General features: G+C 66.7%; 57 protein-coding genes and 1 pseudogene (2 of these 58 running past the window's edge). 32 read left to right on the plus strand and 26 right to left on the minus strand.

Features of this window, described 5'->3' with window-relative positions; all coding sequences use genetic code 11:
- The 3 genes from LI94_RS22055 to LI94_RS00430 all read left to right on the plus strand — a co-directional run.
- On the plus strand, window positions 1-82 hold an 82-nt coding region (locus LI94_RS22055; RefSeq protein WP_152664716.1), incomplete at its 5' end, for a hypothetical protein.
- A 7-nt stretch (window positions 83-89) separates the two neighbouring features.
- Entirely contained in the window at window positions 90-2,171 is a 2,082-nt protein-coding gene (locus LI94_RS00425) for a RecQ family ATP-dependent DNA helicase (RefSeq protein ID WP_046299947.1), read from the plus strand.
- 21 nt (window positions 2,172-2,192) lie between these two features.
- Complete coding sequence (locus LI94_RS00430) at window positions 2,193-2,462, plus strand: hypothetical protein (RefSeq protein WP_046299948.1); 270 nt, start codon at window positions 2,193-2,195, stop codon at window positions 2,460-2,462.
- On the opposite strand, the gene LI94_RS00435 is transcribed toward LI94_RS00430, so the two are convergent.
- Genes LI94_RS00435 through LI94_RS00450 form a run of 4 tightly spaced genes read right to left on the minus strand, consistent with a single transcriptional unit; the run spans window position 2,437 to window position 5,501 of the window.
- Window positions 2,437-3,156, minus strand: a complete 720-nt coding sequence (locus LI94_RS00435) for an EthD domain-containing protein (RefSeq protein ID WP_046299949.1) — start codon at window positions 3,154-3,156, stop codon at window positions 2,437-2,439. The two genes, LI94_RS00430 and LI94_RS00435, sit on opposite strands and share 26 nt — an antisense overlap.
- 10 nt (window positions 3,157-3,166) lie before the next feature.
- Entirely contained in the window at window positions 3,167-4,099 is a 933-nt protein-coding gene (locus LI94_RS00440) for a TIGR03619 family F420-dependent LLM class oxidoreductase (RefSeq protein ID WP_046299950.1), read from the minus strand.
- Window positions 4,096-4,569: a nuclear transport factor 2 family protein gene (locus tag LI94_RS00445; protein WP_192830877.1), complete on the minus strand. Its 474-nt coding sequence runs from the start codon at window positions 4,567-4,569 to the stop codon at window positions 4,096-4,098. The genes LI94_RS00440 and LI94_RS00445 overlap by 4 nt, the downstream gene beginning before the upstream one ends.
- Entirely contained in the window at window positions 4,566-5,501 is a 936-nt protein-coding gene (locus LI94_RS00450; protein WP_024442195.1) for a helix-turn-helix domain-containing protein, read from the minus strand. The genes LI94_RS00445 and LI94_RS00450 overlap by 4 nt, the downstream gene beginning before the upstream one ends.
- Before the next feature lie 96 nt (window positions 5,502-5,597).
- On the opposite strand from LI94_RS00450, the gene LI94_RS00455 reads away from it, so the two are divergent.
- From LI94_RS00455 to LI94_RS00465, 3 genes are read left to right on the plus strand one after another with little or no spacing between them, the layout of a single operon-like run.
- The gene (locus LI94_RS00455; RefSeq protein WP_024442196.1) at window positions 5,598-6,725 is read left to right on the plus strand and encodes a hypothetical protein; all 1,128 of its coding nucleotides are present in this window, start codon (window positions 5,598-5,600) and stop codon (window positions 6,723-6,725) included.
- A 2-nt stretch (window positions 6,726-6,727) separates the two neighbouring features.
- Window positions 6,728-7,510 (plus strand): SDR family oxidoreductase, encoded by a 783-nt coding sequence (locus tag LI94_RS00460; RefSeq protein ID WP_046299982.1) that lies wholly within the window; start codon window positions 6,728-6,730, stop codon window positions 7,508-7,510.
- A complete protein-coding gene (locus LI94_RS00465; RefSeq protein WP_046299951.1) occupies window positions 7,510-8,655 on the plus strand; it encodes a sulfotransferase in 1,146 nt (381 codons plus the stop codon). Before LI94_RS00460 ends, LI94_RS00465 begins: the two co-directional genes overlap by 1 nt.
- Window positions 8,656-8,694: 39 nt before the next feature.
- Here LI94_RS00465 and LI94_RS00470 read toward each other — a convergent pair whose 3' ends face one another.
- Both LI94_RS00470 and LI94_RS00475 read right to left on the minus strand, forming a co-directional pair.
- On the minus strand, window positions 8,695-9,162 hold the full coding sequence (locus LI94_RS00470) for a hypothetical protein (protein ID WP_024442199.1): 468 nt from the start codon (window positions 9,160-9,162) through the stop codon (window positions 8,695-8,697).
- Window positions 9,163-9,172: 10 nt separating this feature from the next.
- Window positions 9,173-10,345: a Rieske 2Fe-2S domain-containing protein gene (locus LI94_RS00475; RefSeq protein WP_024442200.1), complete on the minus strand. Its 1,173-nt coding sequence runs from the start codon at window positions 10,343-10,345 to the stop codon at window positions 9,173-9,175.
- Between the two features lie 109 nt (window positions 10,346-10,454).
- Here LI94_RS00475 and LI94_RS00480 point away from each other — a divergent pair, with 109 nt between their 5' ends.
- Window positions 10,455-10,988 (plus strand): gamma carbonic anhydrase family protein, encoded by a 534-nt coding sequence (locus tag LI94_RS00480; protein ID WP_024442201.1) that lies wholly within the window; start codon window positions 10,455-10,457, stop codon window positions 10,986-10,988.
- A gap of 31 nt (window positions 10,989-11,019) precedes the next feature.
- Here the strand turns inward: LI94_RS00480 and LI94_RS00485 are convergent, their stop codons facing one another.
- From LI94_RS00485 to LI94_RS00500, 4 genes are read right to left on the minus strand one after another with little or no spacing between them, the layout of a single operon-like run.
- Window positions 11,020-11,430, minus strand: coding sequence for a nuclear transport factor 2 family protein (locus LI94_RS00485; RefSeq protein WP_024442202.1), 411 nt, complete (start codon window positions 11,428-11,430; stop codon window positions 11,020-11,022).
- A gap of 13 nt (window positions 11,431-11,443) precedes the next feature.
- Window positions 11,444-12,619, minus strand: a complete 1,176-nt coding sequence (locus LI94_RS00490) for a thiolase domain-containing protein (protein ID WP_192830880.1) — start codon at window positions 12,617-12,619, stop codon at window positions 11,444-11,446.
- Window positions 12,616-13,680, minus strand: a complete 1,065-nt coding sequence (locus LI94_RS00495) for a thiolase domain-containing protein (protein ID WP_046299952.1) — start codon at window positions 13,678-13,680, stop codon at window positions 12,616-12,618. Before LI94_RS00495 ends, LI94_RS00490 begins: the two co-directional genes overlap by 4 nt.
- 8 nt (window positions 13,681-13,688) lie before the next feature.
- Window positions 13,689-14,681 carry an OB-fold nucleic acid binding domain-containing protein gene (locus LI94_RS00500; RefSeq protein WP_046299953.1) on the minus strand — a complete coding sequence of 331 codons (993 nt, stop codon included), beginning with the start codon at window positions 14,679-14,681 and terminating at the stop codon, window positions 13,689-13,691.
- A gap of 58 nt (window positions 14,682-14,739) precedes the next feature.
- Between LI94_RS00500 and LI94_RS00505 the strand changes: the two genes are divergently transcribed.
- Window positions 14,740-15,771, plus strand: a complete 1,032-nt coding sequence (locus LI94_RS00505) for an LLM class F420-dependent oxidoreductase (RefSeq protein ID WP_046299954.1) — start codon at window positions 14,740-14,742, stop codon at window positions 15,769-15,771.
- Between the two features lie 66 nt (window positions 15,772-15,837).
- Entirely contained in the window at window positions 15,838-17,397 is a 1,560-nt protein-coding gene (locus LI94_RS00510) for an acyl-CoA synthetase (RefSeq protein ID WP_046299955.1), read from the plus strand.
- Here LI94_RS00510 and LI94_RS00515 read toward each other — a convergent pair.
- Window positions 17,394-18,176, minus strand: coding sequence for an acetoacetate decarboxylase family protein (locus tag LI94_RS00515; RefSeq protein ID WP_036457724.1), 783 nt, complete (start codon window positions 18,174-18,176; stop codon window positions 17,394-17,396). The two genes, LI94_RS00510 and LI94_RS00515, sit on opposite strands and share 4 nt — an antisense overlap.
- 40 nt (window positions 18,177-18,216) lie before the next feature.
- Between LI94_RS00515 and LI94_RS00520 the strand changes: the two genes are divergently transcribed.
- The gene (locus LI94_RS00520) at window positions 18,217-19,434 is read left to right on the plus strand and encodes a cytochrome P450 (protein ID WP_275451590.1); all 1,218 of its coding nucleotides are present in this window, start codon (window positions 18,217-18,219) and stop codon (window positions 19,432-19,434) included.
- A 38-nt stretch (window positions 19,435-19,472) separates the two neighbouring features.
- Here the strand turns inward: LI94_RS00520 and LI94_RS00525 are convergent, their stop codons facing one another.
- Both LI94_RS00525 and LI94_RS00530 read right to left on the minus strand, forming a co-directional pair.
- Window positions 19,473-20,468 (minus strand): NAD-dependent epimerase/dehydratase family protein, encoded by a 996-nt coding sequence (locus LI94_RS00525; protein ID WP_024442210.1) that lies wholly within the window; start codon window positions 20,466-20,468, stop codon window positions 19,473-19,475.
- Window positions 20,468-21,268 carry a crotonase/enoyl-CoA hydratase family protein gene (locus tag LI94_RS00530; protein WP_024442211.1) on the minus strand — a complete coding sequence of 267 codons (801 nt, stop codon included), beginning with the start codon at window positions 21,266-21,268 and terminating at the stop codon, window positions 20,468-20,470. The genes LI94_RS00525 and LI94_RS00530 overlap by 1 nt, the downstream gene beginning before the upstream one ends.
- Before the next feature lie 69 nt (window positions 21,269-21,337).
- On the opposite strand from LI94_RS00530, the gene LI94_RS00535 reads away from it, so the two are divergent.
- Both LI94_RS00535 and LI94_RS00540 read left to right on the plus strand, forming a co-directional pair.
- On the plus strand, window positions 21,338-22,990 hold the full coding sequence (locus tag LI94_RS00535; protein ID WP_024442212.1) for an acyl-CoA synthetase: 1,653 nt from the start codon (window positions 21,338-21,340) through the stop codon (window positions 22,988-22,990).
- Window positions 22,991-23,054: 64 nt separating this feature from the next.
- Window positions 23,055-24,470 (plus strand): wax ester/triacylglycerol synthase family O-acyltransferase, encoded by a 1,416-nt coding sequence (locus LI94_RS00540; RefSeq protein WP_024442213.1) that lies wholly within the window; start codon window positions 23,055-23,057, stop codon window positions 24,468-24,470.
- 3 nt (window positions 24,471-24,473) lie between these two features.
- Here the strand turns inward: LI94_RS00540 and LI94_RS00545 are convergent, their stop codons facing one another.
- Together LI94_RS00545 and LI94_RS00550 are read right to left on the minus strand one after the other, a co-directional pair.
- Complete coding sequence (locus LI94_RS00545; protein ID WP_046299957.1) at window positions 24,474-26,027, minus strand: succinic semialdehyde dehydrogenase; 1,554 nt, start codon at window positions 26,025-26,027, stop codon at window positions 24,474-24,476.
- Between the two features lie 43 nt (window positions 26,028-26,070).
- On the minus strand, window positions 26,071-26,865 hold the full coding sequence (locus LI94_RS00550) for a hypothetical protein (protein ID WP_239651117.1): 795 nt from the start codon (window positions 26,863-26,865) through the stop codon (window positions 26,071-26,073).
- A 198-nt stretch (window positions 26,866-27,063) separates the two neighbouring features.
- Here LI94_RS00550 and LI94_RS00555 point away from each other — a divergent pair, with 198 nt between their 5' ends.
- Window positions 27,064-27,486 (plus strand): DUF6636 domain-containing protein, encoded by a 423-nt coding sequence (locus tag LI94_RS00555; RefSeq protein ID WP_024442216.1) that lies wholly within the window; start codon window positions 27,064-27,066, stop codon window positions 27,484-27,486.
- A gap of 9 nt (window positions 27,487-27,495) precedes the next feature.
- On the opposite strand, the gene LI94_RS00560 is transcribed toward LI94_RS00555, so the two are convergent.
- The gene (locus tag LI94_RS00560) at window positions 27,496-28,149 is read right to left on the minus strand and encodes a hypothetical protein (protein WP_024442217.1); all 654 of its coding nucleotides are present in this window, start codon (window positions 28,147-28,149) and stop codon (window positions 27,496-27,498) included.
- A gap of 316 nt (window positions 28,150-28,465) precedes the next feature.
- Here LI94_RS00560 and LI94_RS00565 point away from each other — a divergent pair, with 316 nt between their 5' ends.
- Window positions 28,466-30,331: an ABC transporter ATP-binding protein gene (locus LI94_RS00565; RefSeq protein ID WP_024442218.1), complete on the plus strand. Its 1,866-nt coding sequence runs from the start codon at window positions 28,466-28,468 to the stop codon at window positions 30,329-30,331.
- 67 nt (window positions 30,332-30,398) lie between these two features.
- Here LI94_RS00565 and LI94_RS22940 read toward each other — a convergent pair whose 3' ends face one another.
- From LI94_RS22940 to LI94_RS21815, 3 genes are all read right to left on the minus strand, one after another.
- The gene (locus tag LI94_RS22940; RefSeq protein WP_152664713.1) at window positions 30,399-30,569 is read right to left on the minus strand and encodes a lasso RiPP family leader peptide-containing protein; all 171 of its coding nucleotides are present in this window, start codon (window positions 30,567-30,569) and stop codon (window positions 30,399-30,401) included.
- Between the two features lie 87 nt (window positions 30,570-30,656).
- Window positions 30,657-32,411 carry an asparagine synthetase B family protein gene (locus LI94_RS00570; protein ID WP_046299958.1) on the minus strand — a complete coding sequence of 585 codons (1,755 nt, stop codon included), beginning with the start codon at window positions 32,409-32,411 and terminating at the stop codon, window positions 30,657-30,659.
- Entirely contained in the window at window positions 32,408-33,109 is a 702-nt protein-coding gene (locus tag LI94_RS21815; protein WP_192830878.1) for a lasso peptide biosynthesis B2 protein, read from the minus strand. The genes LI94_RS00570 and LI94_RS21815 overlap by 4 nt, the downstream gene beginning before the upstream one ends.
- 323 nt (window positions 33,110-33,432) lie before the next feature.
- Between LI94_RS21815 and LI94_RS00580 the strand changes: the two genes are divergently transcribed.
- Window positions 33,433-33,909: an RICIN domain-containing protein gene (locus LI94_RS00580; protein ID WP_046299959.1), complete on the plus strand. Its 477-nt coding sequence runs from the start codon at window positions 33,433-33,435 to the stop codon at window positions 33,907-33,909.
- A 29-nt stretch (window positions 33,910-33,938) separates the two neighbouring features.
- Here the strand turns inward: LI94_RS00580 and fadD17 are convergent, their stop codons facing one another.
- Window positions 33,939-35,456: a long-chain-fatty-acid--CoA ligase FadD17 gene (fadD17, locus tag LI94_RS00585; RefSeq protein WP_046299960.1), complete on the minus strand. Its 1,518-nt coding sequence runs from the start codon at window positions 35,454-35,456 to the stop codon at window positions 33,939-33,941.
- 83 nt (window positions 35,457-35,539) lie between these two features.
- Between fadD17 and LI94_RS00590 the strand changes: the two genes are divergently transcribed.
- On the plus strand, window positions 35,540-36,004 hold the full coding sequence (locus LI94_RS00590) for a nuclear transport factor 2 family protein (protein WP_046299985.1): 465 nt from the start codon (window positions 35,540-35,542) through the stop codon (window positions 36,002-36,004).
- An 18-nt stretch (window positions 36,005-36,022) separates the two neighbouring features.
- Here the strand turns inward: LI94_RS00590 and LI94_RS00595 are convergent, their stop codons facing one another.
- Both LI94_RS00595 and LI94_RS00600 read right to left on the minus strand, forming a co-directional pair.
- Window positions 36,023-37,120 (minus strand): acyl-CoA dehydrogenase family protein, encoded by a 1,098-nt coding sequence (locus tag LI94_RS00595; RefSeq protein WP_046299961.1) that lies wholly within the window; start codon window positions 37,118-37,120, stop codon window positions 36,023-36,025.
- A gap of 34 nt (window positions 37,121-37,154) precedes the next feature.
- Window positions 37,155-38,333 (minus strand): acyl-CoA dehydrogenase family protein, encoded by a 1,179-nt coding sequence (locus LI94_RS00600; RefSeq protein WP_024442225.1) that lies wholly within the window; start codon window positions 38,331-38,333, stop codon window positions 37,155-37,157.
- Window positions 38,334-38,526: 193 nt separating this feature from the next.
- Here LI94_RS00600 and LI94_RS00605 point away from each other — a divergent pair, with 193 nt between their 5' ends.
- The 13 genes from LI94_RS00605 (at window position 38,527) to LI94_RS00665 (ending at window position 50,829) form a co-directional block, all read left to right on the plus strand.
- Window positions 38,527-38,721 (plus strand): ferredoxin, encoded by a 195-nt coding sequence (locus LI94_RS00605; protein ID WP_024442226.1) that lies wholly within the window; start codon window positions 38,527-38,529, stop codon window positions 38,719-38,721.
- An 80-nt stretch (window positions 38,722-38,801) separates the two neighbouring features.
- Window positions 38,802-39,710, plus strand: coding sequence for a 3-oxoacyl-ACP reductase (locus tag LI94_RS00610; RefSeq protein WP_024442227.1), 909 nt, complete (start codon window positions 38,802-38,804; stop codon window positions 39,708-39,710).
- Between the two features lie 238 nt (window positions 39,711-39,948).
- Complete coding sequence (locus tag LI94_RS00615; RefSeq protein ID WP_024442228.1) at window positions 39,949-40,713, plus strand: ABC transporter permease; 765 nt, start codon at window positions 39,949-39,951, stop codon at window positions 40,711-40,713.
- A 49-nt stretch (window positions 40,714-40,762) separates the two neighbouring features.
- Window positions 40,763-41,605 (plus strand): ABC transporter permease, encoded by an 843-nt coding sequence (locus LI94_RS00620; RefSeq protein WP_046299962.1) that lies wholly within the window; start codon window positions 40,763-40,765, stop codon window positions 41,603-41,605.
- A gap of 13 nt (window positions 41,606-41,618) precedes the next feature.
- Complete coding sequence (locus LI94_RS00625; RefSeq protein WP_192830879.1) at window positions 41,619-42,818, plus strand: MCE family protein; 1,200 nt, start codon at window positions 41,619-41,621, stop codon at window positions 42,816-42,818.
- Window positions 42,818-43,855 (plus strand): MCE family protein, encoded by a 1,038-nt coding sequence (locus LI94_RS00630; protein WP_046299964.1) that lies wholly within the window; start codon window positions 42,818-42,820, stop codon window positions 43,853-43,855. Before LI94_RS00625 ends, LI94_RS00630 begins: the two co-directional genes overlap by 1 nt.
- Window positions 43,842-44,900 (plus strand): MCE family protein, encoded by a 1,059-nt coding sequence (locus LI94_RS00635; RefSeq protein ID WP_024442232.1) that lies wholly within the window; start codon window positions 43,842-43,844, stop codon window positions 44,898-44,900. Before LI94_RS00630 ends, LI94_RS00635 begins: the two co-directional genes overlap by 14 nt.
- Window positions 44,897-46,231, plus strand: coding sequence for an MCE family protein (locus LI94_RS00640; RefSeq protein WP_046299965.1), 1,335 nt, complete (start codon window positions 44,897-44,899; stop codon window positions 46,229-46,231). The genes LI94_RS00635 and LI94_RS00640 overlap by 4 nt, the downstream gene beginning before the upstream one ends.
- Window positions 46,228-47,415: an MCE family protein gene (locus LI94_RS00645; RefSeq protein WP_046299966.1), complete on the plus strand. Its 1,188-nt coding sequence runs from the start codon at window positions 46,228-46,230 to the stop codon at window positions 47,413-47,415. Before LI94_RS00640 ends, LI94_RS00645 begins: the two co-directional genes overlap by 4 nt.
- Window positions 47,416-47,421: 6 nt before the next feature.
- Window positions 47,422-49,119, plus strand: coding sequence for an MCE family protein (locus tag LI94_RS00650; protein ID WP_046299967.1), 1,698 nt, complete (start codon window positions 47,422-47,424; stop codon window positions 49,117-49,119).
- On the plus strand, window positions 49,116-49,787 hold the full coding sequence (locus LI94_RS00655) for a hypothetical protein (protein WP_024442236.1): 672 nt from the start codon (window positions 49,116-49,118) through the stop codon (window positions 49,785-49,787). Before LI94_RS00650 ends, LI94_RS00655 begins: the two co-directional genes overlap by 4 nt.
- Complete coding sequence (locus LI94_RS00660) at window positions 49,784-50,272, plus strand: hypothetical protein (protein WP_036457744.1); 489 nt, start codon at window positions 49,784-49,786, stop codon at window positions 50,270-50,272. Before LI94_RS00655 ends, LI94_RS00660 begins: the two co-directional genes overlap by 4 nt.
- 17 nt (window positions 50,273-50,289) lie before the next feature.
- The gene (locus LI94_RS00665; protein ID WP_024442238.1) at window positions 50,290-50,829 is read left to right on the plus strand and encodes a hypothetical protein; all 540 of its coding nucleotides are present in this window, start codon (window positions 50,290-50,292) and stop codon (window positions 50,827-50,829) included.
- A 20-nt stretch (window positions 50,830-50,849) separates the two neighbouring features.
- On the opposite strand, the gene LI94_RS00670 is transcribed toward LI94_RS00665, so the two are convergent.
- Both LI94_RS00670 and LI94_RS23615 read right to left on the minus strand, forming a co-directional pair.
- A complete protein-coding gene (locus tag LI94_RS00670) occupies window positions 50,850-52,343 on the minus strand; it encodes a trehalose-6-phosphate synthase (RefSeq protein ID WP_239651118.1) in 1,494 nt (497 codons plus the stop codon).
- Window positions 52,344-52,517, minus strand: a complete 174-nt coding sequence (locus LI94_RS23615) for a hypothetical protein (RefSeq protein WP_164517933.1) — start codon at window positions 52,515-52,517, stop codon at window positions 52,344-52,346.
- A gap of 99 nt (window positions 52,518-52,616) precedes the next feature.
- On the opposite strand from LI94_RS23615, the gene LI94_RS00675 reads away from it, so the two are divergent.
- On the plus strand, window positions 52,617-53,549 hold the full coding sequence (locus tag LI94_RS00675) for an enoyl-CoA hydratase (RefSeq protein WP_024442240.1): 933 nt from the start codon (window positions 52,617-52,619) through the stop codon (window positions 53,547-53,549).
- A gap of 64 nt (window positions 53,550-53,613) precedes the next feature.
- Complete coding sequence (locus tag LI94_RS00680) at window positions 53,614-54,435, plus strand: SDR family oxidoreductase (protein ID WP_024442241.1); 822 nt, start codon at window positions 53,614-53,616, stop codon at window positions 54,433-54,435.
- A gap of 9 nt (window positions 54,436-54,444) precedes the next feature.
- Here LI94_RS00680 and LI94_RS00685 read toward each other — a convergent pair.
- Window positions 54,445-54,699, minus strand: a pseudogene (locus tag LI94_RS00685) (NAD(P)-binding domain-containing protein); the annotation flags it as partial.
- A 60-nt stretch (window positions 54,700-54,759) separates the two neighbouring features.
- Between LI94_RS00685 and LI94_RS00690 the strand changes: the two are divergent.
- Window positions 54,760-55,663: the 5' portion of an SDR family oxidoreductase gene (locus LI94_RS00690; RefSeq protein ID WP_046299969.1), read on the plus strand. The gene runs 8 nt beyond the window's last position; 904 of the gene's 912 nt are visible here — the first part of the coding sequence; the start codon lies at window positions 54,760-54,762; the stop codon falls past the right edge of the window.
- On the minus strand, window positions 55,657-55,663 hold the 3' portion of the coding sequence (locus tag LI94_RS00695) for a hypothetical protein (RefSeq protein WP_046299970.1). 446 nt of this gene lie beyond the right edge of the window; only the last 7 of its 453 coding nucleotides appear in the window; its start codon lies off the right edge, out of view; the stop codon is at window positions 55,657-55,659. The two genes, LI94_RS00690 and LI94_RS00695, sit on opposite strands and share 15 nt — an antisense overlap.

Below are 55,663 nucleotides of genomic sequence, written 5' to 3' on the forward strand. Positions count from 1 at the left end.
TCAGCGCAAGCTGATCGGCGGCCAGGAAGACCAGCTCATCGACATCGCACTGGAAATCCAGCGAGAGCGGGCCACGAAATAACCGCAGCATGACCACACGGCCACAAGCCCAGGCAATCCTGGAGCAGCTGGCCGGACCGCAGGCGCGGCTGCGCGACGACCAGTGGGCGGCGATCGAGGCGCTGGTGGTGGCGCGCCGCCGCGCGCTGGTGGTGCAGCGGACCGGCTGGGGCAAGTCGGCGGTGTATTTCATCGCCGCGAAGCTGCTGCGGGCCAGTGGGCACGGTCCGACGGTGATCGTGTCGCCGCTGCTGGCGCTGATGCGCAACCAGGTCGCCGCGGCCGAACGCGCCGGTGTGCACGCGGCCACCATCAACTCATCCAACGTGACCGAGTGGGCCGACGTACAACGCCGGGTGGCCGCGGGCGAACTCGACGTGCTGCTGGTCAGCCCGGAGCGGCTCAACAATCCCGACTTCCGCGATCAGGTGTTGCCGGCACTGGCCGCCAAGGCAGGGCTGGTCGTGGTCGACGAGGCGCACTGCGTCTCGGACTGGGGACACGACTTCCGGCCCGATTACCGGCGTATCCGCACCCTGATCGCCGAGCTGGGCGTCGACATCCCGGTGCTGGCCACTACGGCAACCGCCAACGACCGGGTGGTCTCCGACGTCGCCGGCCAGCTGGGGGTCGGCGGTGGCGACACCCTGGTGCTGCGTGGCGGCCTGGACCGCGAATCGCTGCGGATGTCGGTGGTGCACGCCGGTGGTCCAGCGCAGCGGGCCGCCTGGATCGGCACTCACCTGCAGCAGCTGCCCGGATCCGGGATCGTCTACACGCTCACCGTGGCCCAAGCCCACGATGTGGCCGCCGACCTGCGCGCGCAGGGGTTCGCGGTGGCCGCCTACACCGGTTCGACCGACTCGGCCGATCGCGAGCAGCTGGAGGCCGACCTGCTGGCCAACCGGGTCAAGGCGCTGATCGCCACCTCGGCGCTGGGCATGGGATTCGACAAACCCGATCTGGGATTCGTCGTCCACCTGGGCGCACCGTCCTCGCCGATTGCCTACTACCAGCAGGTCGGTCGCGCCGGGCGCGCCACCGCCAGCGCCGAGGTGATCCTGTTGCCCGGCGCCGAGGACGCCGACATCTGGCGCTACTTCGCGTCGCTGGCCTTCCCGGCGGAGTCCTTGGTACGCAAAGTGATCGGCGAACTGTCCCCTGATCAGCCGCTGTCGACGCCGGCGCTGGAAGCGCGGGTCGACCTGAACCGGTCGCGGTTGGAGATGGTGCTCAAGGTCTTAGATGTGGACGGCGCGGTGCGCCGAGTCAAGGGCGGCTGGCTGGGCACCGGAGCCCCGTGGACCTACGACGAGGCGCGCTACCGCAAGCTCGATGAGCTACGCCGGGCCGAGCAGCAGGCCATGCTGGACTACCAACGCACCGACGGTTGCCGGATGACTTTTCTGCGGGCCCAACTCAATGACCCCCAGCTGCAGGCAGGGGAGCGCTGCGGACGGTGCGACAACTGCGCCGGACCGCGGTTTGACGCCGCCGTGGACCCCAGCGCCGCCGCGGCGACGCAGGAGCGGCTGATGCGTCCCGGCGTGGAGATCACGCCGCGGCGACAGTGGCCGTCGGGGCTGGCGCAGCTCGGCGTCGACCTGTCCGGCCGGATCGCCGACGGGCCGGAACCGGGCCGGGTCATCGGCCGGCTCACCGACCTGGGCTGGGGTGCACGGCTGCGGCGGCTGCTCGACGAGCCGGACCGTGAAGTGCCCGACGAGGTGGTGCGCGCGGCCGTGAGCGTGCTGGCCGGCTGGGAGTGGCAGACCCGGCCGACCGCGGTGCTGAGCCTGGACTCAACAACGCACCCGGTGCTGATCGGCTCGTTGACCGACCGGCTGGCCGAACTCGGCCGCCTGACCCGCTTGGACACCTTGCGGTATGCCCCGAACCGGCGCGCTACGGCGGCGGCGAACTCGGCCTACCGGGTCGCCGCGCTGCAGGGTTGCTGGCTGCCGCCGGCGGAACTTCCGGCCGATATCGGCCCGGTGTTGGTGGTCGACGACGTCACCGACACCGGGTGGACGTTGACCATGGCGGCCCGGGTGGTGCGGGCTGCGGGCGCACCGCAGGTGCTGCCGTTCGCCCTGGCCAGCGTGAACTGAAAACGCGGGTACCGTCGAGTGATGAGCGGTATTACTCGAGCGATAGCGGTCGGCTTGCTCAGCGTGGCCGCGGTACTGACACCGGTGGCCAACGCCGCACCGCAGCAATGCGACCAGACCTTCGGCAACTCCATCGACGCGTACCTGAACCGACACCCGGACGTCCGGGCCGAGCTAGACGAGAAGGGACGGCAGGAGGATCCCGGCGCCCCCAACCCGGTGCTGTCCTACCTCGAACGGCACCCGCATGTACGGGAGGCGTTGATCACGCTGTCCCAGCAGTGTGTGTGACGAACGGCGACCGGAACACATAGCGGCTGGTGGGCACGGTGTCGATGTTCAACTGCGCACCGAACGCGCTGACACTGGCGATCATCCGGCCCACCCGATCGCTGAGGTCGGCCTCGTCGGCCGCGCCGTAGAACGCGTACGGGTCGGACACCGCCTCGTCGGGGAAGTTCTCCTCGACGATGGCGTCGATGCCGGGTGCGTCCTCGGTGAGCGGGCGGATCACGACATTCTGGGTGTAGCCGAAGGTCGCCTGGGTGTCGATCGCGACCTGGGTGTGGTCGATGTGCCAGCGGTGCAGCCAGGTCGCCTCGTCCAAATCAGCCGGCCGCCGCAGTAGCGCCACATTGGCCAGCCCCCGGGTACGGCGGCCCTCGCCGAGGTCCGGCGGCGGCATCGGCATCGATTCGGTCACCAAATATGCTGCCGCCGAATCAGATTCGGCCTCGATCAGTGCAATGGCTGCCCGGGTCGCTTCGCCGTAGTACTGCTGGGTCCACAGGCTGATGACGGCCGCCGCCGGCGGATCCAGCGTCGTCAGGGTCATCATGGAGTCGCGCACCGGCTCGTCGCGCACGTTGACCACGACGCCCGGCAGCCCCAGATCCAGTAGTTTCGCCGCGATCGGACCCCGCAGATTCTGGCACCATTGGTCGCTGAAATCGGCTGTACGCGCGACGATCATGACCTTTTCCATCGATGTCTCCTTAGCCGGTTGCGGCGCGGAACGCCGAGACGAGTTCGCCCAGCAGCTCGGTGGCCCGGCCGATGTCCTTGGGTAGTGAGCAGGTGACCCGCACATCGGTGACCCCGGCGGCTACCAGTGCCGGTGCGGAGGCCGCGGTGGCCGCGGTGTCCAGGGAACCGTCCGGGTTCTTGGCGGTGGTGGCGTGGCCCAGTACCTGCAGGCCGGTCGGATCGCCGCCCAGTGCGGCGATGCGGTCCTTCATCGCCGCGATGGCACCGGCCGGGTCGCGCATCGCCGGACCCCACGGGATCCAGCCGGACCCGAACCGGGCCAGCCGGCGCGCCACCGCGTCGTTGACGGTGCCGCTCACCCAGATCGGAACCCCGCCTGCGGCAACGGGCTTGGGCATCTGGTGAATGTTCTGGAACGACAACTCCGGGGACGTGTAGCTGCTGCGCTGCTGGGTCCACAGCGTCTGGCACACCTCCAGGGTGTGATCCAGCAGTCGCCCGCGGCGCTCGAATGACAGTCCGGCGGCCTCGTACTCCTCGCGTTGCCAGCCGACGCCCACGCCGAGATCCAGCCGCCCTCCCGACAGCACATCCAGGGTGGCCAGCTCTTTGGCCAGCACCGCCGGACGGCGCAGTGCCGCCAGCAACACCGCAGTGCCCAAACGGATGTGAGTCGTGGTCGCGGCCAGCGCGGTGAGCACGATCAGCGGATCCAGCCACTGTCCGTCGGGCCCGGTCGGCTGGCGCCCGCCGGCGATCCCGCCGAGCCGAGGGTCGGCGTACGCATCCGGATTCTCGCCGAACACCACGTGGTCGGAGACCACCACCCGATCGACACCCGCAGCGTCCATCGCCGCGCCCAGCGCCAGGGTGGTGCCCCAGTCGTGACCGGCATCGTCGGTGAAAGTCTTCAGCTGCAAAGAGATCTGGGGTCTGTTCATGAGCGCACCTGCCGGGCCGGTCGCGACTCGATCGCGTCGATGGTCAGTTTTCGCTGGGCGATCCGCCAGCCCTGCCCGACGCGGTGATAGGCGTCGCGGTAGCGCAGGTACCAGATCTGGTCGGTGAGCTTGCCGTCGTGCTCGATCCAATGGTGCGCTACCCCGGTGATCTCTCCGCTCGCGACGTCGGTCGAGGTTGAGGTAGAGGCGGTGTAGACCTCGCCGACGATGCCGTGCTGGGTGCGGGTTACCGCGGCCAGTGCCGACATCGCATCCCGCACGCCGGCGTGGCCGTGGTGGCGCACGCATGGCTCCAGGTGATCCGGCGGATCCGGCAGGACGAGTTCGGCGTCGGCGGTGAACAATTCGGCTACCTCGTCGAATCGTCGCGCATCGACGTAGCTGGCGTAGCGGTGCACGAGCTCGGACAGCTCCAGGCGGGACGCAGTCGACAAGACCAGCGCCGTCATGTCGCCGAACCTAACAGCCAAACGGGCTTGGTTCCGCCCAGTTGCGCGGTGAGCGCCTCGGCGGTCCGCAGCAGTCCGCGCGCCCACTTGGTGATCTCGGAGTCGGTCAGTGCGCGCTGGGCGTGCAGCGACACCACCATTGCCTGGCGTTGATGGTGATCGTAGACCGGCGCGGAGATCACGCTGATGTCGTGGCGGCCCCGGCTGCCGGCTTCGCCACGCAGATAGACCCGTTCGCCGATATCGGAGACCAGCTCGCCGAGCAGGGCGCGCAGCTCGTCGGGCAGATCGCTGGGCAGTCCTGCCATCAACCCGTAGAGCCGCTGCCCGCCGGGTGTCAGTCGCTCGACCAGGTAGCCGTCGGCACGGCATTCGTCGACGACGCGTTGTAGGCGCTCGCTCTCCGATCGCAGCGGGATGGTGGGCTGGCGGGCCAGCCAGTCCTGCAGCGCAGGGTCGTCCCAGAGCACGAACATCAATCCGACGGGAGGCGCGAACGGATAACTCTGGCCAGCCTGAACTCCCAGCCGCGCATTGGGCGCCGCCACCAGCTCCAGCACGGTGATTCGGTCATCGACCACCGCGCTCAGCGCCGCAGACGTGGCGAAATCCGCGGACAGCCGCCGCAGTTGCTCGCGCGCCTCGGGACCGACCCGCAGCGACTGTTGGGCCGCGCGACCGAGCGAGATCAGGCCCGCCCCGAGCCGGTAGGTCTTGGCGGGATCGTCTCGCCTCAGATAGCCGGCGTCGGCCAGGGCGTTGGCGATGCCCAGGCAGGTCGGCTTGGACAGCTCGGTGCGCCGGGCCAGTTCGGACAATCCAAAGCTCTGGTCGGGGTGGCGGGCCAGAAAGTCCAGGATCGTCACCACCCGCTCGGTCGGCGGGGACGACCGCACGACTCGTGGGGGCGCCGCTTGTTCAGGCACAGCCATTGCAGCATGCTACCGCGACCGTCTAAAGTCGGTTCGAGATATCTACCATGTCGGTCCAATATTGAACCAATCGACGATCTGTGAGGTGTTGCAGCGATGTACTCCGAACCCCTTTCGGCCGCGATCGCCGAGGCGGAGAAGCTGGTCGCCGCGGCTCCGCACATCGAGACCGAGGCCGACTTGCTCGAGGGCCTGCAATACCTGGCCGGCGGCGTCGAGGCGTGTGTGCACGCCGCCTTCAACAGCGAGCGTGACCACCCGTTCTTACTGTCGGGCACCGGGCCGTTCACCAAGATGGGTCTGGACAACCCCGACACGCTGTACTTCGGCACCGTCGTGCGCCCCGGCAATGACTACGTGGTGCAGGGGACCCGGGGGACCACCACCGACCTCAGTTTCCAGCTGCTCGGAGGCGAATACACCGACGACAACGTCCCGGCCAGTGAGGCCGCCTTCGACGACCGCGAACTCGATGTTGCCGCCGACGGCACCTTCACCTGGCGCTTCCAGCCGAAGGCGCCGGCGCAACTGGTGATCCGCGAGGTCTACAACGACTGGGCCGCCCAGCGCGGCACCCTCTCGATCGCCAGGACCGACACCGAAGGCACCGCACCGCCGCCGTTGACCCGCCAGTTGATCGAGAAGCGTTATGCGGCAGCGGGAAAACAGCTGATCAACCGCATCAAGACCTGGCTCGCGTTCCCACAGTGGTTCTACCTGAACCTCCCGGTCAACACTATGGTGGCGCCGCGACTCACGCCGGGCGGTCTGGCCACGCAGTACTCGTCGGCCGGGCACTACGAGCTCGCGCCCGGCCAGGCGCTGGTCATCACCCTGCCGGTGTCGGACGCGCCGTACCTCGGCTTCCAGTTGGGCAGCCTGTGGTACATCTCGCTGGACTACATCAACCACCAGACCTCGCTGAACGGCACTCAGGCGCAAGCCGATCCGGACGGCAAGATCCGGATCGTGGTCTCCGACACCGATCCCGGGGTCACCAACTGGGTCGAGACCCTGGGCCATCGGCGCGGGTTCCTGCAGTTCCGCTGGCAGCGGGTGTCGCGGCAACTGACCGAGGCCGACGGTCCGACCGTCGAGCTCATCGACGTCGACGCCGTGCAGTCGGCACTGCCCTTCTATGACCACAACAAGATTTCGCAAGAGGACTGGCGAGCGCGAATCGCGCAGCGGCAGCAGCAAATCGCTAACAGAATGCTGGGGTGAAGATGACGGGAATGCTGACGAGCAAAGTCGTCGTGATCAGCGGGGTCGGGCCGGGCCTCGGCAGCACGATGGCCACTCGGTTCGCGGCCGAGGGTGCCGACCTGGTGCTGGCCGCGCGCAGCGCCGATCGCCTGGAAGAGGTGGCCAAGCAGGTCAGGGCCGCGGGGCGCCGTGCCCTGGTGGTCCCGACCGACATCACCGACGACGACCAGGTAACCCAGCTGGTGGAGGCAGCGTCGGCCGAGTTCGACCACATCGACGTGTTGATCAACAACGCCTTCCGGGTACCGTCGATGAAGCCATTGGCGCAGACCACATTTCAGCACATCCGCGACGCCATCGAACTCAGCGGGCTCGGCGCGCTGCGGCTGACCCAGGGCTTCACGCCGGCTCTGGCCGCGGCGAAGGGCTCGATCGTCAACCTGAACTCGATGGTGATCCGGCACTCGCAGCCCAAGTACGGCGCATACAAGATGGCCAAGGCTGCGCTGCTGGCGATGTCGCAGTCGCTGGCGTCCGAACTGGGCGAGCAGGGTATCCGCGTCAACTCCGTTGCACCCGGATACATCTGGGGCGACACCTTGCAGAGTTACTTCGCCCACCAGGCCGGCAAGTACGGCACCACCGTCGAGCAGATCTACGCGGCCACCGCCGCCAACTCCGACCTGAAGCGGCTGCCCACCGAGGACGAAGTGGCCTCGGCGGTGCTGTTTTTGGCCAGCGACCTGGCCAGCGGCATCAGCGGCCAGGTTCTCGACGTCAACTGCGGGGAGTACCACAACTGATGACCGCTCGTACCAATGTCGGCACCGTCGAGGATCTGCACGCCTCGGCCACAAAGATGGTGGGTCTGGACGACTTCGGTCCCGACGACGACAATTACCGCGAAGCACTCGGTGTATTGCTGGACTCCTATCGCAGCGAGGCCGACCTCACCGAGTTGGGCAGCAAGATGAACCGGTTCTTCCTGCGCGGTGCGCTGGTGGCCCGGCTGCTGTCACAGGCCGGCTGGAATGCCAATCCTGAGTACACCCAGGTCGGCATCGAGCGGCCGATCTTCGTCACCGGGCTGCCCCGCACCGGAACGACCGCGCTGCACCGGCTACTGGGGGCCGATCCGGCGCACCAGGGCTTAGAGATGTGGCTGGCCGAGTTTCCGCAGCCGCGGCCGCCACGCGAAACCTGGGACAGCAACCCGGTTTACCAGCAGATGAAGGCCCAGTTCGAACGGCACCATGACGAGAACCCGGACTACACCGGGCTGCACTTCATGACCGCCGACGGCCTGGAGGAATGCTGGCAGCTGCTGCGCCAATCGCTGCACTCGGTGTCCTATGAGACGCTGGCGCACCTGCCTACTTATTCACGCTGGCTCTCCGAGCAGGACTGGACCCCGGCGTACCAGCGGCATCGCCGCAACCTGCAGCTGATCGGTCTCAACGACCCGGACAAGCGGTGGGTGCTTAAAAATCCCAGCCATCTGTTCGCGTTGGACGCGATCATGGCGGTCTATCCCGACGCACTCATCGTGCAGTGCCATCGGCCGGCCGAGACCATCCTGGCGTCGATGTGCTCACTGGCTCGGCACACCACCGAAGGTCAGTCGAACACCTTCGTCGGCGCGCAGATCGGCGCCGACGAGATGGAGACCTGGGCGCGGGGGCTGGAGCTGTTCAACAGCCAACGCGCCCAATATGACCAGGCCCAGTTCTGCGACATCGATTACCAGGATTTCGTCGCCGACCCGCTGGCCACCGCCGCGGGCATCTACGAACGCTTCGGCCTGCCGCTCTCCGACGAGGCGCGCCAGGCCATGGCCGATGACTATGCCGCCAGCAAGACCGGCCCGCGCGCGCCCAAGCACGAATACTCGCTGGCCGACTACGGGTTGACCGCCGAGCAGGTCCGGGAGCGCTTCGCCGGCCTGTAGCCGCGCCAGCAGCTTAGTGGCTGCTCGCAGGGCGTGGGGCTAGTCGATGCCGTCGCCGGGCGGGGGAGCGCTGGAGCCCTCCTCCAGATGGCCCTCGGCGACCGCGTGCGCAATGCTCTTGGAGAGCTTCGGGCAGCCGCGGCTGCGACTACTGGAGTGGCCGGCCTCGCGTTCGGCGGCGAAGTAGGCACACTGCTGCACCGCCGCTGAATTCCATTGCACCGAGGTGTATCCGGGCCCCAGCTTCTTGACCTCGACGGTGGCGGTGCAGTGCCGGCATTCCACCGGCATCAGACCCGAATGCAGGTAGCGGTCGGTATCTCGTTCGGTCGCAGCACGAATCGCCTCGTAGCGTTCCGGGTCGACCGGAAACAGCGGTTGCCGCGAGTAGCGGGTGTCGGGCCCGTCGTCGGGGGAGTCGCCGTGCTCGCCGTGGTCGTCGTGCGGACCGTAGAACATCAGCATGGACCGGGCCAGCTCACCGGCGTCGGGAACCTCGCGGGCCATGGCGCCAGGCCTACTCTGCGTTAACGGTTTCGGAAGCCTTTGCGGCTTTCGCTTCCTCTTCCTGCACCCGCAGGTTCTCGGCGACTTCGGCGTTCCACTTCTCGTTGGCCACCGTCGCGTCGATCTCGATCTCGAAGCGATCGGTCATCTCGGGCGTGACGTCGGCAGCGTCGACGTAGAACTGCGAGTACCACCGGCGCAGCTGGTAGACCGCGCCGTCTTCCTCGACTAGCAGCGGGTTCTCGATCCGACTCTTGTGCGTCCAGATCTCCACGTCCTGCAGGAAGCCCTTGCTGACCCCGTCGGTCATGGCGTCGGCGATCTTCTCGGTCGTCGCGTCGTCGAGCCCCTTGGGCTTCTGCACGATCACGCCCCACATCAGCCGGAACTGGTCCTGGCTGATCGGGTAGTGGCAGTTGATCAGGATCGACTCGGCCTTGAAGCCGCCGTAGCTGTTGTGCAGCCAGTTGATCATGAACGACGGGCCGAAGTAGGAGGCCTCGGAGTCCAATTCCGAACCGCCGTAACTGGTGCCCAGGCCGGGCACGTCGGAACGGCCGACATTGTGCAGGTACTGCGAGGCGACGTGGCCCTCGAAGACGTTCTTGAACGAGGTGGGCAGGCCGTAGTGGATGTAGAAGAAGTGTGCGAAGTCGGTGACGTTGTCGATGATGTCGCGGCAGTTGGAGTCGATCACCATGGAGTTCCAGCGCCAGTCGGTCCACTCACCGCTCGACCACTCCGGGATCTCCGGGATCCGCACCTCGTCCGGCGGCGGGTTGCCTTCGGGGTCGTTGTACATGAACAGCAGCCCGCCGCGCACGTCGGTCGGGAAGGACTGGGTGCGCGCCACCCGCGGGGTCCGCTTGGAGTACGGCACCAGTTTGCAGCGCCCGTCGCCGCCCCAGCGCCAGTCGTGGAACGGGCAGGCGACCTCGTCGCCCTTGATCTCACCGCGGCTCAGGTCGCCGCCCATGTGGCGGCAGTAGGCGTCGAGCACGTGCAGCTCACCCTGCGAGTCGGCGAAAACCACCAGCTTGGCGCCGAACGCGTGAATCGAGTGCGGCTTGCCGTCCTGGAAGTCCTTCACCGGGCCCAGGCAGTGCCAGCCACGCGCATAGCGGTCCGGCAGTGTTCCGGTATCGATGTGGCGGACGCCGACCTCGGCGTTGTCAGTGCTCACCTGTTGCCTCCAACCTTCGCTTCTAACTAGAACACGTTACAGTTTTGACGCCTGTTTACGCAATAAGCCCTGCTGGTTCGGGGTCTTTCGTCCCTGGTATATGTGGACGATGCAGCTGTTCTCCTTCAATGGTCGGGCGCCCAAGATCGATCCCACCGCCTTCGTGGCTCCCACCGCCACGCTCATCGGGGACGTCACCATCGAAGCCGGGGCCTCGGTGTGGTTCGGCGCCATCCTGCGCGCCGACGACGCGCCGATCGTGGTGCGCGAGGGTGCCAACGTGCAGGACGGCTCGGTGTTGCACGTGCCGCCGGGCGTTCCGGTGGACATCGGCCCGGGCGCGACGATCGCGCACATGTGCCTCATCCACGGCGCCAACATCGGCGCCGAGGCATTGATCGGCAACCACGCCACCGTGCTCGACGGCGCGGTGATCGGCAGCCGCAGCCTGGTTGCGGCCGGCGCGACGGTGCTTGCCGGCACCAAGATCCCGGCCGGGGTGCTGGTGACCGGCTCGCCCGCCGTCGTCAAAGGCCCGATCGCGGGAACCGGAGCAGAGATGTGGATCAACGCCAACCCGCCGTATTACCGCGACCTGGCGAAGCGGTACCGCGAAGGCATGGAGCCGGTCGCCGAACAGTGACCGGCCGGCGCCGCAAGGCCTACATCTTGGCCTAGATCTTGCGGGCCGTCTTCGCGGCGCGGTCCAACTCCCAGTAGGCGCGCAGCGCGACCAGTTCACCCTTGTTGTTGGCCCGGTAGGTGAACACACCCTCGGTGACGATCTGATGACCGCCCATGGTGATGGTGATGTTTCCGGTGTTGGCTTCCTCGTCACCGCACTGGAAGGTGTCGGAGAAGTTGAACTCGATCTTGTCGGTGCTCGCGATGGCCTTGTCCCAGAACGCCGAGATCTCGTCGCGGCCGCGGTGGCCCTTGCCCTCGGGGTCGAAATGCGACGGCCCGATCGGGTCTTGCACGATCGCGTCGTCGGCGAAGTTGGCCAGCCAAGCTTCCTTGTCGCGGGCAGCTACCGCGTCACGGGAGCGCTTGCCCGCAATGTGGGCGGGGTGATCTGCGTTCATGCGGGTCTCCTCCTCAGTTGGCGGGCTTGTCGGCGCCGACAACCCACATCGAGTAGTACTGTGAGCCGCCGCCGTAGGCGTGACCCAAGGCCTTGCGGGCATTCGGGACCTGGTGGTCACCGGCCTTACCCATCACCTGGATCGCCGACTCGGCGAACCGGATCATGCCCGAGGCGCCGATCGGGTTGGACGACAACACGCCGCCGGAGGCATTGAACGGGATCTTGCCGTCGATCGCGGTCTCGCCGGCCTCGGTGAGCTTCCAGCCCTCACCTTCGGGAGCGAACCCGAGATTCTCCAGCCACATCGGCTCGAACCAGGAGAACGGCACATACACCTCTGCGCAGTCGATCTCGTCGATCGGGCTGGTGATCCCGGCTTCCTTCCACAGCGCCGCCGCAGCGTCTCGGCCGGCCTGCGGATTGACCTGATCGCGACCGGAATAAGCCAGTGGCTCGGTGCGCAGTGCCGTGGCGTGGATCCAGGCCACCGGATGCCCCTCGGCGATCCGCGCGTCAGCGATCTCCTCGTTGCCGATCACCATTGCGGCGGCACCGTCGGAGGACGGGCAGGTCTCATCGAATCGGATGGGATCCCACAGCATCTGGGAGGCCATCACCTTCTCGAGCGTGATGTCCGGTTGATGCAGATGCGCCAGGGGATTGCGGGCTCCGTTGAGCCGGTCCTTGACCGCGACCATCGCTCCGATATGCGTCGGCGCGCCGGAGCGGCGAATGTAGGCCCGCACGTGCGGGGCGAAATAGCCACCGGCGCCGGCCCCCACCGGCTTGGTGAACGGCACCGGAATGCTCAGCGCCCACATGGCGTTGGACTCCGACTGCTTCTCCCAGGCCATGGTCAGCACCCGCCGGAACTTGCCGGACTTCACCAGGCTCGCGGCCACGACCGCGGTCGAGCCGCCCACCGAGCCGGCGGTGTGCACCCGGATCAGCGGCTTGCCGGTGGCGCCGACGGCGTCGGCCATGAACAGCTCGGGCATCATGACGCCCTCGAAGAAGTCCGGAGCCTTACCGACCACCACTGCGTCGATGTCGTCGAACGTCGAGCCCGAATCGGCCAGCGCGCGATCGATGGCCTCACGCACCAGGCCGTTCATCGACACGTCCTGGCGCTTGGCGACGTACTTGGTCTGCCCGGTGCCCAGCACCGCAGCGAGCTGGCCCATCAGTTGCGTCCTTCCATCACCGCGACCAGGTTCTGCTGCAGCGCAGGTCCGCTGGTGGCGTGGGCCAGTACTCGGCCCGCCGAACCATTGAAGATGTGTTGTGCGGCAAAGCCGATGCGCTCCAGTCCCGCGACGAACATCGGATTGGCCGCCAGGGCGCCGCCGGAGGGGTTCACCTTCGTTTTCGACGGCAACTGCATGGCTTCGGTCAAAATCAGGTGCTGATGGGTGAACGGCGCGTGGATCTCAGCGACGTCCACCGCCGGCATGTCGTCGCCGGTCGCCGCGCGAGTCGAGACGGAGGTCGACGGGGAGCGGGTCAGATCCCGGCTGCCCAGCACCGGAGACTCGATGCGGTGCTCGAATCCGGTGATCCAGGCCGGGTTTTCGCACAGTTCGCGAGCCCGGTCGCCGGCGGCCAGAACGATCGCGGCCGCGCCGTCGGTGATGGGTGCGATGTCGTGCCGGCGTAGCGGGTCGGCGAAGAACGGGCGTGCCAGCAGCTCGTCGAGGTCGGTCGACGACTCCACCGAGTCCACCCGGTCTGACGCGGCGAACGAATCCATTGCCACCCGGGCCATCTGCTCGCGGGTCCACTGACCACTGTCCAGCCCGAGCCGGGCCTGCAACGCTGCGATCGAGACCGCGTCGGGCCACAGCGGCGCAACGGTGTAGGGGTCGGTCTGCAGCGCCAGGATCCGGCGCAGTTGGCCGGCCGAGGACTTGCCGAAACCGTAGGCCAGCGCGGTGTCGACCTCACCGGTCAGCACCTTGATGTAGGCCTCATAGAGCGCCCACGCGCCGTCCATCTCCACGTGCGACTCGTTGATGGGCGGAACCGCGCCGATCGAGTCGATCGCTGAGATGAAGGAGAATGCGCGTCCGGCAAGGTAATCCGAGGAACCCGAGCACCAGAAACCGATGTCGGTCTGGGCGATCCCCAGCTCGGAGTACAACTGAGCGAAACACGGCATCAACATCTCGACGCCGTTGGTGGTGCCGTCGGTGCGGCGAACGTGCGGGGCGTGGGCGAAACCCACCACCGCGACATCGCGTTGCGTCATGCTGCCCCTCACAGGTGGTGCTTGTAGGTGTCGTAGTCGGCGTCCGGTTCGCCGGTGGGCCGGAAGTATTCGATGTTGTCGATGCCCAGGCCCCACTCCTCGCGGGGCTTCCACACCGCCGCGACACGCATGCCCATGCGCACCTCGTGTGCGTCGATGTCGGACACCAAGTGCAGGAACGGAATATCGGCACCATCGAGCAGCACGTAGGCGGCCACGTACGGCGGCTTGATGCGCTGCCCGGCGAACGGGATGTTGATGATGGCGAACGTCGTCACCGTTCCGGTGTCGGGCAACTCGACGAAGTTGTCCAGCGGCAGGCCGGTGGCCGGGTCGGCTTCCTTGGGCGGGAAGTACAGCTTGCCCTCGGTGCCGGTGCGGGCCCCCAGCAGTTTGCCCTCCTGCAAGGCGCGCAGATACGCGCTTTCGGGTAGCGATGCGGTGTGCTGGATCTCCAGGCTGGACGGGACGACCACCATGGTCACCGGATCACGCTCATCGGGGACATCGGCTACCGGTTCTGCCTCTTCGCCGATCGCGAAGTAGGCGATGTCGGTGATCGCGCCGACGGTCTCCTCGGCCCAGTGCGCGTGCACCCGGGTACCGACGCTGATGTCTTTGGGGCTTTCGGCCGCCACCGCGTGCAGCAACGCCACGTCGGCGCCGTCGAGCTTGATCAGCGCCCAGGCGAACGGGGTGTCCAGCGGCTGGCCCTCCAGCGGCTCCGGCTGCCAGGACCACGACACCACGGTGCCCACACTGCTCACCGGTACGATCTCGGTGAGCGGTTCGTAGCTGACCGGGTCATACTCGGCCGGTGGCACGTACACCCGACCGTCGGAGCCACGTACGCCGACGATGCGGCGCTCACGCAGAGCGGTGAAGAACGCGCCCAGAACAGGGCCGACTGAACGTGTGTAGTCGAAGGACAACTTCAGCGGCGCAGACAGCGGTGGCTCATGCTCATCGATCTGCGCGCGGGTGCTTTGGCTGGCAGTCACGGCATCGAGTAGAACAGGTTCTAACAATGGTGGCAAGCAGGCGAGCGAGGAGCCAAGGATGAAGCTGGGACTGCAACTCGGATATTGGGGCGCGCAGCCGCCGACCAACCACGCCGAACTGGTGACCGCGGCCGAGGATGCCGGCTTCGACGCGGTCTTCACCGCCGAGGCCTGGGGCTCCGATGCCTACACGCCGTTGGCCTGGTGGGGCTCGTCGACGTCACGGGTTCGGTTGGGCACCTCGGTGGTTCAGCTGTCGGCACGTACCCCGACCGCCTGCGCGATGGCCGCTTTGACGTTGGACCACCTCTCCGGTGGCCGTCACATCCTGGGCTTGGGCGTGTCCGGTCCGCAGGTGGTGGAGGGCTGGTACGGCCAGCGCTTCGGCAAGCCGCTGGCTCGCACCCGCGAGTACATCGACATCCTGCGCCAGGTGTGGGCCCGCGAGGCCCCAGTGACAAGCGCCGGCCCGCACTACCCGCTGCCGATCAGCGGCGAGGGCAGCACCGGGCTGGGCAAGACACTCAAGCCGATCACCCACCCACGCCGGGCCGACATCCCGGTGATGCTCGGCGCCGAAGGCCCGAAGAACGTTGCGCTTTCGGCTGAGATCGCCGACGGTTGGCTGCCGATCTTCTACTCCCCGCGGCTGGCCGACATGTACAACGAATGGCTCGACGAAGGCTTCGCCCGTCCGGGCGCTCGCCGTACCCGGGAGACCTTCGAGATCTGCGCGACGGCCAACATCGTCATCACCGAGGACCGCGCCGCCGCGTTCGCGGCGATGAAGCCCTACCTGGCGCTCTACATGGGCGGCATGGGTTCGGAGGACACCAACTTCCACGCCGAGGTCTACCGCCGGATGGGCTACAGCGAGGTCGTTGACGACGTGACCAAGCTGTTCCGCTCCGGACAAAAGGACAAAGCCGGCGAGATCATCCCCGACGAGCTGGTTGACGACGCCGCGATCGTGGGAGACATCGACTACGTCCGTAAGCAGATCACGGTGTGGGAGGCCGCCGGCGTCACCATGATGGTGGTCACCGGACGCAGCCCGGAGCAGATTCAGCAGCTGGCCTCGCTGGTTTAGTTCGCTTGGACGCCCGGCGCCGTTCCTGCCTTGCGAGCAGACTAGAACGCGTTCTAGATTGGCCGAATGAGCGAAGCCGGCCTGTGGAACATCGCCCGTGACACCCCCGACGCCGTCGCTGTCGTCGACGTCCACGGTGGCCAGCTGACCTACGGGGAGCTGGCCGCGCGCGCCGATCGCTACGGCCGCGGGCTGCAGGCGATGGGCCTGGCGCCCGGCGACGTGCTGGTGATGGTGCTGCCGAATATCGTCGATACGCTCGCGGTGTACTTCGCCGCCATGCAGACCGGGCTCTACATCGTGGCCGTCAACTGGCACCTCACCGGTCCGGAGATCGGCTACATCCTCTCCGACAGCGGCGCGAAAGTCGTTGTCGCCCATGAGCGGTTCGCTGATGCGTCGAAGATCGCCGCGGACCAGGCCGGCTTGCCCGCCCAGGGGCGCTTTGGAGTGGGCGACTTGACTGAAATGGCCGGGTTCGCCCCGCTGTCCACGTTGGGCGCCGACGAGCCGGCGGACCGGCCCGACGTGCGCACCATGGGCGCCGCGATGCTCTACACCTCCGGTACCACCGGCAAGCCCAAGGGCGTCAAGCGGCCGCTGACCGGCGCCGACCCCGACGCGGTTCCGGTTGCCTCGGCCGGCTTCTTCGCGCTGTATGACCTGTTGCCGTTCGACAACCACGTACACATCTGTGGCTCGCCGCTGTATCACACTGCGGTGCTGAACTTCTCGTCGATCTCCATCCAGCTGGGCCACAAGGTGGTGCTGATGGACAAGTGGGATCCCGAAGAGATGCTGGCGCTGATCGCCGAGCACAGGGTCACCCATAGCCACATGGTGCCCACCCAGTTCCGTCGGCTGTTGGCGCTGCCCGCCGAGGTGCGTGAGCGCTACGACATGTCCTCGCTGCGCAACATGATTCACGGCGCGGCGCCGTGCCCGCCCGAGGTCAAGCGCCAGATGTTGGACTGGTGGGGTCCGGTGATCACCGAGTACTACGCCGCCACCGAGGGCGGCGGCACCAAGATCAGCGGCGCCGAGTGGCTGACCCACCCCGGTTCGGTGGGCAAGGCCTGGCCGTATTCGGTGGTCAAGGTGCTCGACGACGAAGGCAACGAGCTGCCGGCCGGCGAGGTCGGCACCGTCTACATGCAGATGGGCGGCTCCACCTTCGCCTACCACAACGACCAGAAGAAGACCGAGGAGAGCCGTGCTGGTGACCTGTTCACCGTCGGCGACGTCGGCTACCTGGATGAGGACGGCTACCTGTATCTGCAGGACCGCAAGACCAACATGATCATCTCCGGCGGAGTCAACGTCTACCCGGCCGAGATCGAGAACGAGCTGATCATTCACCCAAAGGTGCTCGACGTCGCGGTGTTCGGGGTGCCCGACGAGGAATGGGGCGAGGCGATCAAGGCTGTCGTCCAGCCCGCCGAGGGCGTGGCCGGAGACGACACGCTGACCGCCGAACTTATGGAGTACGCGGCGGCGCGGCTGGCGAAGTTCAAGCTGCCCCGCTCGATTGACTACATCGCCGAGATGCCGCGCGACCCCAACGGCAAGCTGTACAAGCGCAAGCTGCGCGACCCGTACTGGGAGGGGCGGGACGCCAAGATTTAGGCGCCCACCACCTGCGCGTCGCCGAAGGTCATCTCGACGCGGCCCACGGTCGACGACATCATCGGCCGCTTGGGCAGGCCCAGCGCAGCCAGCTCGCGGGCGTACGGATGGGTGCCCAGCCGCAGCGTGGTACCGCCCAGCGACCCACGCACTTTCGAAATTCGCATCTCCCAAGGCACTTGGCGGGTAACGCCGTCGAGGTGGCTGAATGCCTGCAGCACCCGGGGCCGCGAAGTGAGCGGTCCTGGAATCGGCAGGCCGCGCCCGAATTCCATGGTGGCGATGTGCTGGCCATCGGCGGCGACATCGAAACCCAACTGCCGGCCGTCGCGAACGGTGAAGTCCGCCATGATCTTCGGGAATCCCCAGATGGTGCGCCCGGCCTCCAGGGTGAACGCCTGGTCGACCGGCAGGTGGTGGATGAACGCACCGGCCGAGCCCAATGCGCGCCAGCCGCTGGCCTCGGTGCCCGGCGGTTTAGCGAGGCTCGACGGAGGAGAGGCGAAGCTGGAACCGCCGCATGAACTCGGCGGGTTGACCATCACCGCGGTCCCGAACTCCAGGTACTTACCCAGGTCGCCGTCGATATAGCGAGCCAGCATCAGATTGACCACCGCACGTCCCGGCTGCTGCTGGAAGACCTGCAGGCCGCTGTAGTCGATCATTGCCTGCGCGGCGTCCGCGGGCACTGAAAACATCGCGGAATGTACATCCGCGTGACGGATACGGACCGGCATGGTAAGCACAGTGCCAGCGATGGTGTGCTGTGAAAGAGCCATGGCTCCCACTGTAATCCGGAGGACGCCAATGACCGAGGTAATGGCCGACGCGAAGCCGGCCACCAAGCCGGACGTCGATCTGACCGACGGCACGTTCTACGCCGACGGAGGTGCCCGTGACGCCTACGGCTGGATGCGGGCCAACGAGCCGGTGTTCCGGGACCGCAACGGGCTGGCCGCGGCGTCGACCTACCAAGCGGTGATCGACGCCGAACGCACACCCGAGGTGTTCTCCAACGCCGGCGGCATCCGTCCCGACCAACCGGGCTTCCCGTACATGATCGACATGGACGACCCGGAGCACCTGGTGCGCCGCAAGCTGGTCAACGCCGGATTCACCCGCAAACGCGTGCACGCCCAGCTGCCGTCCATCGAGACGTTGTGCGACACGCTCATCGACGCGGTGTGCGAGCGCGGCGAATGCGACTTCGTCCGCGACATCGCCGCCCCGCTGCCGATGGCGGTGATCGGTGACATGCTCGGGGTACTGCCTGAAGAACGATCGATGCTGCTGCGGTGGTCAGACGACCTGGTGGCTGGGCTGAGCTCACACCTGGATCCGGAATCGGCGACGGCTCAGGCGGTCATGGCGGCGTTCGCCGGCTGGACCGAATTCACCAGGAACACCATCACGAAACGTCGGGCCGAGCCCACCGACGACCTGTTCTCCGTGCTGGTCAACGCCGAGGTGGACGGCGCGCAGATGACCGACGACGAGATCATCTTCGAGACGCTGCTGATCCTGATCGGCGGTGACGAGACCACTCGGCACACCCTGTCCGGTGGCACGGCGCAGCTGTTGCGCCACCTCGATCAGTGGGAGTTGCTGCAGCGCGAACCCGATCGGTTGCCGGTGGCGATCGAGGAGATGCTGCGGTGGACCTCGCCGGTGAAGAACATGTGCCGCACCCTGACCCGCGACACCGAGTTCCACGGCACGCAGCTGCGCGAGGGCGAGAAGATGCTGCTGCTGTTCGAGTCGGCCAACTTCGACGAGTCGGTATTCGACGAGCCGGAACGCTTCGACGTCACCCGCGACCCCAACAGTCACGTGGCATTCGGCTTCGGCACGCACTTCTGCCTGGGCAACCAGCTGGCCCGGCTGGAGTTACGGCTGATGACGCAGAAGATCTTGCAACGCCTGCCGGATCTGCGGCTGGCCTCCGATGACGCGCTGCCACTGCGGCCGGCGAACTTCGTCAGTGGCCTGGAGTCGATGCCGGTGGTGTTCACCCCGACTAAGCCGGTGCTGGCTTAGCCGCGTCGCCCGCGCCGTTCGGCAAAAAAGCGTGCTGGTTACCCGCTCGGCGGGGAAGGGAGGGGCGCCCGCAGCGACTCGATGATCGCCTCCGTCGGCGACCGCCACTCCAGACCCAGATCGGCCAAGGTGGCCGAGTCGTCGGTGGGGGTGGCCGAGGTCAGCAGCCAGGCCGCTTCGTAGCTCAGCGACTCTGGCAGCGGCAGCAGCTTGCTGGCAAGGTCGCTGACTCGGCCGATTCCCTTGAAAACGCTGGGCGAAATAGGGATTCGCCGCACCGGCTTGCTCAGGCCCTGCTCCACCGCGGCGATCATCTCGGCGAAGCTGACCATGATCCCGCCGCACAGGTAGCGGTGCGGGCCGCGGCCGGGCCGCATCAGCGCCTCGTGCACCCGGCCGATGTCGCGGACGTCGACCATCGCCATGCCGCCGCGCACCACCGGCGCCACCCGGTACTTCACGATCGGCGTCCAGCCCCGCTCGGTGACACCGGGCGCGGTATGAAACGCCGGGCCGACCACGCTGGAGGGATAGGTGACCACGACCGGGGCGCCTTCGTCCTGCAGCCGGCGGGCCACCCGCTCGCCGTAGGCCTTGGTGCGCGCGTACGCGCTGCGCCCGGGCACGGTGGGCGAGTCCGGCCCGATGATCCCGTTCGGCGGCGGAAAGAGCGCGCTGTAGGAACTGACCGACACCACCGGGTCCAGACCGGCGGCCACGGCGCGGGTCAAGATCGCTTCGGTGGCGTAGGCGTTGATGTCCCACATCAACTTTTCCTGGCGGTCGTTGGTGCCGACCACCCCCGCGGCATGCAACACCGAGTCGCAGCCGTCCAACAGCGCAGCCACCACCGCGGTGTCGCGGATGTCGCCGTCGAGGACCTCCAATGCGCCCAGTTCACGCAGTCGCGGAATGACGGGCTCAGCACCGCAGCCCGGGGCGACCATGAGCCGAACCGAATGCCCGGCTTCGAGCAGGGCCTTGACCGTGTGGGCGCCGAGGTAACCGGTGCCGCCGGTGACTGCGACCCGCATCAGCGGTTCTTGAATTCCGGCTTGCGCTTCTCGGCGAACGCCCGCGGGCCTTCCTTGGCGTCCTCGCTCAAGAAGACCTTGATGCCGATTTTGGTGTCGATCTTGAAGGCATCGTTCTCGTGCAGGCCCTCGGTCTCGTGGATGGTGCGCAGCATCGCCTGCACCGCCAGTGGTCCGTTGTTGTTGATCTGCTCGGCGATCTCCAGCGCCTTGGTCAGAGCCTGGCCGTCGGCCACCACATGGCCGATCAGGCCCATCTCCAGCGCCTCGGCGGCGGTGATGTGTCGACCGGTGAACAGCAGGTCACAGGCCATGGTGTAGGGAATCTGGCGCACCAGTCGCACCGCGGAGCCGCCCATCGGGTACAGGCTCCACTTGGCTTCGGAGATGCCGAACTTGGCGCTTTCACCGGCGATGCGGATATCGGTGCCCTGCAGGATCTCGGTGCCCCCGGCGATGGCCGGGCCTTCCACCGCGGCGATCAGCGGCTTGGTCAGCCGGCGCCCCTTGAGCAGGCCGTCGATACGCGACGGGTCGTAGCTGCCGTCTTTGAAGGAGTCGCCGGGTGCCTTCTTGTTGGCCGCTTTGAGGTCCATGCCCGCGCAGAAATAACCACCGGCGCCGGTCAGGATGCACGAGCGGATGTCGTCGTCGTTGTCGACGCGGTCCCAGGCCTCGACCATGATCGCCAGCATTTCGCCGGAAAGAGCGTTGCGGGACTCTGGCCGGTTCAGGGTGACGATCAGGGTGTGTCCGCGCTGCTCAACGAGGGCGTGGGGCTGTTCTGACGACTCGCTCACCGGCGTCCGCCTTTCCGGGTTGGAACCTCGACTTGAAATCGAAATGTAACACGTTCTAGTTTGTGTGTTGTGGCTCTCAACATCGCCGACTTAGCCGAACACGCCATCGACGCCGTACCGGATCGGGTTGCCCTGATCTGTGGGCCTGATCAGCTGACCTACGGGCAGCTGGAGGAGAAGGCCAACCGGCTGGCCCATTACCTGATCGACCAAGGCGTCAAGAAGGACGACAAGGTCGGCCTGTACTGCCGCAATCGCAACGAGATCGTCGTCGCGATGCTCGGCATCGTCAAGGCCGGCGCCATCCTGGTCAACGTCAACTTCCGTTACGTCGAGGGCGAACTGCGCTACTTGTTCGACAACTCCGACATGGTGGCCCTGGTGCACGAGCGCCAGTACGCCGACCGGGTGGCCAACGTGCTGCCCGACACCCCGAATATCAAGACCATTCTGGTGGTCGAGGACGGCAGCGACCTGGACTACCAGCGCTACGGCGGAGTGGAGTTCGAGGCGGCCCTACAGCAGGGCTCGCCCGAGCGTGACTTCGGACCGCGCAGCGAAGACGACATCTACCTGCTCTACACCGGTGGCACCACCGGGTTCCCCAAGGGCGTGATGTGGCGCCACGAGGACATCTACCGGGTGCTGTTCGGCGGCACCGACTTCGCCACCGGCGAGCCGATCGCCGACGAGTACGGACTGGCCAAGCAGGCAGTGGCCAACCCGCCGATGGTCCGCCACCCGATCCCGCCGATGATCCACGGGGCCACTCAGTCGGCGACCTGGATGTCGTTGTTCAGCGGCCAAACCGTGGTGCTGGCACCGGAATTCGATGCCGACGCGGTGTGGCGCACCATCCACGACCACAAGGTCAACCTGCTGTTCTTCACCGGTGACGCGATGGCGCGCCCGCTGCTGGACGCGCTATTGGCCCATCAGGACGCCGGCAACGAGTACGACTTGACGTCGCTGTTCCTGCTGGCGTCCACCGCGGCACTGTTCAGCCCCAGCATCAAAGAACGGCTGCTGGAGCTGCTGCCCAACCGGATCATCACCGACTCCATCGGTTCCTCGGAGACCGGTTTTGGCGGCACCAGCATCGTCGCCAAGGGTGAGGCGCACACCGGCGGGCCGCGGGTCACCATCGACAAGAACACCGTGGTGCTCGACGAGGACGGCAACGAGGTCAAGCCGGGCTCGGGTGTGCGCGGCATCATCGCCAAGCGCGGTCACATCCCGGTCGGCTACTACAAGGACGAGAAGAAGACCGCCGAGACCTTCCGCACCATCAACGGCGTGCGGTACGCGATCCCCGGCGACTTCGCTCAGGTCGAGGCCGACGGTTCGGTGACCATGCTGGGGCGCGGCTCGGTGTCGATCAACTCCGGAGGCGAGAAGATCTACCCCGAAGAGGTTGAGGCCGCCCTCAAGACCCACCCCGACGTCTTCGACGCACTGGTGGTCGGGGTGCCCGACGCCCGGTACGGCCAGCATGTGGCCGCGGTGGTGCAGCCGCGCGGGGATGCCCGGCCCTCGCTGGACGAGATCAACGCCTGCGCGCGTACCGAGATCGCCGGATACAAGGTGCCCCGCAGCCTGTGGTTCGTCGACGAGGTGAAGCGTTCGCCTGCCGGCAAACCCGACTACCGCTGGGCCAAGGAGCAGACCGAAGCCCGCCCCGCCGATGAGGTGCACGCCAAGCATGTGGCGGCTGAGAGCTAGATTGGCCGGATTTTTTGGCGGTGAGCCGCTCACAGCGAACCGGTGTCCGGGCTAGTCTCTGTCGATGCAGCGACTTTCGGGCGTCGACGCCGCGTTCTGGTCCGCGGAAACGGCGGGTTGGCACATGCACATCGGTGGGCTGGCGATCTGTGACACCACCAATGCGCCGAACTACAGCTTCGAGCGGGTTCGCCAGCTGCTGATCGAGCGGCTGCCGCAACTTCCGCAGTTGCGCTGGCGGGTCAGCCCGTCGCCGTTGGGGCTGGACCGCCCGTGGTTCGTCGAAGACGAGCATCTCGACATCGACTTCCACCTGCGGCGCATCGGCGTTCCAGCCCCCGGCGGGCGGCGCGAGGTGGAAGAGCTCGTGGGCCGGCTGATGTCCTACAAGCTGGATCGGTCACGCCCGCTGTGGGAGATGTGGGTGATCGAAGGTGTCAGCGGCGGCCGGGTGGCGACCCTGACCAAGATGCATCATGCGATCGTCGACGGTGTCTCTGGCGCCGGGCTGTTCGAGATCATGCTGGACGTGACGCCTGAGCCGCGACCGCCAGAGCCTGCGGCGATGGAGTCGTCGAACGGGGTCAGCATGCCCAGCTACGAGCGCCGGGTCCTAGACGAGCTGGTCAACGTCGCGGTCAAGACGCCCTACCGGATCGGGCGCCTGTTGCAGCAGACGGTGCGCCAGCAGATCGCCACGGTCGGACTGGGACTGCCCCGCAAACCTCCGCGCTACTTCGACGCCCCGGTGACCCGCTTCAACGACAGCGTTTCGCCGCACCGGCGGATCAGCGCCGCGCGCGTCGAGCTTGCCCGGATCAAGGCCGTCAAGGATGCCTATGGGGTCAAGCTCAACGACGTCGTGCTGGCCATGGTCGCCGGTGCGGTCCGCGACTACCTGCGCGAGCGCGGCGAGCTGCCGGACAAGCCGCTGGTGGCACAGATCCCGGTGTCGACCCGCACCGAGGAGACGCAGGGTGAGGTGGGCAACCAGGTCAGCTCGATGACCGTGTCGATGGCGACCGACATCGAGGGAGCAGCCCAGCGGCTCAAGACGATTCACGCCAGCACCCAGAGTGCCAAGCAGATGGCCAAAGCGCTCTCGGCCCACCAGATCATGGGACTCACCGACACCACCCCGCCCGGCCTGCTGCAACTGGCCGCCCGTGCCTACACCGCGACCGGCCTCTCGCACCGTCTGGCGCCGATCAACCTCGTCGTCTCCAATGTTCCGGGGCCGCCGATCCCGATCTATATGGCTGGTGCGGAATTGGAATCACTGGTGCCGCTCGGCCCGCCGGTCATGGACGTGGCGCTGAACATCACCTGCTTCTCCTACCGCGACCACCTCGACTTCGGGTTCGTGACCACGCCGGAGATCGCCGAGGACATCCATAAGATGGCCGACGCGATCGAACCGGCACTGGCCGAATTGGAGCGCGACATCGACCGGGGCAAGAACCGAACCGGCCGGCGCTGAGCGCTACCGGCCCGGTAGCGCCTGCACCACCCGGATCATCGGGGTCAGCAGCTTCTGCCACACCGGAGCGGAGATCCCCAGCGGCGGATCCAGATTCAGGACCCGGGCGGTGGAGACCGTCTGCGACTCGGTGTATTTCAGGATTCCGTCCGCGCCATGCCGACGGCCCACCCCGGACGCCTTCATGCCGCCCATCGGCGCCGCGGTGCTGCCGAAGGCCAGTGCGTAGCCCTCGTCGACGTTGACCGTGCCGGACTTGATCCGCGCGGCGATCGCCTCACCCTGCGACTTGGTGGCGGCCCACACGCTGGCGTTCAGCCCGTATTCGGTGTCGTTGGCGCGTGCGATCGCCTCGTCGACGCTGTCGACGGGATAGATGGAGACCACCGGTCCGAACGTCTCGTTGCGTGCGCATTCCATCTCGTCGGTGACCTCGGACAGCACCGTCGGCTCGTAGAACAGCGGCCCGATATCGGGGCGGGCCTTGCCTCCGGCGATCACCTTGGCGCCCTTGGCCTTGGCGTCGTCGACGTGATTGGAGATGGTCTTGACCTGGTCTTCGGAGATCAAACTGCCCATGTCTGCGGTGAAATCGTATGCGGCCGAGAGCTTCATCGCGCGCACCTGCTCGGCGAACTTCGCCGCGAACTCCTCGGCGACGTCGCGTTCGACGTAGATGCGCTCGATCGAAATGCACAGCTGCCCGGCATTGGAGAAGCAGGCCCGGGTGGCGGCCTTGGCGACTTCGGACAGGTTGGCGCCCTTGGTGACGATCATCGGGTTCTTGCCGCCCAGTTCGGCGGAGAAGCCGATCAGCCGGGAACCGCACTGCTCGGCCAGGGTGCGGCCGGTGGCGCTGGAGCCGGTGAACATCAGGTAGTCGCACTGCTGCACGATCGCGGTGCCGACCACCGACCCCGGACCGGGCACCACCGCGAACAAGTCGCGCGGCAGGCCGGCCCGATAGAGCAGTTCGGCGTTGGCCAGCGTGCAGTAGGGGGTCTGACTGTCCGGCTTGACCACCACCGCGTTGCCCGCCAGCAGTGCCGGGATGGCGTCGGAGATCGACAGGGTCATCGGGTAGTTCCACGGCGCGATCACACCCACGACACCCTTGGGGTGGTGGTTGATCACGGTCTTGACGATGCCGGGCAGTAGTCCCGGCACCCGCTTGGGAGCCAGCAACTTGGTGGCCTGACGCGCGTAGTAGCGCGCGTTGAGCATGATGTCGAGGATCTCCTCCTGGGCCGCCGAACGCGCCTTGCCGGTCTCGGACTGGCAGACGTCCATCAGGAAGTCCCGGTTGGCGATCACCAGATCGCGGTAGCGCTCGATGATCGCGCTGCGCTCTTTGACGCTGCGCGCCGCCCAGGTTCGCTGCGCCTCGCGGGCCTTGGCGAACGCCGCCGTCACGTCCTCGGCGTTGCCGACCGGGATGGTGGTCAGCGGCTTACCGGTGAAGACCTCGTCGATGGTCTTCGACTGCCGCGCCTCGATGTCGTCGATCGCGGACAGTTGACGCAGTCGGTCGAAGTCTATGGCGGATGGGGCGGGCATGGGCGATCTCCTACTCGCGGGTAACACGTGGTTAGCCGCCAAACTACCCCGCGCAGCGGCCACCCGGTAGCTCGGCGGCGTGGGCACTGAGCCACTGGGTCATCTGGTTGAGTGCCGCAATCCCGGAGCTGAAGCTGCCGTCCCTGGGTTCGGCGGCCATGGCCACCGCCAGCGATCCGTTCGGGGTGCCGACGATGCCGAACTGCCGCACCAGGTAGCCACCGCCCTGGCCGGGGCCCCAGCCGCCTTTGGTCGGGGCGCCGATGCTGGCCAGCCCCCAGCGCTGGTCGGGCACGGTGTTGCGCATCAAGCTGTAGACGGGCGCAGCGACGGCCATGCACGGCAGGTGGGCGGCGAACACCGCCTGGCGGGCCAGCGGCCACTGGGTCTGACCGAATGCGCTGAACTCAGGTCGCAGTCGTCGGGATTCCACCGCGGTTCCGAGGTCGCCGCCGGCCCGTAGGACGGCCTGCACCTGTTGGGCGGCCTGGGGCGCCGGCCCCAGCGAGGACCACAACTGCTCGGCGGCATCGTTGTCGGAGGCCGTGACAGCCCTGGCCGCCAGGTCTTGGGCGTTCGGGCGGTTGGCGTGCAGCGCCGCGATCGCCAGCGGGACCTTGATGGTCGACCAGGCCACGCCGTTCTGCAGCGATCCGAGGGTGGCCACCTGGTTCTGGCCGACCGGGGCATAGGCGATGCCGACGTTGGCTCCGATGGTGTTGGCCAGCTGCGCGAAGCTGGCCTGGAGCGGTTCCGCGGAGGCGGGCGAGGCCAGGGCCAGGGGTAAGGCCAGGGCGGCGGCCAGGATTGCGACGAGCATGCGGCGGGCGGCAGGCATTGACTCATATTGCCCGCGGTGGGCGACGAAAGGGGATGACCATTGGCCGTGTCGAACCGGCCAATCCCCGGGATTGTTCGACCAGAGCGGTCCGTGGCAGCCGCTGAATGCCGGGCTCAGCACGGGCGAGTGGGGCACCGGAGGTGTAACAATTCTCGTTAAACCGTACAATCGTCTGTTTTCGGCTATCTTTTCATCATGAAAGCAGCGCTCGGTGCAGCAGCGGCCCTGATCTTCTCGGCTATCGGCATGGCGCCGACCGTCCTGGCGCAGCCGGATCTGCACTTCTTCGTATCCCCGAGCGGAAACATCGCGTGCCTGGTAGGCCCCGACTGGGTCCGGTGCGACATCCAAGAACGTGATTGGTCGCCGCCGCCGCGGCCGTCGGATTGTTACAGTCAGACCGGGTACGGGCAGGGCATCCAAATCGAGGCTCACGGTAAGGCCGAGTTCGTCTGTGCCGGAGACACCACGTTCGGCGGGGACGCGCGAACCCTCAACTACGGCGAACGTGACAGTTCAACGACACATCTGTGCACCAGTGAGAAGTCCGGGATCAGGTGCGAGAACCGGGACGACCACGGGTTCGTGATTTCCCGCGAGTCTTACGAACTGTTCTGACAGGCATTTTCAGCGCTGCGCCAGTGCCTTCATGTCGGGTGCCAGCACGTCGGTCAGCGATGACCATGGCACGGTGATGACCGGCGAGCCGTGTCCGAACTGATAGTCGGCAAAGTGGATCTGGATGCCCTCGGCGGTAGGAATCCAGTTCGCGAAGTTTTCCGCGATCGGGCGGTTGCCCGGTTCGTCGGACATCGGCTCGCCGCCGCCGTAGGTGGTCGGCCAGATCCGTTTGGTCTGCTCGGAGAGTCGATTGAGGCCGTCTTGTTCGGTGATGAACAGGTCGCTCAAAGTGATCGGTTTGGCATTCCGACTGTCGATGACGACAGTGCTCACATAGTTGGTCGGATGGGCCGCGTCTTTGGCGTAGTAGACGCCGGTGAGAACCTGGGCGATCGCGATGGGGCGAAAGGTCAATGCCGACTGAATCTCAAGCCGCCAAGGCGAACTGGTGTCCGCGTCCGCACGCACTTGATCGATCTGATAGCGCGCCGATGCGTTGCCGGCTTTGTTGAACGACTCGGCCACCCGGGGATCGCCGCCCGATATCCGGCCGACTTCCGCGCGCCAGTGGCCCCGGCCGTCGGCGGTCGCTCCCTCGATTGGGGCGACCGTGACGGTGTAACTCTTCCCGTTGGAGATCTGCGAATCCGTGTGGGTCACCGGCGATGGGCTTGCGGAAGTCAGGGTTGTCGATGTGACAACGAGCTGATGTCCCATGGAGACAGACGACTCGGTGTTCCCGCAGGAAGCCGTCGGCATCGACAGTGCGGCCACGAAAGTCGCGGCCAAGAGTGTCCTGCGGGTCTGAGGTATGCGGTGTCCGGTGAGCTGGTGAAGGGGCACCCGTAGATCATCGCACCGGCGCCGGAAGGTGGTACGCGGTTTTTGCTGATCGCGGCTGCATGCGGGCGCGAACGGATATCGCGCAGAATCTCCACGTCGCCGGGTGTGGTTCTGTCATCGTGGACGCCAAACCGTGATCGAGGAGCGGGCCATGTACATACGTCGCAGTTTGACCATGCTGCGCGCGGTCCGCGGGGCGGTGTTGATTTGCGTCCTGCTGGGGTTGTTCGTCACGGCGCTGCCTTTTGTGTCCAGTGCGGCCTTGGGGCCGCTGATGCAAGCCGTCGCCGCCGCCGGGATGAATGGGGACCTCTCCGATGTATGGGGGCAACAGGGTTCGTTGCTCAGCCGTGACGGCGGTTTGGCCTCCGGTCTTGTCGGATGGCTGACGAAGCCGCTGAATTTCATGGTGCTGCTGAGCATTTGGTCGGGCGCATTGGTGCTGGCGCAAGCGCTGGGCTTCGTCAACGCGTGGATCGGTGCGCATGTCGAGCGCAAGCTGCTGGCTGCGATCCTGCAGCGTGTTCACGACCACGTTCAATCGCTGTCCCTGGACTTCTTCGTCGGTGCGCGCAGCGGTGTCCTGATTCAGCGTGTGCAACTGGAGGCGCCGTGCGTCCAGCGGCTGTTGACCGATTGCGTTGTCCCACCGCTTGTCGACGCAGTGGTCTTGGTGGTCGCGCTCGGATACCTTCTCGCGTTGTCCTGGCCGATGACGGTGGTGTCGCTGGTTCTGGCCCCGCTCGCGCTCATGGCCCTTCGTTACGCGGGCAGCAGGCTCCAGGTGGTGACGCAACGAGCGATGATGGCAAATCGCGAGATGAGTGGCGAACTCGCCGAGACGGCCAGTGGTATCTCGGAGATTCAGGTGTTCAACGCCCAGCGTCGCCGCAGTGAGACGTTCGGCGAATCGGCGATGGCCGCGACGAAGAACATGGCCGCGATGCGGGTCTGGATGCAGGCATCGACCAACGGTGTCCAGGTCTTCATCGCGCTGAGCACGGTGCTGGTGCTGGTGAGCGGGATCGCGTGGGGCGACCGGTTCGGTCTGAGCTTCGCGGGCCTGGTGGTGTTCATCGCGTATGTGCCGACGATGTTTGCAGCTGTGCAGCGAATGGTATTGGCGTATACGACCTATCAGTCGATCCTGCCCCACGTCGCATCGACCTACGAACTGCTCGACACCGAGCCCACGGTGCGGGAACTCCCTAATGCTGCCGCGTTGCCCAGCATCAGGGGCGACGTCGTATTCGAAGATGTTTCCTTCAGCTACTCGCCGCAACAGAAGGTTCTGAATGGGTTGTCCTTCTCGATCGCGGCAGGAGAGACGGTGGCGCTGGTCGGACCGATCGGATCAGGAAAATCGACCGTCTTCAATCTACTGCTGCGTTTCCTTGAACCGCAGAGCGGCCGGATTCTGCTGGACGGCAACGATATCCGTCAGGTGACATTGCACTCGCTGCGAGAACAGGTGTCCAAACTCGCGCAGTTCCCGTTCTATCTAAAGGACACGATTCGACAGAACGTGCGGTTGGGCAGGCGCGATGCCAGCGACAGTGAGGTCGAAGATGCCTGTCGATCGGCCCATATCCATGCGGTGATCGTCGATCCGGCCAAGGTTCGGGACGGCTATGACACCGTCATGGACCTCGAGGTGCCGTCGGGAGGGCAGAAGCGGCTGATCGCCTTCGCGCGGTGTCTGCTTCGCCGGCCGCAGGTCCTGCTCCTCGACGAGCCGACGGAGAACCTGGATGCCGATCAGCGATCCCGCGTAACCGCCGTGATCCGGGAATACGCGGATACCCGCACCTGTCTGGTGATCAGCCACGACATGGACTTCATCGCGGCCGTGGCCGACCGGATCATCGTGTTGAACCACGGCAGAGCCGCCGAACAGGGCACTCACGCGGAGTTGATGAATCGTGGCGGCCTGTACACGCGGCTCTGCGCTGCCGACAACGCGGACTCGGCACTACTCGATCGCAGCGCTCCGGGCTGAGAAGACGACCCGCTCGCGAGGAGCCCTGCCCGATTGATCGGTGCGACGAGGCTTCCGGAGCGACCGCTCAGCCGCGCGGTGGCAGCGGTGCCGCGGTGTCGGGGGTGTCGACATGCCGCTGGTACCAGCCCATGTAGCCGTAGCCCGTGCTGCTGTCCGACAGGTAATTCCCGCTGCCCTGAGTGGTGGCGCGGACATCCCCTACGTGCACGACCTGCGGGGGTGAGTAGTTGCGCATCCGGGAACCTCCAAAGAGTCGTCACACGCCAGCTGGCCTCCGAAAGTGTACTTGATGCCAGCGAGCGAGACATGGCGTTTCGGCGAATCAGGGCGCAGCGCCGGTCAGCAGGGCAGGAGCGCCCACGTGGTGTAGGTGGCGCAGCCAGACCTCGATCTGGATTGCCGTGTAGAACTGCGTGACGGCGCCCACACGCCCGGGTGCGGGCAGCGCCGCGGTCCAGGCGTCGGCATCGGCATAGCCGCGCTCCACGATCTGGGGCCGTTCGGCCAGGAATTCCCGCCATTGGGGATGGCGTTCGAAGCCGTGCAGCATCGCCTCGTCCGCGATCGGTTTCGACCGCCGCCGAAGTACCTGTTCGCTGACCAGCCCCGCGAAGGCGTACCGCTGCACCGCTCGATCGATACGGGGATCCACCGCGATGTTCCACGGGGTGGCCAGTGCCAAGTCGACCAAGGGTGGCGCCAGCAGCGGATGCCGCAATTCGAATGTGGCCGAAGGGAACTGGTGGCGGCTTCGGGCGAACTCCAGGCCGCGTAGCACGTTCTCCACGACGGCCTGACCGTGGACCGTCTGCGCTCGGATCGGCGTGGTGAACTCGGCGCGGCGTTGCAGCCCGTGACCCTCGACGTACTCTCGGCGCAGCCACGGTGCCGCTTCGGTAATGCGCGCAGACGGTTGCAGCGTCAGGGTCCGACCGCGTCGCCACCGGCGCCGTCCTTCGAGGGCCGCGCGACGCAGCCAGAACGTGGCGGGTCGGCCCAGCCCGGACTCGGCACTCCACCGCAGCGCCTCGCGCCACAGGTGTACCGGCTGTCCGTTACGCAGTAAGTCGGCCAGGTACCAGGGCAGCAGGCCCGCGAAGAACACCGCGTCGCCGCCCTCGCCGGTGAGCAGAGTCGACACGCCCAACTCCCGCGCGACGGCCTCCTCGGCCGCGCTCGGGGCCCAGTTGATGATCCGGCGCGTGGGTGCAGGTAGGAAGATGCCCAATTCCGGCCCGGCGGTGAAGGTGCCGTGTTCGGTGGCGTCGATGGGATGCCACGGTGCCGGACTCGTTTCCAGCGCCGCCCTCATCCACGACGACTCGTCGCTGCCGGGGAATCCGGGATGAGTGAAGCTGAGCGCGGCCACCGGCGCCAGACCGGTGGCCGCGGCTAAGACCGTCGAGGTGTCAAGGCCGCCCGACAACTCGACCGCTTGGGTGCCGTCGGGCGACAATGCTCCTGCGACGGCACGTTTAACGTTGTCGCGCAACAGTTCCTGATGGCCGTCGAATGTCTCGTGGACAGGATCGGTCGACGGTCGCCATCCGCCGCGCAGCCGGGGGCGGCCGGTGTGACAGGTAGCGAACTGGCCCACCTGCAGCCGTCGAATGCCGCGGTACGGGGTGCGCGGGCCCAGATGCATTCCGGTGCTGAACATGTCGGCCAGATACTCTTCGTCCAACTCTCGCCAGGCCCCGGTTTCGCGGACCAGTGCTGCCAAGTCGGTGGACACCACGGTTGCGTTCGGCCTAACGGCGTAGTAGAGGGGCCGCAGGCCCATGCGATCGCCAACCAGCACGGCATCGGGGCCGTTCACGATGACAACCGCGTATTCGCCGATGATGCGCTCGGCGGTGTTGGCCTGCCAGCGCCGGAGTCCGGCTTCCACGATCCGGCCGAAGGACGCCGAGGGGGCAAGATTCAACTCGGCGCGCAACCGCGCCGGGTTCGCCAGGTAGCCGTGAAACCAGACCGCGGTTTCGCCGACCGGCTCGTGCTGCGGCCAGCCCTGTATCGGTGCCCCCACCGTGGTGGGCAGCGACACCAGGAATCCCTGCAGGGCTGGTTGCGTCATGCCCGCTGGATAACGGTGAAGCGGTGCAGGACGGAGGCACTCTCCTTGAGCGCTACGCCGTCCAACTCCACCCAGGCATGGGCTTCGAAGGGGTACAGCGCCACGCCGATCACATGCTGGGCCGGCCAGCCGGCTGCGCGAAGAAAGCTGGTCAGGGCGAGCGAGCGCGGTAGACAGTCCAGCGGCGCCTGGCGGGCGGGATAGAGGCCCTCGGCGGTGAAAAAGCGCGCTGTTGCCAGCTGCACGTCAGTCCGCGGCTCGGTGGGGTCGGCGACGGGTTGGGTGCGCTTGTGGTAGGCGGAAGCGAAACCCTTTCGCAGGTCGCGGTCCGCGGCGGCTCGTTCGGTCAAGGCGCGCATGATCGTTGGCCTGCGTCGCCGTGCCCGGACGCCGGCATGCGGCGTGGCGGGCTGCGGCGCGCGGACCAGTCGGCCGGCGGCCAACTGTGATGCGGCGAAGTCGGCGGTGTCGGCCGCCACGGTGGCCGCAGGCACTCCATAGTTGTCGGCGAGGGCGGCGAAGTCGCGCTGTTTCGGTGGCCGGGTGAGTTGGGCCCACATGGCGGTGCCGATCTCATCCACCACGTCGTAGACACCGGTGGAGAGGTCCAGCAATACCAATCGGTCGGCTACCTGCGCGCACCGCAGGGTCGGCGCGGGGGCCAGTTGTGGCGGTGCGGAGGGTCCAGGATTCGGCACTGTGTTGGGCGACTGTCGGATGATGGGCCAAAGAGGCGGCGGTAGCCGCTCAATGGTGTATTTGTACGCCCAAATTTCCGAAAAGGTGGGGGAATGCCGAATCCAGATCTCGGGAGTACGGCGTTGTCGGCGGCGTCTTGACGCTGATCGGCCGAGCGGGCGCGACTTCGCCACGTGGCGAGCAACACCTCGACGCGACGGCACCGGAAGGGGAATCTGCCGCTTGCGGCCCATGAACTGCGGTCATGGTGATAGGAGTGGCTGCATCACTTGGTGCCGCCGCGGCCGACGGGGCCGACGACGCTGCGAAGAGGGAGCGAACCATGCATCCGATGAGGTCGATGGGCGCTGCCGGCCGGGCCCTTGTGGTTGCTGGGACGGTGCTGGCCGCCACGGTGCCAACCGCCGGCGTGGCAGCCGCCGACGGGCCGGTCGGGTTGGCCAGTCGGCTGGGCGATTTCTGTCTGGATGCCCCCAGCGCGAACTATTTCGCCGCGGTGGTGGTCAACCCCTGCGATGGTTCGGACACCCAGCGCTGGTTTCTCAATGGCAGGCAGCTGCAGAACGTGGCCTTCCCCGGGGGATGCCTGATCAATCCGGCGGGTGACGGTGTCTTCGCGCACCTCGGACCCTGTGTCGGACTGTGGAACCAGAACTGGAATTTCGATCCCAATGGCCACGTCAAAAATGACCCGGGCTGGTACTGCCTCACTGTCCTCGGCGGACCGGGGCCGGGGACGTGGGTCTCCACCCGCTACTGCGGCGACGACCCGAGCCAAGGCTGGGACGTCATCTCCTGATTGGGCCGGCAGGAGCCTAGGACGAGCGGCTATCGGGAGATCCGATACACCGGATCGGTGCACTCGGTGCCCTCGGCGGACAGCACCCGCTTGAGCACTTTGAACGTCTCGGTGCGCGGCAACTCCTCGGCCACCCGCACATAAGACGGCCACTGCTTGGGTCCCAGATCGGGCTGCTCAGCCAGGAACGCGCGGAAGTCGTCGGCGTCGAACGACGTTCCCCGGGCCAGCACTAGTGCGGCCATCACCTGATCCCCCACCGCGGGGTCCGGGACGGGGTAGACCGCGGCCTGAGCGACGGCGTTGTGGCGCAGCAGGATCCGCTCGATCGGTGCGGTACCGAGGTTCTCCCCGTCCACCCGCATCCAGTCGCCGAGCCGGCCGGCGAAGTAGGCGTAGCCGGCCTCGTCGCGGTAGGCCAGGTCGCCGGAGTGATACATCCCCCCGGCCATCCGCTGCGCCTCGGCCTCGGGATCGCGGTAGTAACCCCGAAACTGGCCGCGGCCACTGGCGTTCACCAGCTCGCCGACCACGCCCGGCGGGCACTCTTCACCCGTCTCGACATCGATGATGGTGTTGCCGTCGGTCAGCGGCCCCAGCGCCCCGGGCGGAGTGTCCGGGGTGCGCCCGATCGCGACCCCGCCCTCGGTCGAGCCGAAGGCGTCGATCACGGTGCACCCGAAACGGGTCGCGAAGCGCTCCAGGTCTCGTGGCGCGCCCTCGTTGCCGTAGAGCAGCCGTAACGGGTTGTCGGCATCGTCGGGCTGCGCCGGCGTGGCCAGCACATACGACAGCGGTTTGCCCACGTAGTTGGCGTAGGTCGCCCCGAATCGGCGCACATCGGGAATGAATCCAGAGGCGGAAAATTTGCGGCGCAACGCGATTGACGCACCGGCGGCCACCGCCACCGACCAGCCCGCCATCACCGCGTTGGAGTGAAACAGCGGCATCGACAGATAGCAGACATCGGCGGCCCCCAGGCCGAATCGTTGCGAGAGCATCACCCCGGGGAATGCCGCCTTCCACTGGGTGCAGCGCACCGCCTTCGGGTCACCGCTGGTGCCCGAGGTGAAGATCAGCATGAACAGCTCGTCGGGGTCGGCCTCCCGGAAGCTCACCGGGGTGTCGGCAACACCGGCCAATTCCGATTGCCACGAGGGTGATTCGACATCGATCATGCCCGGAACCGAGACGTCGGCAGTGTTGTCGGCCAGCACCAGTTGGCAATCCGCGTGCGCCACGTCGCGCTCCAGGGCCGCGCCCCGGCGGGTGGGGTTCAAGCCGACCGGCACGATCCCGGTCAGCGCCGCCGCCACCAGCATCGTGGAGAAGAACGGCGTATTGCCCAGCAGCACACCGACATGCGGGGGCTTCTCCGGATCGAGGCGGGCCCGCAGTGCGGCGCCGAGCCGGGCACCCGCGGCGATGTGGTCTCGCCAGCTGACGAAGGTGTCCTCGTAGAAGACACCGCGGTCGTCCACCTCGGCCACCTGCGCCAGCAGGGCTGTGACGGTGGACTGTTGGTCGATATCGGCGGGTGCTGACATGGTGATCAGATTAGTGTTGCAATAGAGCGGTGACTGATTCGCAGGCCTTGAACGCCATAGACGCCATAGCAGCCCTGAAGAAGATCGCCGACATCGAAGAGATCAAGCAGGTCAAGTACCGCTACCTGCGGGCATTGGACACCAAGCACTGGGATGACTTCGCGGCCACGCTGGCCGAGGACGTCACCGCCGCCTACGGCCAGTCGATGGGCAGCAAGCACACCTTCGCCGACCGTGACTCGCTGGTGGAGTTCATGCGGAACTCGCTTCCCGGCAACGTCATCACTGAGCACCGGGTCAACCACCCCGAGATCACCCTCACCGGCCCGGACACCGCCACCGGCATCTGGTACCTGCAGGATCGAGTGATCGTGCCCGACGTCAACCTCATGCTGATAGGGGCAGGTTTCTATCACGACACCTACCGCCGTACCGACGACGGCTGGAAGCTGAGCCACACCGGATACGACCGGACCTATGACGCCACCGTGGCCCTGACTGACCTGCCGGGGTTCAAGGTGACGTTCGGGGATGCGCTGAACCGTTGAGCCGTCCGGCTCAGCCGACTACGCCGGCGTTTCGGCCAGTTCGCGGCCGATCGCCAGCAGCTGTCCCGTGGCGCCGCCGAGCGCGAACTCGGTCTGCTTGGCGGCCAGGAAGTAGCGGTGGATCGGGTGGTCGATATCGATGCCGACCCCGCCGTGAATGTGGACGATGCTGTGCGCCACCCGGTGGCCGGCCTCGGCCGCCCAGAATGCGGCGGTGGCCACCTGGGTGGTCGCCGGCAGACCCTCGCTGACCCGCCACGCCGCCTGGGTCAGCGTCAGGCGCAGGCCCTTGACGTCGATGTAGCCGTCGGCCAGCCGCTGCGACACCGCCTGGAAGCTGCCGATCGGCTTGTCGAACTGCTCACGCTCGCGGGCGTATTCGGCAGTCATGGCCAGGCCACGCTCGAGCACTCCCAGCTGGTAGGCGCTGTGACCCAGGGCCGCCACGGCGACCAGGTGGTCGAGCACGTCGGCGCCTCCGACCAGGCGGCCGGCCGCCACCTCGACCCCGGAGAGCTCCAGGTGGCCCACGCTGCCCCGTCCGGTGGTGGCCAGCGAAGTCACCGTCACGCCGGGATCGGACGCGGCGACCAGGAACACCGCTGTGCCCGAATCGGTTTCGGCCGCCACCAGAAAGGCATCGGCAACCGAGGCGAAACCGACCTGAGTGCGGGTTCCGGTCAGGCGGTAGCCGTCACCGGCGGCGGCCGCGCGGACCGGGCCCTCACCCATCTCGCCGTCGAGGGCCACGGTGAGGATCTTCTGCCCGGCCACGGCCGGGGCGCCCCAGGCCTGCTGCAGCTCCGCGGAGCCGAACTTGGCCAGTGTCTCGGCGGCCAGCACCACCGACTCCAGGTACGGCACCGCGGCCAGCTGGCGGCCGAGTGCGGTCAGGATCGCGGTCTGCTCCAGCACGCCGAACCCGCCGCCACCCAGCGACTCGCTGGCGGCGCTGGAGACGACGTCGGCGTCGACCAGCTTGCGCCACAGCTCGGCGTCGAAGCGCTGCTCCAATGCGTCGAGCTCACGCTGGCGCTCCGGCGTGCACACCGCGTCCACGATGGTGCCGACCAGGCCCGAGAGGTCGTCAGATGCTTCGGTAGTGGTGAAGTCCATGAGTACTTGCCTCCAAAGTCCTTGGGTATATAGGTCAGCGGTTACGGGGCAGGCCCAAAGCGACCATGCCGATGATGTCGCGCTGCACCTCGTTGGTGCCGCCGCCGAAGGTCAGGATCAGGCAGGCACGGTGCATCCGTTCCACCCGACCGCGCAGCAGGGCGCCGGGGGAGTCCTGGCGGACGGTGGCGGCGGTGCCGAGCACCTCCATGAGCAGGCGGTAGGCCTCGGTGGCCAGCTCGGTGCCGAACACCTTCGCCGCCGAGGCGTCCGCCGGGGACGGCGCGGCCTTGTCTGTGGAAGCCAGCTCCCAGTTGATCAGCTTGAGCACTTCGGCCTTGGCCAGCACCCGGGCCAGGTTGAGCTGCACCCACTGCGAGTCGATGACCCGATTGCCGTGGGCGTCCTTGGTGTTCTGTGCCCACTCACGGACCTCTTCGAGAGCCAGCAGGATCGGCTGCGCCGAGACCAGGGCAACGCGCTCGTGGTTGAGCTGGTTGGTCACCAGCTTCCAGCCCGCGTGCTCTTCGCCGACCAGGCTGGTCACCGGCACTCGCACGTCCTGGTAGTAGGTAGCGCTGGTGTCCGGGCCGGCCATGGTGTGGACCGGGGTCCAGGAGAAGCCCTCGGCGCTGGTGGGCACGATCAGCATCGAGATACCACGGTGCTTTTTGGCTTCCGGGTTCGTCCGGGCCGCCAGCCAGACGTAGTCGGCGTAGGCGATCAGCGAGGTCCACATCTTCTGGCCGTTGATCACGTACTCGTCGCCGTCACGCACCGCGGTGGTGCGCAGCGAGGCCAGGTCGGTACCGGCGCCCGGCTCGGAGTAGCCGATCGCGAAGTGCAGCTCGCCGGCGGCGATCTTGGGCAGGAAGAATTTCTTCTGCTCTTCGGTGCCGAACGCCATGATCGTCGGGGCGACGCTGTTGATGGTCAGGAACGGCACCGGGGCGCCGGCGATCGCGGCCTCGTCGGTGAAGATCAGCTGTTCCATCGGCGAGCGTGCCTGGCCGCCGTACTCCTTGGGCCAGCTCAGCGTCAGCCAGCCGTCGTGCCCCATCTGGGCCACGGTCTCGCGGTAGACGTTGCCGGTGCCGTACTCGCCCTGGGTCGAGCTGAGGGCCTCGCGACGCTCCGGTGTCATCAGCGTGGTGAAGTAGGACCTCAGTTCGCTGCGCAGCTCTTCTTGTGCCGGCGTGTAGCTGATCTGCATCGGGGGAGTCCTTCGCTGGTGATCGGTGTCACGATAAGATTCTGGTTCGACAGCCCGTTGTAACACGTTCTAGTCCCGGGGTCCAACGGCCCTAGCGGCTCGTGTGGGAGAGCTGTCGGATCGTATGGTGACACTAGTGGACGACGACGGCCGGAAACGCTCGGTCGGCGCAGGGCTTGTACAGGAGAATGTCATGCGAGTTGAGGTAGATCTGGATCGTTGCGAGGGCAACGCGATTTGCGTCGGAATCGACCCCGACCTGTTCGATCTGAACGATGACGAGCAGGCAGAGGTCAAACTCGCCCCCGTCCCGGCAGACCGGGAAGCCCACGCCGAGCAGGCCATCGCCGAGTGCCCGCGGGCCGCGCTGCGCCGCGTCGACGACTAGCCTCCCCCGGGCGACGACTAGAGGTATTCATAACCGCCGGCGACGATGCGGAGCGCCAGCGATGAAGAGGAGTGGCGTACATGACTGACAACACGATCGACCTGACCGGCAAGGTCGCGGTGGTGACCGGCGCGGCCGCCGGCCTGGGCCGAGCCGAGGCGATCGGGTTGGCCCGCTCCGGGGCCACGGTGGTCGTCAACGACATCGCGCCGGCGCTGGAGTCCTCCGACGTCATCGACGAGATCGCCGCGGCCGGCGGCAAAGGTGTGCCGGTGGCCGGTGACATCAGTCAGCGGTCCACCGCCGACGAACTCGTCAGCACCGCCGACGGCCTGGGCGGGCTGAACATCGTCGTCAACAACGCCGGGATCACTCGCGACCGGATGCTGTTCAACATGTCCGACGACGACTTCGACGCCGTGATCGCCGTGCATCTGCGGGGACATTTCCTGCTGACCCGCAACGCGGCGGCCTACTGGCGGCAGAAATCCAAGGAGTCCGACGCGGGCATCTACGGCCGCATCGTCAACACCTCCTCGGAGGCCGGCCTGATGGGCCCGGTCGGCCAGGCCAACTATGGCGCGGCCAAGGCGGGCATCACCGCGCTGACGCTCTCGGCGAGCCGGGCACTGGGTCGCTACGGCGTCACCGCCAACGCGATCTGCCCGCGGGCCCGTACCGCGATGACGGCCGATGTGTTCGGCGAGGCCAAGGTGGGGGAAGGCGAGATCGACCCGCTGTCGCCCGAGCACGTGGTGACCCTGGTCCGGTTTCTGGCATCGCCGGCCTCGGCCGCGGTCAGCGGTCAGGTCTTTGTGGTCTACGGACCTGAGGTAACCCTGATGGCCGCGCCGGCGGTGGAACGCAAGTTCAGCGCCGACGGGCAGGCGTGGGATCCGGCCGGCCTATCGGACACGCTGGCCAATTACTTCGCCGGCCGGGATCCGGCCCGGACTTTCTCCGCGTCCGAACTGATGTCCGGCGATTAGAACAAAATTAGAACGCGTTACAGCGAGGCGTGGGTCACAATACGCCGTGACCAGCGAAAATAACTCATGTTATCTGCCAAAACATGTCCTTTGACACTGAGAACGTGTTCTAGTTAATATGATCCGGCTCACGGGGGCGGCGCCTGAATTGCACGAATGACGCCACCGCACGATGTTGCCGGATACAGTTTTGCAACCGCCGATGCCCAGGAAGCCCGACCTGAGGGAAGGACCTGCCTTGATCGATCAGCTCGCGGTCCCGGCTCGGGCCGTGGGCGGTTTCGTCGAGATGTCGATAGAGACGTTTCGGGGCATGTTTCGCCGGCCGTTCCAGTACCGCGAGTTCCTCGACCAGACCTGGATGATCGCCCGCGTTTCGCTGGTGCCAACCCTGCTGGTCGCTATCCCGTTCACCGTGTTGGTGGCTTTCACCCTCAACATCCTGCTGCGCGAGATCGGCGCCGCTGACCTGTCCGGCGCCGGGACCGCGTTCGGCACCATCACGCAGCTGGGGCCCGTGGTCACCGTGCTCGTGGTGGCCGGTGCGGGGGCCACCGCCATCTGTGCCGACCTGGGCGCACGAACTATCCGCGAAGAGATCGACGCGATGCGGGTGCTCGGTATCGACCCGATTCAGCGGCTGGTGGTGCCCCGGGCTCTGGCGTCGACCTTCGTGGCACTGATGCTCAACGGCCTGGTGTGCGCGATCGGCCTGGTCGGGGGTTACGTGTTCTCCGTCTTCCTGCAGGGCGTCAACCCCGGCGCCTTCATCAACGGCCTCACCGTGCTGACCGGGCTCGGTGAACTGGTGATGGCCGAGATCAAGGCGCTGCTCTTCGGCACCGCAGCAGGTCTGATCGGGTGTTATCGCGGGCTGACCGCCAAGGGCGGACCCCAGGGCGTAGGCAACGCGGTCAATGAGACGGTGGTCTACGCCTTTATCTGTCTGTTTGTCATCAATGTCGTCATGACCGCCATCAGCGTGCGGGTGCTGGTCAAATGAGCCCGCGAGTGCCGCGTCGGGCGCGCAACGAGCGAGTGGGAGTCGAGCCATGAGCTACGACGCCACATTGCGGTTTCGGCGGTTGTTCCGCGGGGTGCCCAAGGCCGTCGACACCTTCGGCGAGCAGGCGCTGTTCTACGCCGAATCGATCCGCTATGTTCCCAACGCGCTGACCAAGTACCGCAAGGAGACGGTCCGGCTGATCGCCGAGATCACCATGGGAACCGGCGCGCTGGCCATCATCGGCGGCACGGTCGGGGTGGCCACCTTCCTCACCCTGGCCTCCGGTGGCGTGATCGCGGTCCAGGGCTTCTCCTCGCTGGGCAATATCGGTATCGAGGCGTTGACCGGCTTCTTGTCCGCGTTCCTGAACGTGCGGATCGTCGCCCCCGTGGTGGCCGGTATCGCACTGGCTGCCACCATCGGGGCCGGCACCACTGCCCAGCTGGGCGCCATGCGGGTTGCCGAAGAGATCGACGCTGTCGAATCGATGGCGGTCCATGCGGTGTCGTATCTGGTGTCCACTCGCTTGGTGGCCGGCCTGATCGCGATCATCCCGCTGTATTCGCTATCGGTGCTGGCCGCGTTCTTCGCCGCGCGGTCCACCACGGTGTTCATCAACGCGCAGTCGCCAGGCCTCTATGACCACTACTTCGACACGTTCCTGATCCCCACCGATCTGCTGTGGTCATTCCTGCAGGCCATCATCATGTCGGTCGCGGTGATGTTGGTGCACACCAACTACGGCTTCAACGCGGCCGGTGGCCCGGTCGGGGTGGGTATCGCGGTCGGTCAGGCCGTCCGCACGTCACTGGTTGTGGTCGTCGTCATTACGCTGTTCGTTTCACTTGCCGTGTACGGCGGGTCCGGCAACTTCAACCTCTCGGGCTAGCAAGGGAATACAGGTGGAAACGGGATCGACGCGTACCCAGGTGCGGATTGCTGCGGCAATCCTGGGTGCGATCCTGCTCGCTGCCACGGCGTTCACCTACCTGTCGTATGTCTCCGTGTTCACGTCCACCGACAAGGTCACCGTCACTTCGTCGCGTGCCGGCCTGGTGATGGAGCAGGACGCCAAGGTCAAGTACCGCGGCATCCAGGTCGGCAAGGTCAAAGCGATCAAGTATCAGGGAGACCAGGCCAAGCTGATCCTGGCCATGGACAGCTCGGCGATGCATCAGATCCCGTCCAACGCCGCAGTGCACATTGCCGGCAACACCATCTTCGGGGCCAAGTCGGTGGAGTTCATTCCGCCGCCGGTGCCGTCCGGCGCGACGCTGCGTAACGGCGCGAACGTGCCGGCATCCGAGGTGCAGCTCGAGGTCAACACCCTGTTCCAGAAGTTGACCGATGTGCTGGACAAGATCGACCCGGTGCAGCTCAACGGCTCCGTCAGCGCGCTGGCCGAGGGTCTGCGTGGCAACGGCGACAATTTGGGCGGGCTGCTGTCCGGGCTGAACAGCTACCTCGGAAAGCTCAATCCGAAGCTGCCCCAGCTGCAGTCGGGCTTCGCCAAGACCGCCGTCGTCGGTGACATCTATGGTGACGCCGCCCCGGACCTGGCCACCACCTTCGACAACCTCCCGGCGATCAGCAAAACCCTGGTCGACCAGCGGGAGAACCTGAACAAGGCGCTGCTGGCGACGACCGGACTGGCCAACAACGGTTATGACACCTTTGCCCCGGCCGCCGACGATTTCATCGCCGGTGTGCAGCGGTTCCGTGCCATGAGCAGCCTGCTGGCCGAATACTCCCCGGAGTTCGGGTGCCTCCTCAAGGGCATCGAAAAAGCATTGGAGCGTTTCGGCCCGTCGCTGGGTGGTACCAAGCCGGCCCTGTATGTGCAGTCCAGCTTCATCCCGGGCGCACCGGCCTACACCTACCCGGAGAGCCTGCCGGTGGCCAACGCGACCGGCGGACCCAACTGCCGCGGATTGCCTGATCTGCCCAGCAAGCAGTACGGGGGTTCCTGGTTCCGGTCGCCGTTCCTGGTGACCGACAGCGCCTATATCCCGTTCCAGCCCAACACCGAGGTCCAGTTCGACGCCCCCTCCACAGCGCAGTTCCTCTTCAACGGGGCATTCGCGGAACGGGATGAATACTGATGTCGCCGCGCAGCACTCTGATCAAAGTCGCGATCTTCTCCCTGGCCATGCTGCTGGTCTCCGTCGGCCTGGTGCTGGTGTTCGGCGAGTTCCGATTCACCTCGAACAACACCTACCATGCTGACTTCGCCACCGCGTCCCGGCTCAAGGGCGGCCAGGACGTGCGGATCGCCGGCATACCGGTGGGCACGGTCAAGCGGGTTGAGTTGACTCCGGACAACCACGTCCGGGTCACCTTCGATCTGGACAAGCGCTACCAGCTCTACGATTCGACCCGCGCCCTGATCCGCTACGAGAACCTGGTCGGTGACCGGTATCTCGAGATCGCCTCGGGCGCCGGCGATATGGGCAAGCTGCCACCGGGGGGCACCATCGCCCGGGACCACACCCAGCCGGCACTGGACCTGGACGCCCTGCTGGGCGGGATGCGCCCGCTGCTCAAGGGCCTGGACGGCGGAAAGATCAACGAGATCAGCAATGCGCTCATCGAGCTGCTGCAGGGTCAGGGTGGCGCCCTGACCCAGATGCTGGCAAACACCAGTTCGTTTACCACCACGCTGGCCTCCCGTGACCAGCTGATCGGCGACGTGATCAACAATCTGAACACCGTGCTGGCCACCGTCGACGACAAGAGCGAACAGTTCGATGCCACCGTCGACCGCCTTCAGCAGCTGATCAGCGGGCTGGCCCAGGGCAAGGACGCGATCGCGGGAGCCATCGGACCGCTGGCCTCGGTCGAGAACGACCTGACCGATACCCTGCGCCGCACTCGGCGGCCGCTGCAGGGCGTGCTCGAGAACGCGCGGCCACTGGCCACCGTGCTGGACAAGCGCAAGCAAGAGCTCAACGACGTCATCGACCCGTTGGAGGAGAACTACCTGCGCCTGAACGCGTTGGGCGCCTACGGCTCGTTCTTCAACATCAACTACTGCACCGTCGCGCTGAAGTTCAACGGCCCCGCGGGCAGTGACATCATCCTGCCCATGGGCGGCCAGAACGACATCAGCAAGGGGAGGTGCTCTCCTGTCAAAGAGTGACGGCGTAAACCCGGTTCGCACGGGTCTTCTGGGCATCGCACTGGTGACGTTCCTGGTGATGGTGTCCTTCGGCTACACCAGCCTGCCGTTCTGGCCGCAGGGCAAGAACTATCACGCCTACTTCGCCGATGCCGGCGGCATCATCGCCGGCAATGACGTGACGGTGTCTGGCATCCGAGTGGGCAAGGTCAAGTCGGTGTCGCTGGCCGGGGCCAGCGCCAAGGTGGACTTCACTGTGGACCGCAAGGTCCGGGTGGGGGATCAGTCATTGGCCGCCATCCGTACTGACACCGTGCTGGGCGAGAAGGCGCTGTCGGTCACCCCCGCCGGTGCCGGCTCCGTTACCGCGATTCCGCTCGAACGCACCCGTGCTCCCTACACGCTCAACAACGCCCTGCAGGACCTCGGCGGCAATGTGCGCGACCTGGACAAGCCGCGCTTCGAAGAGGCACTCCAGGTACTCACCGACTCCATGCGCGAGGCAACGCCGCAGCTGCGTGGGGCGCTGGATGGGGTGGCCGCGCTGTCGCGCAGCATCAACCGCCGTGACGAGGCCTTGGGGCAATTGTTGTCGCACGCCAAGGTGGTGACCGGCGTGCTCAATCAGCGTGCCGGCCAGGTCAACCAGCTGGTGCTCGACGGCAACCAGCTGTTCGCGGCGCTGGACGAGCGCCGCCAGGCCCTCGGCGCCCTAATTGGTGGTATCGATGATGTATCGCAACAGCTTTCCGGTTTCGTGACCGATAACGAAAAGGAGATCGGTCCGACCCTCAAGAAGCTCAATCTGGTGCTGGACAACTTGATCGAGCGCGAGGACCGGATAGTCGGAGCGCTGGACCGCTTGCCCGGATACGCCACCACCCTCGGCGAGGTGGTGTCCTCGGGCCCGGGCTTCCAGATCAACCTGTACGGCCTGCCGCCGCCCACCATGTCGGAGGTGTTGCTCGACATGTTCTTCCAGCCCGGCAAGCTGCCCGACAGCCTGGCCGATTACCTGCGCGGCATGATCTCCGACCGCACTGTCATAAGGCCGAAGTCACCATGACACGCCGAACTTCACGGATCGTCCTCGCCGGGGTACTGGCCGTACTTCTGGCCGCCGCGGCCTACGTGGTGCTGCCCGCGCAGCGCAGCTACCGCATCACCGGCTACTTCGCCTCCGCGGTGGGCCTCTACCCGGGCGATGACGTCCGGGTGGTCGGAGTCCCGGTCGGCCGTATTGAGTCCATCGAGCCGCGTGCCGAGAACGTCAAGATCACCATGTCGGTGAACAAGGATGTGCCGTTGCCGGCCGATGTTCATGCGTTGCTGATGGCGCCGAATATCGTCTCGGCACGAGTCGTTCAGCTGGCCCCGGCCTACACCGAGGGTGAAAAGCTCGCCGACGGGGCCGTACTGGGTGAAGATCGCACCGCGGTCCCGGTCGAGTGGGACGAGGTCAAGCAGGAGCTGACTCAGCTCAGCGCTCAGTTGGGCCCCGAGCAGGGCAAGCTCAACGGCGCGCTGAGTACGTTCGTCAACCAGGCCGCGGACACCTTCGACGGCAACGGCGACTCGTTCCGCGACGCACTGCGGGAACTGTCCACCACCACCGGACGTCTCGGTGACTCGCGCACCGACCTCTTCGGCACCGTCAAGAACCTGCAGGTCCTGATCGAGGCACTATCGGGCAGCAACGAGCAGATCGTGCAGTTCACCGACCACGTCGCAGCGGTGTCCGGGGTGCTGGCCGAGAGTTCGGTCGACCTGGACGTCACACTGGGCACCCTCAGCCAGGCGTTGCGCGACGTTCGCGGCTTCCTGCACAACAACAACGACGCGTTGATCGCGCAGGTCGACAAGCTGTCGCAGTTCGCCAAGACACTCTCGGATCAGAGTGACAACTTCGAGCAGGTTTTGCACATCACGCCCCACGGCCTAGTCAACTTCTACAACATCTACAACCCGGCCCAGGGCTCGCTGGCCGGCCTGCTGTCGCTGCCGGACTTTGCCAACCCGGTCCAGTTCATCTGTGGCGGTGTTTTCGATGTCGGCTCGGTCCCGGACAACTTCAAGCGGGCCGAGATCTGCAAAGAGCGGATGGGGCCGGTCATGCGCCGCTGGGCGATGAACTTCGTCCCGTTCCTGTTCCACCCGATCAACTCGATCACCGCATACAAGGGTCAGATCATCTACGACACTCCGGCCACCGAGGCGAAAGCGCAGACGCCGCTTCCGTACCTGAAATGGTTGCCCGCACCGGGTGTCACGCCGCCGAGCACCGATGACGTCGCCGCGCTGTTCATGCCGCCGCCGTTGCCGGGGCAACTGGGTACCCCGCCCGGCCCGACCGGGCCGGCTCAGCCCGGGGCCGGTGCACCACGGGAGGGCGGATGAGCGTGAAGTCTCTTGCCGGTGCGTTGCGGCGCGGCGGGCGGCGAAGTGCCTTGCTCGGTGCCGGAATGTTGGTGCTGTCGGGTTGTCAGTTCGGTGGGCTGAACTCACTGAACATGCCGGGAACCGCGGGCCACGGAAAGGGCTCATACACCGTCACAGTGCAACTGCCGGACGTGACCACGCTGCCGCAGAACTCGCCGGTGATGGTCGACGACGTCACGGTCGGAAGCGTCTCGGGTATCCGGGCCGTGCAGCAGCCCGACGGCAGTTTCTACGCCGCCGTGAAGCTGTCCTTGGACGGCGACGTTCAGCTGCCGTCCAACGCCATCGCCAAGGTCGCGCAGACGTCACTGTTGGGTTCCCAGCACATCGAGCTGGGCGAGCCGACAGACCAGCCGCCGGTGGGCCACCTCGCCCCCGGGGACGAGATACCGCTGAGCCGGACCGGGCGCTACCCCAGCACCGAAGAGGTGTTGTCGTCGCTGGGCGTGGTGGTCAACCAGGGCAATCTCGGTGCGGTGCAGGACATCACCGAAGAGGCCTACGCCGCGGTGGCCGGTCGAGCCGGCACCTTCGCCGAGCTGGTGCCGCGACTGGCCGAACTCACCGCGTCGCTGGACCACCAGGCACGCGACATCATCGCGGCCGCCGAGGGCCTGAATCGGGTCGGGGCGACGTTGGCTCGCAGCGCCCCCAGCCTGGCTCGTGCGCTCGACACCATGCCCGCGGCGTTGCAGGTGCTCAATGACAACCGCAGCAACATCGTCGACGCGTTCGGTGCGCTGCAGCGGCTGGCCGTGGTCGGATCGCGAATCATGAGCGAGGCCAAGGAAGACTTCGCGGCCGACGTCAAGGACCTGTACCCGATCGTGAAGGCGTTCGCCGACAATGCCAACGAATTGGTGACGGCATTCCCATTCATCCCGACGTTCCCATTCCCGTCGATGTATCTGCGTAACGCGGTGCGCGGCGACTTCCTCAACGTCTACGTCATCTTCGACATGACCCTGCGGCGGTTCGGCGAGACGGTGTTCACCACCGGCGGTTTCGACCCGAACATGCCGCACATGCACGACATCCTCAACCCACCCGATTTCTTGATCGGCGAGATGGCCAACCTGTCCGGGCAGGCGGCCGACCCGTTCAAGATCCCGCCCGGCACGGCTGCCCACTATGAGGAATGACCTGCGATGCTGACCCGCCTCGTTCGAATCCAACTCGGGATCTTCGCCGTGGTCACAGTGCTGGCCGTCGGTGCGATCTCGATCTTCTATCTGCACGCGCCGAGCCGGCTGGGCATCGGCACCTACACGGTGACGGCCGACTTCATCGGTGGCGGCGGCATCTATAAGAGCGCCAATGTCACCTACCGCGGCGTGACCGTGGGCCGGGTGGAGTCGGTCCGGCTCGGTGACAACGGTGTCGACGCCGCGATGCGCCTCAACAGCTCCACCAAGATCCCCGGCAATGTGACCGCCACGGTCAAGAGCATGTCCGCGATCGGCGAACAGTTCATCGATCTGGTGCCACCGTCGGGAGATCCGGCCGCGGGCGTGCTGCGCAACGGTGCGCGCATCGGTCAGGACCGTACCGCGATCGGCCAGGACATCGCCGGAATGCTTGACGAGGCACAGTCGCTGGTAAACAGCATCGGCAACAGCCGCCTGCGTGATCTGCTGCGCAGCGCCTTCGAAGGATTCAACGGGTCTGGCCAGGAGTTGGCCCGGATGATCTCGTCATCGCGGCAGCTGATCGATGAGGCCAATGCCAACTACGACGCGACGTCGACACTGATCGACCAGGTAGAGCCCTTCTTGGATGCTCAGATCCGCAGCGGGGACGATATCAAGAAGCTGTCCCGGTCATTGGCGGCGGTCACCACCGAGGTGCGCAAAGCCGACCCGCAGCTGCGTGAGGTGCTGCAGACCCTGCCCAGCGTCACCGACGAGGTCAACACCACCTTCGAGGGGATCCGGGCATCCTTTCCGACGCTGGCTGCCAGCATCGCGAACTTCGGCCGCGTCGGGGTCATCTACCGCAACTCCATCGAGCAGGCGCTGGTGGTGTTTCCCGCGCTGATGGCCGCGCTGATCACCGTTGCCGGCGGCGTGCCGATGGACGAGGGCGCCAAGCTGGACTTCAAGATCGACATGCACGATCCGCCGCCGTGCACCGTCGGCTTCCTGCCGTTCACCGAGATGCGCTCGCCGGCCGACGAAACGGTCCGGGAGCTGCCTAAAGGGCTGTACTGCAAGGCCGCCCAAAACGATCCGACTGCGGTCCGCGGCGCGCGCAACTACCCGTGCATGGAATATCCTGGCAAACGCGCACCCACGATCCAGCTCTGCCGCGACCCGCGAGGCTTTGTACCGATCGGGAGCAACACGTGGCGGGGTCCCCCGGTTCCGTATGACACGCCGATCACCGATCCGCGGATGCTGAATCCGATGAATAAATTCCCGTACATCCCGCCGTCTGCGGACTACGACCCGGGCCCTCCGGTCGTGGCGCTGCCGCCGGGGGTGCCTGCGGGACCGGGACCGGCACCCAACCCGCCGTTCCCGCTGCCGTACCCGCCGAACGAGCTCGGCCCCAACCCGCCGGCGCCGTGGCCGTACTACGCGCCGCCGGACCAGAACATGCCGACCAGCCCTGGCGGCAACGGGGGCCTGCCCGCCTACGGACGTGACCCCGCGCCGGGACCGGCTGCCGGTCCGGCTCCGGGGCCGCTGCCTGCCGAGGCCAACGGTGTCGCCTACAGCACCTACGACCGGTCCGGCAAGTTCGTGGATCCGGTCGGCAACAGTGGCGTGTTCGTCTCCGGCTCAGACAAGTGGCTGCCCGCGGAGAACTGGGCTGATCTGATGCTCGCGCCGAGGCAGACGTGAGCGGACCCGACGACGCGAAGGTCCGGCGCCGGGCCTCGCGGGCTGCGGGACCAGCGGGGGAGGCCGGTGAGACGACGCCGACCGCGGTACGGATTCCGCCACCCAGCCGCGCTGCGGTACGGGCGGTCCGGCCGGCCGGACCACCGCCGCGGCGGCAGCCCAACGCCGGCAAGACAGCGCAACTGGCGGGTGTGGTTGGACTGGCGGCGTGGGTCTTGTTGGGCGGGATGGTCGCCGTACTCGGCGTGCAACACCGGCATGCCGATGCAGCACACCAGCGCGATCAGCGATTCGTCGACACGGCGGTGCAGACGGTGCTGAATATGTACACCTATACGCCCGACACCATCAACGAGCAGGTGGATCGCTTCGTGGCCGGCACCAGCGGTCCACTGCGCGACACGATGGCGGCCAACTCCGAAAATCTCAAGGCCTTGCTGCGAGAGACCAAGCACAGCTCTGAGGCCGTCATCAATGGCAAGGCATTGGAGGGCATCGACAACGTCGCCGGCAACGCGTCGGTGCTGGTGGCGATACGCGCTACCGCCACTGATGCGGACGGAGTCAATAAGCCCTCGCAGCCCTACGCGTTGCGGGTCATCGTGCATGAAGACGGCAACGGCGATATGACCGCATACGACCTGAAGTGGCCGGGGGGCAGCGGATGACACGGCGGTGGATGTGGCTGGCCGTCCTCGTGGGAGTTCTCGGTGGGTTCGTGGGTCTGGGAGCTGCGGCGGGATCGCTGTATTGGAGCCGAGTCGAGGCGCGTGGTGAGCAGACGACACGCTCGGAGTTGGTCAGGCTGACCGCCGATGAGATCCCCAAGGTCTTGGGCTATGAGTACAAGACGGTGGAGCGCAGCCTGACCGAGACCTACCCGCTGTTCACCGGGGACTATCGCCGCGAGTTCGAGGCCCGCGCCATGAACGAGATCATTCCGCAGGCCCGCGAGAAGCAGTTGGTGAACCAGGTCGACGTCGTCGGCGTCGGCGCCATGGCTGCCCGCCGGACGTCGGGCTCGGTGCTGGTGTTCGTCAACCGCACCGTGACGGGCAAGTCCAAGGAGAAGTACTACGAGGGCAGCCGCCTGCGGGTTGATTTCCGCAAGATCGACCGCAAGTGGCTGATCAGCAATATCGCGCCGATCTAGCTGAAAGGATGAGCGCCATGGGGAAACTCGTTCGTGGGCTGGCCATCTTGGCTGCGGCGATGACGGCGGCCACCGGCCTGGCGGTCCAGGCCGGCGCCGATGACGACGCGATACCGGAAGGAACGATCGAGGGCGTCTACACCTACAACGACGGTGTCAAGACGGCGACCTGGAAGATCTACCCGCTGTGCGTGCCGACAGTGGGTGACGGCCGGGTTCCGCTGCACACGGCGGTGGGCTGCAAACTGCAGGTCGAAAGTAACGGGCCTCCGGGACAGGCTGGGGCATACCGGTTGGCCAACGGTCGGTGGACCTACAAGACCCCGTTGCTGGCGGGCACCAGGTGCTCGAACGGCGGCACTGCCGGCAGCGAGGAGATGTATCAGTTCGATCTGTCCCTCAACGGCACTTACACCACCTCCCACAACGCGGTGTGCGGGCTGCAGCCCGGGTTGGAGAAGCGGCCGTTCACGCTGACCTTCGTATCGCCGCTGCCGGTCCCGGTCATCCACTATCCGCTGAATTGCCAGGACAACCCAATCCACCTGTGCAGCTGAGTGTCACCGGCCGTTGGGCATTACTCCGCGGAGTCGGCGAGTGCACCAAGGAAGGAGCGGGCCCAACGGTCTACGTCGTGGGCCAGCACCTGACGGCGCAGCGCCCGCATCCGTCGGCGCCCTTCTTCAGGAGTCTGGTTGACCGCAGCCTCGATCACATCCTTGACGCACTCGAGGTCGTGCGGGTTGACCAGGTAGGCCTGGCGTAATTCTGCTGCAGCGCCGGTGAATTCGCTGAGGACCAAGGCGCCGCCCAGGTCGCTGCGGCAGGCCACGTATTCCTTGGCGACCAAATTCATCCCGTCGCGCAGCGGGGTCACCAGCATGACGTCGCTGGCCACGAAGAATGCGATCAGTTCGTCGCGGGGGACCGGGCGGTGCAGGTAGTGCACCACCGGGTGGCCGACCTCGCTGTACTCGCCGTTGATATGCCCGACTTGGCGTTCGATGTCGTCGCGCAGGATCTGGTAGCTCTCCACCCGCTCGCGGCTCGGCGTCGCCAGCTGCACCAGCACGGTGTCGTCGCGCTTGGCCCGTCCCTCAGCCAGCAGCTCGTTGAACGCCTTGAGCCGGACGTCGATGCCCTTGGTGTAATCCAGGCGGTCCACGCCGAGCAGAACCTTGCGCGGATGACCCAGCTCGGCCCGAATCTCCTTGGCGCGCCGCCGGATCCCGCGTTCCCTGGCCTTGCGGTCGAGTTCGCCGGAGTCGATCGAGATGGGGAAGGCGCCCACCCGGACCGTGCGGTCGGTCAGCCGCACCTCACCGAACCGGCTGCGCACCCCGACCGACCCTCGCGAGGTGACGGCGCCGGCCAGATTGCGGGCCAGGAACAAGAAGTTCTGGGCTCCGCCGGCCAGGTGAAAACCGACCAGGTCGGCGCCGAGCAGGCCGTCGACGATCTCGGCGCGCCACGGCAGCTGCATGAACAGCTCCACCGGCGGGAACGGGATGTGCAGGAAGAAGCCGATAGTCAGATCTGGCCGCAGATCGCGCAGCATCTTGGGCACCAACTGCAATTGATAGTCCTGGACCCACACCGTGGCGCCAGGCGCGGCGGCGCGCGATGTGGCCTCGGCGAAGCGACGGTTGACGTCGACGTAACGGTCCCACCACTGCCGGTGGTAGATCGGTTTGACGATCACGTCGTGATACAGCGGCCACAGGGTGGCGTTGGAGAAGCCCTCGTAGTACTCGGCGATATCGGTGGTGTCCAGCGGAACCGGATGCAGCCGCAGGTCCTCGATGTCGATCGGCCCGTCGGGCGCCTCCAGGCTGCCGGGCCAGCCGACCCAGGCGCCGCGGCGCTTACGCAGCAGGGGCTCCAGCGCGGTCACCAATCCGCCGGGGCTGCGCTTCCACGCCGTCGTACCGTCGGCGAGCACCTCGATGTCGATCGGCAGCCGGTTGGCCACGACGACGAAATCGGACTCCCCGGGTTCTTGCGGCGGTCCCAGCTTCGGCTCGCCTTCGTCGAGCCTCGCTGAACCGCCGGGCGGCCCCGCCTCCGGCATCTACGCTCCGTTCTTGTCGGGTGTTGCGGGCCCGATCCCCAGCATGGACAGGAACACCCGACACTCGTCGGCGTCCTCGGCATAGGCGGCAACCACTCGCCGGGCCTGGCGCGCGGTGCTGTCGGCCAGCGGTTCCACGTCCTCGATGTCGGCGGGTTCGGATTTAGCAGGCATGACTCGACTCTAGCGAAGTGCGCGCTGTGTCACACCTGCCTCGGGCAGCTCAGGCCGGCCGCCGTAGCCTGTGAAGCGAAGACGACGAGGGCGGAGGCAATGGTCACATCGGACACCGCATCGCAGCAGGCCGGCGACAATACGGATCGCCTGGTCGACTACGAAACGCTCGACGACGGGCGTATCGCCCGGATCTGGCTGAACCGCCCCGACGTGCACAACGCGCAGAATCGCACCCTGCTGGTGCAGCTCGACGAGGCATTCGGCCGCGCCGAGGCCGATGACGCCGTCCGGGTGGTGATTCTGGCCGCGCGCGGGAAGAACTTCTCCGCCGGTCACGACCTGGGGTCCGAAGCCACGCTGCTTGAGCGGCGTCCCGGGCCGGCGCAGCACCCGACGTTCCAATCCCACGGCGCCACCCGGGAGCCGGTCGTGGAGAAGACCTATCTGCAGGAGTGGCACTTCTTCTTCCAGAACACCTGCCGGTGGCGCGACCTGCGCAAGATCACCATCGCTCAGGTGCAGGGCAACGCCATCTCTGCCGGACTGATGTTGATCTGGGCCTGCGACCTGATCGTGGCCGCCGACAACGCCCGGTTCTCCGACGTGGTCGGGGTGCGGCTGGGCATGCCCGGCGTCGAGTACTACGCCCACCCCTGGGAATTCGGCCCCCGCAAGGCCAAGGAGCTGCTGCTGACCGGGGACTCGCTGGACGCCGACGAGGCGCACCGGCTGGGCATGGTCTCCAAGGTGTTTCCGACCGACGAGCTGGCGGACAAGACGCTGGAGTTCGCCCGGCGCATCGCCAAACTGCCCACCATGGCCGCGCTGCTGATCAAGGATTCGGTGAACGGCGCCGCCGATGCGATGGGCTTCACCGAGGCGCTGCGGCACGGCTTCCACATCCATCAGCTGGGTCACGCGCACTGGTCGGCCCACAACGAGAACCGCGCCCCGCTGGGGTTGCCCCCTGACGTCGAGGACTGGCGTACCGCCGGGCCCACCGCCGTGGCCCGCCGCGACCAACCCTGAGCTGGGGGCCGGAGGCATGGTTCGATAGGTAGAACCTGTTTCAGTTTCGACGTGAGGGGTCGGTGTGCAGCTTTCCTTTGAAGACCGCAGCTACCTGGTCACCGGCGGCGGCAGCGGGATCGGCAAGGCCGTGGCCGCCGCGCTGGCCGCCGCCGGCGCCGATGTCCTGATCGTCGGACGAGACGCCGATCGATTGGCGAATGTGGCCGCCGAGCTCGGCGAGAGGGTTCGCCACCTGCCGACCGACGTCACCGACGAGGACAGCGTGATCGCCGCCGTCGATGCCGCCGTGACCAAACACGGCCGACTGCACGGCGTGGTGCACTGCGCGGGTGGCTCGCTGACCATCGGCCCGATCACCCAGATCGACTCGGAGTTGTGGCGGCGCACCGTCGACCTCAACGTCAACGGCACCTTGTATTTGCTCAAGCACGCCGGCCGGGCGTTGGTGCGCGGCGGCGGCGGCTCATTCGTCGGGATCTCCTCGATCGCGGCCAGCAACACCCACCGCTGGTTCGGCGCCTACGGCCCCACCAAGTCGGCGCTGGACCACATGATGCAGCTGGCCGCCGACGAGCTGGGTGCCTCCTGGGTGCGGGTCAACAGCATCCGTCCCGGCCTCACCCGCACCGAGCTGGTCGCCCCGATCCTGGACTCGCCCGAGCTCAGCGAGGACTACCGCATCTGTACGCCGCTGCCGCGGCCCGGCGAGGTCGAGGACGTCGCCAACCTGGCGCTGTTCCTGCTCAGTGACGCGGCCGGCTACATCACCGGTCAGGTCATCAACGTCGACGGCGGGCAGATGCTGCGCCGCGGCCCGGACTTCTCGTCGATGCTGGAACCGGCGTTCGGGGCCGATGGGCTACGGGGAGTCGTCGAAGGTTAGCGGCCCGCCGGGCGGTAACGACGCCACGATCCCGTCCGGGCCGAGCGCGACACTCTCAACGGCGTCGTCGTCGGCAAGCATGGTCTGCACCACGTCGCCGCGGCAGACGTCGGCCACTGTGCGTGCCGCGGTGGCGCCGCGCTGAACCAGGGCGTCCACCTTGACCGCTGACCGGTTATAGGCGGTCACGGTGTGACCCGCCGCGAGTAGGTTGGCGGCCATGCCGCTTCCCATGTTCCCGAGTCCGATGAATCCGATGTGCATGCTGTCCACCTTGCCCGGTATGCCTATACGACGGAACGCAACGGTTGAGGAGGGCGTCTCATGGGCGTTTACGCGGTAACCGGGTCGGCATCCGGCATGGGCCGCCAGGCTGCGGACAAGCTGCGGGCGGCCGGTCACACCGTGATCGGGGTCGACCTGCGCGACGCCGACGTCGTCGCGGACCTCTCGGGTCCCGGCGGGCGCGCGGCGGCCGCCGAGCAGGTGCTGGCGTTGTGTGGAGGTCACCTGGACGGCGCGGTGCTGGCCGCCGGTGTCGGCCCCACTCCACGGGCGACGGCGCTGATCCTGCAGGTCAACTACTTCGGGGTGGTCGACCTGCTGCAGGCGTGGCGACCGGCGCTGGCCGCCGCGCCCGGTACCGCCAAAGTCGTCGTGGTTGCCAGCAATTCGACCACCACGGTGCCGGCCGTACCGCGCTCCGCGGTACGTGCGCTGCTGGCCGGCAAAGCGGCCAAGGCGGTGCGCCGGCTGCGCCTGTTCGGCCCGGTCGCGCCGTCGTTCGCGTACGCCGCGTCGAAGATCGCGGTATCGCACTGGGTACGCCGGAACGCCGTCCAGCCGTCGTGGGCAGGGGCAGGTATCCGGCTCAACGCGCTGGCACCCGGAGCGATCCTGACGCCACTGCTGGAAAAGCAGCTCGCCACACCGGCCCAGGAGAAGGCCGTCCGCAGCTTCCCGGTCCCGGTCGGCGGCTACGGGGATCCCGCCCAGTTGGCGGACTGGATGCTGTTCATGCTCTCCGAAGCCGCCGATTTCCTTTGTGGCAGCGTGATATTCGTTGACGGTGGCTCGGACGCCTACTTCCGCGCCGGCGACTGGCCGCGCAGTCTGGGCATCTCCCGGGTACCGCGCTACCTGCTGCGGATGAGGTCGTTCGCGAGGACGTCGAAACTCAAGGTGCCGGTCGGGACGCAACGGCCGTCGGGCCCGGGTCCATCAGAGG

This window comes from Mycobacterium sp. UM_Kg27 (assembly GCF_000972905.1).
Taxonomy (GTDB): Bacteria; Actinomycetota; Actinomycetes; order Mycobacteriales; family Mycobacteriaceae; genus Mycobacterium.

What these genes read in the sequence shown, in the direction of transcription:
- LI94_RS00630 (WP_046299964.1), top strand. Translation starts at nt 42,818, where the DNA reads ATGTCGCCGCGCAGCACTCTGATCAAAGTCGCGATCTTCTCCCTGGCC.
- LI94_RS00450 (WP_024442195.1), bottom strand. Translation starts at nt 5,501, where the DNA reads ATGGCTGTGCCTGAACAAGCGGCGCCCCCACGAGTCGTGCGGTCGTCC.
- LI94_RS00645 (WP_046299966.1), top strand. Translation starts at nt 46,228, where the DNA reads ATGAGCGTGAAGTCTCTTGCCGGTGCGTTGCGGCGCGGCGGGCGGCGA.
- LI94_RS00675 (WP_024442240.1), top strand. Translation starts at nt 52,617, where the DNA reads ATGGTCACATCGGACACCGCATCGCAGCAGGCCGGCGACAATACGGAT.
- LI94_RS23615 (WP_164517933.1), bottom strand. Translation starts at nt 52,517, where the DNA reads ATGCCTGCTAAATCCGAACCCGCCGACATCGAGGACGTGGAACCGCTG.
- LI94_RS00425 (WP_046299947.1), top strand. Translation starts at nt 90, where the DNA reads ATGACCACACGGCCACAAGCCCAGGCAATCCTGGAGCAGCTGGCCGGA.
- LI94_RS00545 (WP_046299957.1), bottom strand. Translation starts at nt 26,027, where the DNA reads ATGCCCGCCCCATCCGCCATAGACTTCGACCGACTGCGTCAACTGTCC.
- LI94_RS00570 (WP_046299958.1), bottom strand. Translation starts at nt 32,411, where the DNA reads ATGACGCAACCAGCCCTGCAGGGATTCCTGGTGTCGCTGCCCACCACG.
- LI94_RS00445 (WP_192830877.1), bottom strand. Translation starts at nt 4,569, where the DNA reads ATGACGGCGCTGGTCTTGTCGACTGCGTCCCGCCTGGAGCTGTCCGAG.
- LI94_RS00660 (WP_036457744.1), top strand. Translation starts at nt 49,784, where the DNA reads ATGACACGGCGGTGGATGTGGCTGGCCGTCCTCGTGGGAGTTCTCGGT.
- LI94_RS00550 (WP_239651117.1), bottom strand. Translation starts at nt 26,865, where the DNA reads ATGCCTGCCGCCCGCCGCATGCTCGTCGCAATCCTGGCCGCCGCCCTG.
- LI94_RS00605 (WP_024442226.1), top strand. Translation starts at nt 38,527, where the DNA reads ATGCGAGTTGAGGTAGATCTGGATCGTTGCGAGGGCAACGCGATTTGC.
- LI94_RS00520 (WP_275451590.1), top strand. Translation starts at nt 18,217, where the DNA reads ATGGCCGACGCGAAGCCGGCCACCAAGCCGGACGTCGATCTGACCGAC.
- LI94_RS00620 (WP_046299962.1), top strand. Translation starts at nt 40,763, where the DNA reads ATGAGCTACGACGCCACATTGCGGTTTCGGCGGTTGTTCCGCGGGGTG.
- LI94_RS00510 (WP_046299955.1), top strand. Translation starts at nt 15,838, where the DNA reads ATGAGCGAAGCCGGCCTGTGGAACATCGCCCGTGACACCCCCGACGCC.
- LI94_RS00580 (WP_046299959.1), top strand. Translation starts at nt 33,433, where the DNA reads ATGCATCCGATGAGGTCGATGGGCGCTGCCGGCCGGGCCCTTGTGGTT.
- LI94_RS22940 (WP_152664713.1), bottom strand. Translation starts at nt 30,569, where the DNA reads ATGCGCAACTACTCACCCCCGCAGGTCGTGCACGTAGGGGATGTCCGC.
- LI94_RS00525 (WP_024442210.1), bottom strand. Translation starts at nt 20,468, where the DNA reads ATGCGGGTCGCAGTCACCGGCGGCACCGGTTACCTCGGCGCCCACACG.
- LI94_RS00610 (WP_024442227.1), top strand. Translation starts at nt 38,802, where the DNA reads ATGACTGACAACACGATCGACCTGACCGGCAAGGTCGCGGTGGTGACC.
- LI94_RS00515 (WP_036457724.1), bottom strand. Translation starts at nt 18,176, where the DNA reads ATGGCTCTTTCACAGCACACCATCGCTGGCACTGTGCTTACCATGCCG.
- LI94_RS00470 (WP_024442199.1), bottom strand. Translation starts at nt 9,162, where the DNA reads ATGGCCCGCGAGGTTCCCGACGCCGGTGAGCTGGCCCGGTCCATGCTG.
- LI94_RS00440 (WP_046299950.1), bottom strand. Translation starts at nt 4,099, where the DNA reads ATGAACAGACCCCAGATCTCTTTGCAGCTGAAGACTTTCACCGACGAT.
- LI94_RS00495 (WP_046299952.1), bottom strand. Translation starts at nt 13,680, where the DNA reads ATGACGCAACGCGATGTCGCGGTGGTGGGTTTCGCCCACGCCCCGCAC.
- LI94_RS00555 (WP_024442216.1), top strand. Translation starts at nt 27,064, where the DNA reads ATGAAAGCAGCGCTCGGTGCAGCAGCGGCCCTGATCTTCTCGGCTATC.
- LI94_RS00640 (WP_046299965.1), top strand. Translation starts at nt 44,897, where the DNA reads ATGACACGCCGAACTTCACGGATCGTCCTCGCCGGGGTACTGGCCGTA.
- LI94_RS00455 (WP_024442196.1), top strand. Translation starts at nt 5,598, where the DNA reads ATGTACTCCGAACCCCTTTCGGCCGCGATCGCCGAGGCGGAGAAGCTG.
- LI94_RS00435 (WP_046299949.1), bottom strand. Translation starts at nt 3,156, where the DNA reads ATGGAAAAGGTCATGATCGTCGCGCGTACAGCCGATTTCAGCGACCAA.
- LI94_RS00480 (WP_024442201.1), top strand. Translation starts at nt 10,455, where the DNA reads ATGCAGCTGTTCTCCTTCAATGGTCGGGCGCCCAAGATCGATCCCACC.
- LI94_RS00665 (WP_024442238.1), top strand. Translation starts at nt 50,290, where the DNA reads ATGGGGAAACTCGTTCGTGGGCTGGCCATCTTGGCTGCGGCGATGACG.
- LI94_RS00650 (WP_046299967.1), top strand. Translation starts at nt 47,422, where the DNA reads ATGCTGACCCGCCTCGTTCGAATCCAACTCGGGATCTTCGCCGTGGTC.
- LI94_RS00485 (WP_024442202.1), bottom strand. Translation starts at nt 11,430, where the DNA reads ATGAACGCAGATCACCCCGCCCACATTGCGGGCAAGCGCTCCCGTGAC.
- LI94_RS00540 (WP_024442213.1), top strand. Translation starts at nt 23,055, where the DNA reads ATGCAGCGACTTTCGGGCGTCGACGCCGCGTTCTGGTCCGCGGAAACG.
- LI94_RS00505 (WP_046299954.1), top strand. Translation starts at nt 14,740, where the DNA reads ATGAAGCTGGGACTGCAACTCGGATATTGGGGCGCGCAGCCGCCGACC.
- LI94_RS00430 (WP_046299948.1), top strand. Translation starts at nt 2,193, where the DNA reads ATGAGCGGTATTACTCGAGCGATAGCGGTCGGCTTGCTCAGCGTGGCC.
- LI94_RS00460 (WP_046299982.1), top strand. Translation starts at nt 6,728, where the DNA reads ATGACGGGAATGCTGACGAGCAAAGTCGTCGTGATCAGCGGGGTCGGG.
- fadD17 (WP_046299960.1), bottom strand. Translation starts at nt 35,456, where the DNA reads ATGTCAGCACCCGCCGATATCGACCAACAGTCCACCGTCACAGCCCTG.
- LI94_RS00600 (WP_024442225.1), bottom strand. Translation starts at nt 38,333, where the DNA reads ATGCAGATCAGCTACACGCCGGCACAAGAAGAGCTGCGCAGCGAACTG.
- LI94_RS00595 (WP_046299961.1), bottom strand. Translation starts at nt 37,120, where the DNA reads ATGGACTTCACCACTACCGAAGCATCTGACGACCTCTCGGGCCTGGTC.
- LI94_RS00670 (WP_239651118.1), bottom strand. Translation starts at nt 52,343, where the DNA reads ATGCCGGAGGCGGGGCCGCCCGGCGGTTCAGCGAGGCTCGACGAAGGC.
- LI94_RS00465 (WP_046299951.1), top strand. Translation starts at nt 7,510, where the DNA reads ATGACCGCTCGTACCAATGTCGGCACCGTCGAGGATCTGCACGCCTCG.